Below are 42,518 nucleotides of genomic sequence, written 5' to 3' on the forward strand. Positions count from 1 at the left end.
GGGCGGCTGCTGCGGGGCGGGCGGCTGCTGCGGGGCGGGCGGCTGCTGCGGAGCCGGGGGCGCGGCGGGAGCGGGGGCCGGTGCGGCCGGTGCGGCCGGAGCGGCCGGAGCGGCCGGAGCGGCCGGGGCGTCGTCGACGCTGACCCCGTGGTCGGCGATCAGGTCGCCGAGACCGCCGTCGTACCCGCGGCCGACAGCGCGGACCTTCCAGTCGGTGCCCCGGCGGTAGAGCTCGAGGGCGACGACGATGGTCTCGCGGTCGAGGCCCGTCATGGGGAACTCGGCGACGGGGCCGGTGTCGGCCGACACGCGGGCCACCGGCTGACCGACCTGGCCGAACACCTTGCCGTCGTCGTCGAGGGAGGTCACCAGGCGCACGGCGTGCACGTCGGCCGGCACGGCCGCGAGGTCGACGTCGACCCGCCACTGCCCGCCCCCGCTCGGCGGCACGCAGGTCACGCCGGGGCCGCTCGGCTGGTTGTAGAACACGAAGTCGGCGTCGGTGCGGACCTTGCCCGCCTCGGTCACGAGGAGGGCCGAGAGGTCGGCGGAGGCGGCGACGTCGACGGTCACGGAGACGCGGGACACGGCCAGCGGCGCGTTCCCGCCCTTCGTCAAGGTGATCACGGGACGCGAATCTATCCGACCGCCCGCGATCTCAACCCTGCTCGGACGGATCCGTCAGCCGTCGCTGCAGCTCGACGTCCCGCTCGACGACCCGGAACCCCAGCTGCTCGTTGACGGCGAGCATGGGGCCGTTGTCGGCGGCGTTCCACGTGAGGACCTCCGTCGCGTCCGGCCACACCTCCTGCGCCCGGCGCAGGTTGGCGATCTTGACGGCGAGACCGAGGCGGTGGCCGCGGTGCGCGGTGTCGACGATCGTGCTCCACTGCTGCAGCTGGACCGACCCGGTGCTGCGCCACAGCTCCGTGATCGCGACGACCTGGCCCCCGGCGTCCAGGGCGGCCGTCGCGACGTTGCGCCGGCCCTGGCGCTGCGACTCCGCCTCGCGCTCGCGCCAGACGTCGACGGCGGCGGTGCGCGCCTCGACCTCGAGGCTCCCGCTCGGCGCCTCCACGTCGACGAGGGCGTCCATCCGCGCGTACCCCGCCACGAGGTCGTCGCGCACCGGCCCCTCCCAGGTGCGCAGCGCGTACGCCGTGTGGTGCGGTGCGACCTCGCCCGCCAGACGGTCGAGGACCGCGGGGTCCACCGGGAGCGCCGCCCGGCTCTGCAGCCCGGCCAGGGCCACCTCGTAGCCGCGGGCGCGGGCGAACGGGAGCCCGCCCAGGGCGGTCTCGGCTGCCGCGTCGTCGCCGGTGTGCGCGTCGGCCTGCAGGACGTGGCGTCCCAGGTCGCGCACGGCGTCCTCCTGGGCGGCGGCGAGCGCCGTGCCGACGCCCTGGCGCCTCCACCGCGGTGGCACCCAGACCGCGATCGACGCGGTGTCGCGGTTGTCGAGCAGCGGGAGGTCGAGCAGCCCGGCCCCCACCACCGTGCCCTGGGGCGCGCCCGGGAGGGCACCCTCCCGGGCGCGGGCCACCCAGGCGGTGCGCCGCGTGTGGGACGCCCCCGCCGTCAGGGACACGACGATCTCGTCGAGCGACCACGGGTTCGCCGTGGCCGCGCGCAGGTGGCGGGCCACCTCGTCGTACACGGCGTGCCAGGCGGCGACGTCGTCGGCCCAGGTGGGGGCGGTCGGGTCGAGGGCGACGACCTCGACGGCAGCGGCGCGCGTCATGGCCCGGGAGCCTAGGACGCGCGCCGCTGCGAGGGCGACGGGTTTTCCGGGGCTCAGGCCCCCACGCCGCGCACCGTCACGGGGACGTTGCCGCGGGTGGCGCGGGAGTACGGGCAGACCTGGTGGGCCTGCTCGACGAGGTCCTGCGCGGTGGCGTCGTCGACGCCCGGGATGGTCGCCGTGATGTCGACGGTGAGGGCGAAGGAGGTGGCGTCGGGACCGAAGCCCACGGCGATGTCGAGCGTCGACCCGGACGCGTCGACGCCCGCCTTCTTCGCGACGAGCCCGAGCGCGCCCTGGAAGCACGCGCCGTACCCGACGGCGAACAGCTGCTCGGGGTTCGTGCCCGTGCCGGGGCCGCCGGTCTCCTTCGGCGCGGTGAGGTCGAGGTCGAGGACCCCGTCCTCGGACCGGGCCCGGCCCTGGCGACCACCGGTGACGGTGGCGCGGGCGGTGTAGACGATCTTGTCGGGTGTGTTGGTCATGCTGGCGACGCTACGGACCCGCCGGTTGGCGCGCGCCCACCCGGTGCGGCGCCGGCCCGCCGGGTGCGGCACCGTGACCCCATGACCACCGCGCGCCTCGTGCCCGTGACCACCGAGATGGACGGCGACGAGCTCGACGCCGAGGACGCGTTCCACCTGCTGCGCCGCGTCGGCGTGCGCCGGGTGCTCGTCGACGCGTTCGTGCGGTTCCGGTACGGCGACGGGTTCAGCAGCAGCCGGGCCCTCGCCCTCCAGGCGACCCTGGCCGTGGTGCCGTTCCTGCTGGCCCTGACGGGCCTGGCCGCCGACCTCGACGCGGAGCGGCCCGCGAAGGTCATCGCGGCCACCGTCGACGCCGTCTCGCCCGGCACCGCCGGCGACGACGCGCTCGTCGACGCCCTCACCCAGGCCGACGACGCCGACGGCGACGAGGACGCCCAGGAGATGGCGGGCGAGATCGCGCTCGGCGGCGGTCTCGCCTTCGCGCTGTTCTCGATGACGGTGGCGATGGCGCAGGTCGAGCGCGGCACCAACCGCGTCTACGGGATCCGGCGTGACCGGCCGGCGCCCGCGAAGTACGGCCGCGCCGCCCTCCTGGCCGCCTGCCTGGCCGGCCCGGTCGGCATCGGGTTCCTGCTCCTCGTCACCGGCCCCACGTTCGTCGAGGCCATGGCGACCGAGTACGGGTGGGGCGAGACCGCGCAGACCGCCTGGAGCGTCGGGCGCTGGCCCGTCGGGATCCTGCTCCTCGTCGTCACCATCGCGGTGCTGCTCGAGCGGGCGCCGCGGCGCCGGCAGCCGGCGCTGTCGTGGGTCGCGTTCGGCTCGGCCGTGACGGTGGTGCTGGTGCTCGTCGCGTCGGGCGGGCTCGCGGCGTACGTCGGGGCGACCGGCTCGTTCAGCACCGTCTACGGCCCGCTGACGGGCGTGATCGCCCTGCTGCTGTGGGCGCTGCTCTCCGCGGGCGCGCTCTTCTACGGCGCCGCCGTCTGCGCGCAGATGGAGGCCTGCCGCGCCGGCGAGCCGGAGCCGGCGTACGACGACCCCGGTCGCCCGCACGGCACGGTCGTCGGCGACGCGGACTGAGGCCCCCCGCAGACGACTCCGGGCCCCCGTGCAAGCACGGGGACCCGGGGTCGGTGGGACGTCGGGCGCCCGAGGACGGCCGACGCGGTGTCAGCTCGTCGTCTCGGACTTCACGTTCTGCGCCGACGACGCGCCTTCCTCCTGCACGTGCGAGGCCGCGTCCTGCGCGGTCTGCTTGACCTCCTCGACCGAGGAGGCGGCGCTGTCGCGCAGGCTCTGGCCCACGTCGGCGGCCGCAGCCTTGGCGTCGTCCACGAGGGGCGCCGCCTGCTCCTTGATCGTGTCGGTGACCTGCGCGGCCGCGCGGGCCTCGACCTTGCTCGCCGGGATCAGCGCGGAGATGACCATGCCGAGGCCGAAGGCGGCCACGCCGGCGGCCAGCGGGGCGCCGTCGTAGCGCTGCTGGGCGGTCTCGGCTGCCTGGTGCGCGGTGTCGGCCGCCTGCGAGGCGACGTTCGAGGCGGCGTTGGACGCACCCTCGGCCCCGCCGGCGACCTTGCCGCGGGCGTCGTTGGCGCCCCCCATGACCTTCTCCCGCACACCCAGCACGCGCTCGCGGGCCGCGGCCTTCTTGCGGTCGACGATGGCGCTCGGGCTCACCTTGTCCTGCAGCTCGTCGAGGTCCGAGGCGAGGGCGCCACGGGTCCGGGCGATCTCTGCGGTCAGCTCTTCTGGGCTCTGGCCCATGATGCGTCCTCCTTGAGGGTCTGCTGCGTCTTCGGCAGCTGGGGGTTGGCCTTCTTCAGCTCGGAACGACCGAGGGCGGCGAGCACGCCGGCGGCCACGGCCCACAGGAGCGTGGTGATGAGCGCGGCGAGCTCGATCGGCATCCAGTTGTCGAGCAGGAACATGAGCGTCAGCGACAGGAACACCAGCACGAGGTGGCCCGCGACCGCGGCACCGCCGAGCATGCCGGCGCCCTTGCCGGCCTGGGTCGCCTCCTGCTTGAGCTCCGCCTTCGCGAGGTCGAGCTCCTGCTTGACGAGCGTGCTGAGGTCCTGGGAGACGTCGCTGACGATCTCGCCGAGGCTCCGCTCACCGCCGTGGCTGCGCGGACCCGCCGGATCGTGGGGCGGGGGGTTGACGGGGGTGCTCACGCGGGCCCCTCGAGGCCGTCGCGGCGGCCGTAGCCGGCGGCGTTCGTCCCCATCGGCCCGTCGTCGTCGAGGGCGGGGCCCGGGTCGACCGTGCCGGGCGTCTCGCCCGGGAGCGGCGGGAGGGGCGGGAGGCCCTGGCCCGGGTCCGCGACGTGCTGCGGACGGGTGTCACCGGCGAGCGGGTCGCTGCCGTAGCCCTGGCCGACGGGCGGGGCCGAGACCGGGGTGGGGCTCACCGGCGGCGGCGGGTAGGAGCCGACGGCGCCGGGGGTCTCGCCGTACCCGGGGGCCGCGTAGCCCGAGCCGTAGCCCGAGCCCGAGCTGTAGCCGGACGTGGGCGTGGCCACGGGAGCCACGGGCGTCGTCGGGGTGGGGGCCGTGCTGCCGGCGCCGGCCTGCGGGGCGTCCTTGGCCCCGCGCACCACGCGGCCGGCGACCACGCCGGCGACGAGCGCGCCGAGCAGGAACACGCCCGGACGACGACGGGCGAAGTCACGTGCGTCGTCGAGGAGCTCGCTGGGGTCGCGGCCGTCGAGGTAGGACTGCAGCGAGCGGGTGCGGTCGGCGACCTCGCGGGCGGCCTGCACGGCGAGGCCGGAGCTCTCGCTGCGGTCGGCCATCTGCGACAGGTCGTCGCTCAGGGTGCCGAGCGTGCCGACCAGCTTGTCCCGCTGCTGCCGCGACTGGTCGTCGAGCTGCTGCGCGACCTGCTGGCGGGTCTCGCCCACGAGCTGGCGCGTCTGCGCGGAGACCTCGGAGGCCACGTTCTGCGCCTCGTCCTTGGCGACGCCGGTGACGTGACGGCCCTCGTCGACCGCGGTGGACGCGGCGGCCTGGGCCTTTTCGGTGGTGGATGGGTCGGTCATCTGTTCCTCCTGGGTGGTGGAGCCATGCGGTTCGTGCTCTGCGGGGCCGAGGTGCTCCGCCGCAGGTGGGTGGGCGACGTCCTGTCGGAGGTCGTCACCCGGGGAGACGGCGTCGGGCGTGCCGTCGAAGGACCGGGAAGGTGCGGGGGGGTGCGGGGGGTCAGTGCCGGATCACGGCGCGGTCGACGCGGTCGTGGTAGCGGTGGCCGACCTTGCCGCCGAGCACGGCGGCGAGCAGGGTGCCGGCCACGACCGCGAGCGCGGTGATCACGGCGCCGATGCTGAGGTCCTGAGTGGAGACGGGGATCCGGGGCAGGCTGACGCGGTCGAGGATGTTGTACTGCGAGCCGAAGACGGCGCCGAGCACGACGGCCGCGATCGTCACGACGAGCCCGATGACCCAGACGCCCACCCCCTGGCGCCCGCCGTCGAAGCGCGACATGCGCCCCGCGACGTAGCCCCCGGCGTAGTAGCCGACCAGCAGGACGACCAGCAGCACGACGGCCGCGGTCACCCCGATCGTGCCGCTCTCCCGCTCGGCGTCGGTCTGCGTGATGCCGGTCGAGGAGCCGACGGCCGCGACCACGGCGCCGACGATGCTGGTGAGCAGGATCGCCACGGCCACGGCCACGAGCCACCCGAAGAAGCAGGCCCCGAGGTTGAGCCCCGCGAAGCGGTCGCGTGCAGCCGAGTCGTCGACGGCCGTCCGCCGCCGCTCCTGCACGGCGTCGAAGGTGCTGGCGCCGCCGCCCTCGGTGGGCCGGTCGTCCCTGTGGTGTCGTGTCACGTCGCTCTCCTTCGTCGTGCCCCGCGGACCACCGGTTACCCGATCCGCGCGGTTCACCCGGTCTGATCGCCGTTTCGTCCGAATTTCAGAAAATTGCCGCCTCCCACGTCTAGGACGCCCGACGCGGGTACCGGTGGGCGGTCAGCAACGGGGAACCTCAGAAGGAGAACCACATGCTCAACGAGACCCAGGCCCGCGACGCCATCGGCACCACCGCCTACACCCAGAGCGGGGACAAGATCGGCAAGGTCGGGCAGCTCTACCTCAACGACTCCACCGGTCAGCCGGAGTTCGTCACCGTGAACACGGGGCTGTTCGGGATGAAGGAGTCCTTCGTGCCGGTGACCGACGCGACCCTCGACGGCGACCGCCTGACGGTGCCGTTCACCAAGGACCAGATCAAGGACGCCCCCTCGATCGACGTCGACGGCGGCCACCTGGACGAGGCCGAGGAGGCCCGTCTCTGGCAGCACTACGCCGGGCACCGCGGCCAGCACGTCGGCCACGACACGCACGACACGCACACGACGGACACGACCGTGGGCCACGACGCGACCGCCGGCCACCACACCGCGGGCACGGACTCCGTCACCACCGGTCGTGCGCCCGTCGGCCACGACACGTCCGGTCGCACCACGGACGAGGCCATGACCCGCTCCGAGGAGCACGTCGAGGTCGGCACCACCACGCAGGAGGCGGGCCGCGCCCGGCTCCGCAAGTACGTCACCACCGAGCACGTCACGCAGACCGTCCCGGTCCGCAAGGAGCACGCGGTGCTCGAGACCGAGCCCATCACCGAGGCGAACGCCGGCCAGGCCCTCGACGGCCCGACCATCTCGGAGGAGGAGCACGAGGTCGTGCTGCACGAGGAGAAGCCCGTCGTGCAGAAGACCGCCGAGCCCGTCGAGCGGGTGCGTCTCGGCACCGAGACGGTCGTCGACGAGGAGACCGTCGGCGAGGACGTCCGCAAGGAGCACATCGAGGTCGAGGGCGACGTGGCCGACCGCCGCCACTGATCCACCCCGCACGAGCAGGTGCCCCCGTCGGTCGGACCGACGGGGGCACCTTTGTGTCAAGGCCGCTGCAGCGGCAGCGGCGGGCGGGCCTAGGCCAGGGTCAGGCGCCGGCGTACGACGTCGGCGAGCCGGTCCGCGACGTCGCGCGCCTCGGTGTCCGTCGTCGCCTCGACCATCACGCGCACGAGCGGCTCGGTGCCCGAGGCCCGCAGCAGGATGCGACCGGAGTCGCCGAGGCGGGACTGCTCCGCGGCGACCGCCTCCTGCAGCACGTCGTCGTCGGTGCGGGCCTTGTCGACGTCGGGCACGTTCACGAGCACCTGCGGCATCCGCGTCATGACGCCGGCGAGGGCCGCGAGGCTCTCCCCCGTGACCGCCATCCGCTGCGCGACGTGGAGCGCCGTCAGCAGCCCGTCGCCCGTCGTGGCGTGACGACGCATGACGACGTGGCCCGACTGCTCGCCGCCCAGCACGCGGCCGGCGGCGTTCATCTCCTCCAGCACGTAGCGGTCGCCCACCTGCGTGGCCGACACGGCGATGCCGTGCGCGGCCAGGGCGCGGGTGAACCCGAGGTTGCTCATGACGGTCGCCACGACGGTGTCACCGGCGAGCTCGCCGGCGTCCTTGAGGGCCACGGCGAGCACGGCGAGGATCTGGTCGCCGTCGACGACCTCCCCGTCGGCGTCGACCGCCAGGCAGCGGTCGGCATCGCCGTCGAGCGCGAACCCGGCGTCGGCGCCGTGCGCGAGCACGGCGGCACGCAGGGGCCCGAGGTGCGTGGACCCGCAGCCGTCGTTGATGTTGAGCCCGTCCGGCGAGGCGTGGATGGCCACGACCTCGGCGCCGGCGGCACGCAGCGCCGCGGGACCGACCTCGCTCGCCGCACCCTCGGCGCAGTCGAGCACGAGGCGCAGGCCGCTCAGCGACGTGCCCAGCGTGCCGGCGAGGTGCGCGACGTACTGCTCCTGCCCGCCGGGGTACGGCGTGACGCGGCCGACCGCTGCCCCCGTCGGGCGCTGCCACGGCTCGCGCAGGCGGGCCTCGATGGCCTGCTCGAGGGCGTCGTCGAGCTTGACGCCGCCACGCGAGAGGAACTTGATGCCGTTGTCCGGCATCGGGTTGTGCGAGGCCGACAGCATGACGCCGAGGTCGGCGTCGAGCGCGTCGGTCAGGTGGGCCACCGCGGGGGTCGGCAGGACGCCCAGGAGCAGGACGTCGACGCCGGCCGAGGCGAGGCCGGCGACCACGGCGGCCTCGAGGAACTGCCCCGAGACGCGCGTGTCGCGGCCCACGACGGCCAGCGGGCGGGACCCGTCGCGGTGGGAGAGCTCGCCGGACTCGGCGAGCACGTGGGCGGCAGCAACGGAAAGGTCCAGGGCCAGCTCAGCGGTGAGCACACCGTTGGCCAGGCCCCGGACCCCGTCCGTGCCGAAGAGTCGCGTCACGAAGGAAGACGCAGGACCGCGATCAGCGCTTGCTGAACTGCGGAGCCTTGCGGGCCTTCTTGAGACCGGCCTTCTTGCGCTCGATGACGCGCGCGTCGCGACGCAGCAGACCGGCCTTCTTGAGCGAGGGACGGTTGGCGTCGACGTCGACCGCGTTGAGGGCGCGGGCCACGCCGAGACGCAGGGCGCCGGCCTGACCGGTGATGCCGCCGCCGTGGATGCGGGCGATGACGTCGAAGCGGCCCTCGAGCTGCGTCGTCGCGAACGGCTCGTTCACGACCTGCTGGTGCAGCTTGTTCGGGAAGTACGAGTCGAGCGTGCGGCCGTTGATGGTCCAGACGCCGGTGCCCGGCACGATGCGGACGCGGGCGACGGCCTCCTTGCGACGGCCGGTGGCCGCCGACGGGGCGATCGTGGCGATGCGCTCGGGGGCGTCGGCGCTGGGGGCGCTCTCGCTGCTGTAGGCGATGCCCTGCTCGTTGACCTCGAAGGTCTCCTCGACCTCGGTCTCGGAAGTGCTCACGGTGTTCCTCACTGATCCTGGGAAGTACGGGGGTGCGCGATGGCGGTGTCGGTGGAGGCCAGCGTCACTGCGAGATCTGGGTGATCTCGAAGGGCTTGGCCTGCTGGGCGCTGTGCGGGTGCTCGGGGCCGGAGTAGACCTTGAGCTTCTTCAGCTGCTGCCGGCCGAGGCGGTTCTTGGGGAGCATGCCCCACACCGCGTTCTCGATCGCCTTGCGCGCGTCCTTCTCCAGGAGCTCACCGATGGGGGTGGCCGTGAGACCGCCCGGGTAGCCCGAGTGACGGTAGGCGACCTTCGTCGTCTTCTTGTTGCCGGACAGCGCGACCTTCTCGGCGTTCACGATGACGACGAAGTCGCCCGTGTCGGCGTTGGGGGCGAACTGCGGCTTGTGCTTGCCGCGCAGGAGGTTGGCCGTCTGCACGGCGAGGCGGCCGAGGACCACGTCGGTCGCGTCGATGACGTGCCACTCACGCTGGATGTCAGCGGGCTTCGGGGCGTACGTACGCACGATGAGCCTTCTTCTCGTTCGTCGGTCCCGACGGGAGGTCCCCGTCGGGTGGGGTGGAACCACGTCCTCTGACGAACACGGCCCGGCTCGACCCACCTGGTGGGCCGTCCGGATCTGCACCGGGGTCGTCGCTCCCGGAGGGATCCGGGCGACCTCGACGCGGCAGGGGACGCGACGGGTCACGATACGCAGCCCGGCGGGAGGGGGTCAAAACGGCCGCGACCCTCCGTCGTACCCGCCGGTAACCAGCCCCCCAGGAGAACGGTCGGGCGGGAGGGCTAGGTTGGGCGACGATCCCATCCGGCAGGGTGCACCCCCGGGCGCGCCCGCCCGACCGACGAGGAGTCGACGTGACCGACGCAGGAACTGCGGGCGCCTCCCTGACCATCCGTGACAACCGCACGGGTCAGGAGTACGACCTCCCCATCGTCGACGGCACCATCCGCGCCGCCGACCTGGGCAAGATCAAGACGGACGACGAGCAGCCCGGCCTGGCGGTCTACGACCCCGGGTTCACCAACACCGCCTCGTGTCGCAGCGCGGTGACCTACATCGACGGCGACAAGGGCATCCTGGAGTACCGGGGCTACCCCATCGAGCAGCTGGCCGAGAGCTCGACGTTCCTCGAGGTCGCCTACCTGCTCATCCACGGCGAGCTGCCCACCAAGGAGCAGTACGACGCGTGGGAGCACGAGATCACGTTCCACACGTTCGTCCACGAGAACGTGAAGTCGCTGATGCAGGGCTTCCGCTACGACGCGCACCCGATGGGGATGCTGATGTCGTCGGTGGGGGCCCTCTCGACGTTCTACCCCGCGGCGCGCGACATCGCGGACCCGGCGAACCGGCACATGCAGATCGTCCGCATGATCGCCAAGATGCCGACCCTGGGCGCCTGGTCGTTCCGCCACGCGCAGGGCAAGCCGTACGTGTACCCGGACAACGACCTGTCCTACACGGCCAACTTCCTCTCGATGCTCTTCAAGATGAGCGAGGTGAAGTACGAGCCGGACGAGCGCCTGGTGAAGGCCCTCGACGTGCTCTTCATCCTCCACGCCGACCACGAGCAGAACTGCTCGACCAACGCGGTCCGCTCCGTCGGCTCCTCGCAGGTCGACCCGTACTCGGCCGTGGCCTCCGGCATCGGCGCGCTCTTCGGCCCGCTGCACGGCGGCGCCAACGAGGCGGTGCTGCGGATGCTGAAGCGCATCGGCAGCAAGGAGAACATCCCGGCGTTCATCGACGGGGTGAAGAACGGCAACGAGCGCCTCATGGGCTTCGGCCACCGGGTCTACAAGAACTACGACCCGCGCGCCCGGATCATCAAGAAGGCCGCCGACGACGTCTTCGAGGTCACCGGGGTCAACCCGCTCCTGGAGATCGCCCTCGAGCTGGAGAAGATCGCGCTCGAGGACGAGTACTTCGTCAAGCGCAAGCTCTACCCGAACGTGGACTTCTACTCGGGTCTCATCTACGAGGCGCTGCAGTTCCCGCCGGAGATGTTCACCGTGCTCTTCGCGATCGGCCGCACGCCGGGCTGGCTCGCGCAGTGGGACGAGCTCGTGCAGGACAAGGAGCAGAAGATCGCCCGCCCGAAGCAGGTCTACACGGGCGACCGCGGCCTCACCTTCACCCCGCGCCACGAGCGCTGGGCCTGAGGCTCCCGCACCACCAGCACCCCACGGACGCCGTGCGGGGGCGGGCCACGGCCCGTCACCGCACGGCGTCCGTCGTCCGGGGGTACGGCGGAGCGGCGGAGCGGCGGAGCGGCGGAGCGCCCGCGGGCCGGCGCGGCAGGCCGGGAGACCGACAGGCGGGCCGGCGCTCAGGCCGGCAGGTCGGGCAGGTCCGCCTCGGTGAGCCAGGCGTAGAGCAGCACCCCGACGTCGGCGCCCGTCGCGGCCGAGGCGTGGGCCAGGAAGTCCTCCGTCGTGACCGAGCCGCCGCGGTGCTCGGCGACCCACGAGCGCAGCAACCCGAAGAACGCCTCGTCCCCCACCGCTCCGCGCAGCACGTGCAGCGCCAGGGCGCCGCGCTTGTAGACGCGGTCGTCGAACATGAGCTCCGGACCGGGATCGGCGAGCACGAGGTCCTGGTCCTGCTCGGCGAGCCGGGCGTGGTGGTGCTCGGCCCACCACGCGGCGCTCTCGTGGCCCGACTCCTCCGACCACAGCCACTCGCTGTAGCAGGCGAAGCCCTCGTGCAGCCAGATGTCGCGCCACCGGGCGAGGGTGACGGCGTTGCCGAACCACTGGTGGGCCAGCTCGTGGGCCACGAGGCGCACCTGGTCCCAGTCCTCGGAGACGAAGTTCTTGCCGAAGGTCGACAGGCTCTGGCTCTCGAGCGGGATCTCCAGGTCGTCGCCGGTCACGACCGCGGCGTAGGAGGCGAACGGGTAGGGCCCGAACCAGCCCTCGAACGCGCGGACCATGTCGGCCTGGCGGCCGAAGCCGGCGTCGTACGCCGCGCTCCGCTCGCGCGCCGTGCCCTGGGGCACGGCCGAGACCAGCGGGACGGGGGCGTCGTGCTCGACGATGTCGTAGCGCCCGATCTGGACGGTCGCGAGGTAGGTCGCCATGGGCGCGTCCATCTCGTAGGTCCAGGACTCCCCGCTCCCCCGTCGCCGGCGCTCGACCAGCAGGCCGTTGGAGACGACCGTGTAGCCGGCGGCCGTGGTGACCGTGATGCGGTAGGTCGCCTTGTCGTCGGGCCGGTCGTTGCACGGGAACCACGTGGGGGCGCCGTGGGGCTGGCCGGCGACGATGACGCCGTCGGTGAGCTCCTCCCACCCCGCGTCGCCGTGGTGCTTCTCGACCAGCGGCTCGGGGCGTCCGCCGTACTTGACCACGAGGGCGAGCTCGGCGCCGGGCTCGGCCTCCTCGCGCAGCTTGACCACGAGGCGGCCGCGGCGGGTGCTGAACTTGGCGGGCGGCTTGCCGTCGACGCTCACCTTGGCGACGTCGAGACCGGCGAGGTCGAGCACGAGGCGGTCGGTGGGCTCGAGCACCTCGGCCCGGATGCGGGCCTCGCCGTCGAGCCGGTTGCCCTCGAGGCCGTAGGTCAGGTCGAGCGCGTAGGACCGCGCGCCCCACGAGCGGTCGCCGTGACCGGGCAGGTAGTCGTCGGCGCTGGGCAGGCCGCTCACGCGGTCACCGCGGCCGGCTCGGGCACGCCGCCCGTGCCCGGGGCCGGCGGCTCGGCCCAGGGGCCGATCGGGTTGCCGATCCAGACGGTCCCGCCGGGGACGGACTCACCACGCATGACCAGGGACACGGGTCCGACCGTAGCGTGACGGCCCAGCTCGGCCGCGGGCAGGATCACGCTGTTCGGGCCGAGGGTCGCGCCCCGGTGCAGCACGACGCGGTCCATGGTCAGGACGCGGTCGTGGAAGAGGTGGGTCTGCACCACGGTCCCGGAGTTGACCGTCGCCCCGTCGTGCAGGTGGACGAGGTCGGCCTCGGGCAGCCAGTGGGTGTCGCACCACACGCCGCGACCGATGTGGGCGCCCATGGAGCGGAACCACACGTTGAGCAGCGGCGTGCCCGTCACGGTGCGCGCGAACCACGGCACGGCGAGGGTCTCGACGAAGGTGTCGGCGAGCTCGTTGCGCCACACGAACGAGCTCCACAGCGGGTGGTTGCCGGGCCGCATCCGCCCGACCAGCAGCCACTTCGCGCCCGTCGCGACGACGGCCGCCACGAGTCCCCCGACCGCGAGCACGGGGCCGACGAGCAGCACGGCGAGGAGCACACCGAGCGCCGGGTGCCCGGTGTCGAGCAGCGCCCCCAGGGCGACGACGACGCCGACGGTGAGCGCGACCGAGACCACCACGGGCACGAGGCGGCACAGCTCCACCAGCGCCCGGAAGACGTGCAGGCGCCGGGGCGGGGCGTAGGTGCGGCTCGCGTCGGCCTCCTCCGCGGTACGGCGCAGCGGCGCCGGCGGGCTGCCGAGCCACGAGGCGCCCGAGCGGGCCGTCTTGCGCCGGGGGGCCGCGGAGAGCACGGCGACGAGCGACGCCTTGGGGACCTTGCGGCCCGGCGCGGCCATGCCCGAGTTGCCGACGAAGGCGCGCTTGCCGATCTTGACCCGCTCGGCCCGCAGCCAGCCGCCGCCCAGCTCGTAGCCCCCGATGAGGGTGTCGTCGGCGAGGAACGCGTGCTCGTTGACCTGGGTCAGCGATGGGATCATCAGCACCGTCGACGCCTCGACGCCCGGCCCGATGCGGGCGCCGAGCGCCCGCAGCCACCACGGCGTCAGCGAGGAGGAGTAGAGCCCGAAGAGCCACGTGCGGGCCTCGTCGAGCACCCGCATCGTCGTCCAGACCGCGAGCGCGGGCCCGCTGCGCACGGGGTGGACGCCGGTGCGCACGCCGAGCGCGCAGACGCGCACGACGAGGAGCACGAGCGCGGCGAGGACGAGCAGGCCCGCCAGCACCCCCAGGGGCGCGCGCACGAGCAGGTGGGCGAGCAGTCCGCCGTACCCCTCGACGTCGCCGATGCCCGGCAGCGCCACGAGGAGACCCACGAGCACCGCGAGGGCCGGCAGGGTGCCGACGACGGCGGCGCTGACGGCGTACGCACCGATCCAGGCGCGCGAGCGTGCCGGCCGGTCCTGCCACGGACCCCGCGCGGCCTTGCGCCGCCGGCGGGCGGGCGACCCGGCCCAGAACTCCCCGGCGGGCACCGCGCCGAAGACCGCCGACCCGGCGGCGACCTCGGCGTCGGCGCCCACGCTCGCGCCGGGGCACAGCGTCGAGCGGGCGCCCACGCGGGCGCGCGGCCCGACCTCGATCCGGCCGACGTGCACGACGTCGCCGTCGATCCACCAGCCCGACAGGTCGACCTCGGGCTCGACGGAGGCGCCCCGGCCCAGGCGCAGCATGCCCGTGATGCCCGGCAGCGAGTGCAGGTCGACGTCGCGGCCGACGTCGGCGCCCAGCAGCCGCGCGTACCAGGTCATGAGCGGGGCCCCGGCGAGCGCCGTCGCGCCGATCTCGTCGGCCAGCCGGTCGGCCAGCCAGATCCGCAGGTGGACCTTGCCCCCGCGCGGGTAGGTGCCCGGCTCGACGCCCCGCAGCAGCAGGCGCGCCTGCGCGGCCGACAGAAGCATCCGCCCGGGCGGCGTGAGGGCCGCGGCCCAGACGAGCACCAGCACCCACCACGGGTACGACGGCAGCCACCCCAGGCCGGCCACCTCGGCGAGCAGCGTGGAGCCGATCATGGCCCAGGCCACCCACCGCAGCCCGCCGACGGCGCGCGCGAGCAGGGTGCCGAGCACCTGGCCCCGCTGGCTCTTCGCCGGGATGGGGCGCACGGAGCGGTCCGTCGTGGTCGCCGACGGGCCCGCGAGCGTGTCCAGGTGCGCCGCGAGGACGCCGACGGTCGGTCGCTCGTAGACGTCGCCGACGGTGACCTCGGGGAACCGGGTCCGCAGGCGGGAGACGATCTGCGCGGCCGTCAGGCTGCCGCCGCCCAGGTCGAAGAAGTCGTCGGTCGGGGCGGTGACCTCCGCGCCGAGCACGTCGAGCCACAGCTGGGCGATCCACGACTCGGTGTCGGACAGGTCGGCGCCCGCCCCACCGGCCCCGCCCGCTCCCCCGGCCGCGCCCCCGGCCGCGCCCGGCAGTGGCCAGGGCAGCGCGTCGCGGTCGACCTTGCCCGACGTGCGGGTCGGCAGCGTGTCGACGACCGCCAGCCGCGGCACCAGCGCGGCGGGCATGGCGGCGCGCAGCCGGTCGAGCGCCGAGGGCGGGTCGAAGGAGGGGTCGACGGCGACGTAGCCGACGAGCAGCTGGTTGCCCGCCGCCGTACGCCGGACCGCGGCCGCCGCGCCGTGCACGCCGGGCAGGGCCAGCAGCGCCGAGTCGACCTCGCCGAGCTCGATGCGCCGCCCGCCCAGCTTGACCTGGTCGTCGGCGCGCCCCGCGAAGAGCAGCCCGGCCGGGTCGTTCACCACGACGTCGCCGGAGCGGTAGGCACGCTCCCAGCCCAGCGTCGGCATCGGCGCGTACTTCTCGGCGTCCTTGGCCGGGTCGAGGTAGCGGGCCAGGCCGACGCCGCCGATGATCAGCTCGCCCTGCTCGCCCTCGGCGACGGGCTCGCCGGTCGCCGGGTCGACGACCGCGAGGTCCCACCCGTCGAGCGGGAGGCCGATGCGCACCGGCGCCTCGCCGGTGAGCTCGCAGCCGCAGGCCACGACGGTGGCCTCGGTGGGCCCGTACGTGTTCCACACCTCGCGGCCCGGGCGCACGAGGCGAGCGGCGAGCTCGGGCGGGCAGGCCTCGCCGCCCATGATGAGCAGGCGGACCCGCTCGAGCGCCTCGGCCGGCCACAGCGCGACGAGGGTCGGCACCGTGGAGACGACCGTGACGCGGTTGGCCACGAGCCACGGGCCCACGTCGACGCCCGAGCGCACCAGCGCCCGCGGCGCGGGGACGAGGCACCCGCCGTAGCGCCACGCGAGCCACATCTCCTCGCAGCTCGCGTCGAACGCGACGGAGAGCCCGGCCATGACCCGGTCGCCGACGCCGAGCGGGGCCTGCGTCAGGAACATCCGCGCCTCCGCGTCGACGAACGCGGCCGCGTTGCGGTGGGTGACGGCCACGCCCTTCGGCGTGCCGGTCGAGCCCGACGTGAAGATCACCCAGGCGTCGTCGTCGGGCGTCGGCTCCTCCCGCTCGCGCGGCGCCGCCTCCCGACGTACGTCGACCGCGAGGTCGTCGCCGACGACGGCCGCGACCCGGGCCTCGCCGAACACCAGGCGGGCGCGCTCCTCCGGGTCGTCCGCGTCGACCGGCACGTAGGCGGCGCCGGCCAGCAGCACGCCGAGGATCGCGACGTACAGGTCCGTCGTGCCCGACGTGACGCGGATGCCGACCTTGTCGCCGGGCCCCACGCCGAGGCCGGCCAGCTCCTCGGCCAGCGCGTCCGCGGCCTCCTCGAGCTCGGCGTAGGTCAGCACCCCCGCCCCGGCGTCGACGGCCGGCTCCTCGGCCGCCTGGGCCGCGGTGTCGCGGAAGACGTCGACGAGGGTGCGGGGCGCGGGCGCGAGGTGGGCCCGCCGCAGCGGGTCGTGGAGGAGGTCGCTCACCCGGGCATCATCCCCGTGCCGGGTGAACGGACGGTGCCCGCCGGTCTCACACGATCGTCGAGGACCGCCCGTCCCAGTACGGCGCCCGCAGGTCCTTCTTGAGGATCTTGCCCGTCGGGTTGCGCGGCAGGGCCGGGAGGACGTCGACGCTGCGGGGGCACTTGAAGTGCGCGAGCCGCTCGCGGCAGAAGTCGACGATCTCCTGCTCCGTCGCCTCCGTGCCCGGCTTCAGCGCCACGACCGCCTTGACCGTCTCGCCCCACCGGTCGTCCGGCACCCCGATCACGGCGCACTCGAGCACCGCCGGGTGCTCGGCCAGCACCCGCTCGACCTCGGGGCTGTAGATGTTCTCCCCGCCCGAGATGATCATGTCCTTGATGCGGTCGTGCACGTAGAGGAAGCCCTCGGCGTCGAGGCGGCCCACGTCGCCGGAGCGGAACCAGCCGTCGGCCGTGATGACCTTCGCCGTCTCCTCCGGCTTGCCGAGGTAGCCCTTCATCACCTGCGGGCCCCGCAACCAGATCTCGCCGTTCTCGCCGACCGCGACGTCCTCGAGCGTCGCCGGGTCGACGACCCGCACCTCCATCTGGGGGAGCGCGACCCCGGCGGAGACCAGACGCTCCGGGTGCTCGGCGTCGCGGTGGTGCTCGGGCATGAGGTGCGTGGCCACGCCCGCGACCTCGGTGAGGCCGTAGACCTGGATGAAGTCGGTGGCGGGCCACGCCTGCATCGCCGCGCGCAGGAGCGGCGGCGGCATCGGGGCCGCGCCGTACGTGTAGCCCGTCAGGGCGGAGAACAGCTTGATCGCGTCGGGGCCGGACTGCAGCACCTGGGCGAGGACGGCGGGCACGAGGAAGGTCTTGGTGGCGCCGGCCATGATCGCGCCCGCCAGCGAGGCGCCGTCGGGCTCCCGCGTCATGATCGACCGGATGCCGTCGTGGATGCCGAACAGCACGTACGACGAGCCGCCCACGTGGAACAGCGGCATCGCCACCAGCGAGACGTCGTCGGGCTCGAAGGTCCAGCCGTCGTGGCCGTTCACTGTGTGGCTGACCATGTTGCGGTGCGTCAGCATGACGCCCTTCGGCCGGCCCGTCGTGCCCGAGGAGTACATGACCAGGCAGGTGTCGTCGGGCTCCACGGCAGGGTCGCGGGGTCGCGGGGTCGCGGCGGCGAGCCACGCCTCGTACTCGTCGGGCTCCCCGCCCTCCGTCGTCCCGTCGGGGGTGACGACCACGATGCGCTCGACGGCGACGAGGCGGTCGCGGATCGCGTCGATGGTCGGCAGCAGCTCCTCGCCGACGACGAGCAGGCGGGCGCCCGAGTCGTTGACCGCGTAGTCGACCTCGTCGCCGGCGCTGCGCCAGTTGACGATCGCGTTGGCCGCACCCAGCGACGCCGCCGCCAGGGAGAGCTCGACGCAGGCCGGGTGGTTCTTGTCGAGGAACGAGACGACGTCGCCGCGCCCGATGCCCGCCGCCGAGAGCGCCCCCACGAGCCGTCGCACCCGCTCGTCCCACTGCGCCCACGTCCACGTGCGCCCGCGGTAGGTCATCGCCGGTGCGTCGGGCGTGTGCTCGGCCCACCACGCCAGCCGGTCGTCGACCAGCACGGGCGGCGGGGCGTCGGCCGGGTCGCCGAGCACGGGGATGGGGGCGGTCGAGGTGGTCGGGGTGGTCGGGGTGGTCTCCCCGGGTGCGGCGGTGGTGCTCAACGGGTGTCCCTCCGGCATGGCCGCCGCCGTCGGGCGACCGTGCCGCGATTGTGACGGCGATCACAGGTCAGGGCAAGGGGTGCGGTCGCCCGTCCGCGACCGCGCGGGCCGCCTCGGTCCGCAAGGCCCGGGCCCGCTCCCGTCCGACCCGCACCGCCGGGCTCCAACGCTCGAGCACCCACCGCTGCGTGCCGGGGGCGTACGACGCGCGGCAGCGCCCCTGTGGACCCCCCGCGTGCAGCACCGCGAGCGCGGGCCCGGTGGTGCGCCGTACCTCCTGGCCGCGGCCCGCGAGCAGCGAGGCGAGACGCTCGACCGCGTCCGTCGCCGTGGGCTCCTCCACCGTGCGGGCCACGCGGGCGTGCCAGCGCACCGCGTCCGGGCTGCCCCCGGCGAGCAGGCGCACCTCGGGCTCGTCCGGCAGCAGGGCGCCCAGACCGGCCGCCTCGAGCAGCCGGGGCACGTCGAGCACGACCCGCTCGCGCTCGTCGGCCAGGTCCACGTCCCCTGCGGCGGCGCCCGCCACGCCGGGGCGGCGCAGCACGACGTCGACGGTCGGGTGCCGGCGGCGCAGGAGGTCCCAGAACAGGTCCCCGGTCGGGGTGCCGGGGGGCACGACCCTCACCGGGTCAGCTCCGGGTCGAAGCCGTCGCCGAGCCAGCCGGTGTCGGAGTGCGGCACCCGCTCCACGTCGTCGCCGCGCCCGCCCGTGATCAGGCCGAGGTTGTCGAGCGACTCCGAGCCCTCGTCGAAGTAGGAGGTGTGGTGGTCGAGCGGGTTCGAGCTGCCCTCGGAGCGCTCCGCGCCGAAGCGCTGCGCCCCGAACGCCTCGCTCGTGGGGTCGGTGCCCAGCTGGCCCTCCGAGTCGGGGTACGGGCTCGGCAGGTCGTCGCGCGGGTCGTTGTCCTCCCACCAGTCGTCGACGGGGTTGATCTTGTCGACCAGCTGGTCGATCGGCCCCTGCTGCAGCGGGCCGAGCGGGTTGGTGGGGTTGGGCAGCACGTCGAGGGGATCGACGTTCGGCACGAGGCCGAGCCCGGGCGGGCCGAGGCCGAACGGGCCCAGCTGGAACGGCAGGCTCGCGCCCCCCTCGCCCAGCACGGCGACCGGGTCCCGGCTGTCCTTGCCGGCCCACACGTTCTCGCGGTCGGTGTTCTCGTAGTCGCCCGCGTCGTGGTCGTCGCCCCCGTCGCCGGGGCTGCCGAGGAAGACCAGCTCGTCGGTGTCGATGTGGTGGTCCTCCGCGGCGATGCCGACCGTCGTCGAGCCGTAGGAGTGGCCGATGGTCGTCAGGTGGGTCTCGCCGGCGCCCGTGTACGTCGCGCGCAGGCCGTCGATGGTCGAGGCCAGCCGCTCGGCGCCGCGGGCGGCGGCGTCCTGGTCGCGCACCTGCGCCATGTCGGCGGCGTCGTCGGAGGGCGCGTCGTACCCGATCCACGCCACCGTCGCGACGCTCTCGTCGGCCCCGACCGATCCGCGGGTGGTCTCGTAGAGGGCCCAGGCGTCGTCGTGGAAGCCGTCGATGTTGGCGCCCGTGTTCGTGATGCCGGGGACGATGACACCGGTGTGGTCCGCCGTCTCCAGGTCGCCGTAGGCCACCGCCGCCGCCCCGTCCCCGCCGAACGCGGTGGGGTCGTAGATCAGCAGCGACGCGGGCACGGGCTCCCCCGTCACGGGGTCGGTGCGCTCGTCGGCGAGCGCGGACTCCGCTGCCTCCGCGTTGCGCAGCATGTCGCGCTCGGTGTCGGTGAGCTGGTCGTCGTCGAGCTCGCGCAGCGCGGCGAGGTCACGGGTCAGGCGCACGCGGTTGGCCTCGTCGCGGGCCGACGGCGGCACCCCGTCGAGGTTGCCCACGGACCCGGGCGAGGCGGCGAGCACCGCCTGCTGCTCGGCCGTGCTCAGCCCCGCCCACCACTCGGCGACCTCCTCGGGGTCCGACCCCGGTGGCGGCATGCTCGCGAGCGCGGCGTCGGCGGGGTCCTCGACCCCGCCGTACAGCCGGTCCACCTGCTCCAGGTCGAGCACGCGGGCGAGCTCGGCAGCGTAGGCGGCCTCCTCCGCGAGGAGGTCGCGGGTCCAGGTGTCGAGGCCCAGGTCGAAGACCTGGACCCACCGGGTCAGTCGCCCCGCCTCCTCGGCCAGCGCGACCGCGGCCGCCTCCGCGGCGTCGGCGGCCTCCGGGGTCAGCTCGACCCCGCGGGTGCGCACCAGGAGCGCGTTCACGCGCTCGGAGAGGTCGCGGATCTTGGCGACGAGCTCGACCCGCTCGGCCTCGGCCGCGACCCGGCGGACCTCGAGGTCGCGCAGCACGTCGGCGTGCTCGTCGGTGCGCCGACCCACGTGGCGCAGGGCGAGGCTCATGGCGTCCGCCTGCCGGCCGTACGCCGGGAGGCCCGCGTGGTACGACGCGCCGGCCCCCCCCTGCCACCCGTCCACCCGGGCCTCGCCGGCGGTGAAGGAGCCGACGTCGTCGATCTGGGCCGAGGCGGCCAGCAGCTCGACGGCCTGGGCCGCGACCCCGTCGGGGTCGGCGTCGAGGGTGGGGACGGTCCGCGGCAGTGGCGGCAGGGCGATGGTGGTCATCGGCGCTCCTCGAGGGCGCCCCGCAGCAGCAGCGCCGCGGGGTCGAAGACGGAGCCCGAGGCCTCGTCGGTCTCGAGGTAGTCCCGGATCGCGCCGCGCATGCCGTCGGCCCGTTCCTCCGCACCCGCCGCGAGCTCCTCGACGTGCCGGGTCCAGGCCGTGCAGAAGCCCGACACGGCGCCGCGGACCGCCGGGGTGAACGCGGCGGTCGCGCCGCTCACACCCCCGACCTGTCCGCCGGCGGCCCGCAGGTCGACGGCCTGCTGGTCCCACTCCCGAGATCGGCCGGCGACCTCGACGTAGGCGACGTCGATCGTCACGACCGGCCCCCGTCCGTGGCCGGGAAAGCGCGACCGGGCTCGCCCCGCCAGGGCAGCGGCTCGGCGGGCGGCACCTCGGGGGGCGTCGCGTCCCACGGCAGCGGCTGGGGCGCGGGCGGCGCCTCGGGCGACGGGTCGTACGGCAGCGGTCCCCGGTCACCGGGTCGGCGGTCGAACGGGTCGACGGGACGTGCCGGCGGTCGTGGACCGTCGTCGGAGCGGTCGCGCCGCCGCGGGGCATCGCCCGGGCCACCCGGGCCACCCGGGCCCGCGGGCCCCACGGGCCCGTCGGGCACGTCCGCAAGGACACCGTCGAGGACCTGCGCCATGCGCCGCTCCTCGGCGTACACCTCCTCCCACCACCCCTGCACCTCGGCGTCGAACGCCGCGACGTCACCGCGGTAGGCCTCGATGACGGGCAGCAGGGTGGGCAGCACGAGGGGCGAGGCCGCCAGCAGCTCTGCCTGGCGGGCCAGGAGCCCCTCGCGGCGGGCGACCAGCCCGTCGCGGGTGCTCCTCAGCTCGTCGAGGCGGCCCCCGTGGGTCGTCGCGTCCTCACCCAGCCGGCGCAGCGCGGCGGCCAGCGCCGAGGCCTGGGCCGCGATCGGCCCGTTGGCCTCGTGGTACGCCGCGGCGCCCCGGCCCTGCCAGTCGCCGACCCGCGCACCTGCGCGGGCGAAGTCGGCCAGGCCCTCGGGCTCCGCGGCCGCGACGAGGTGCTGCTCGCCGTACGTCGCGACCAGCGCCGGCTCCGCGTGCAGGACGGGCACCTCGGCGGGGGTGGGCAGGACGATGCTCATCGGTCCTCCTCCAGCGGCTCGGCGCTCGGCGCCGCGGGGGCGGGCCGGGGCTCCAGGGGCTCGGCGTCCGGCACCGTGGGGGCGGACTGCCACTCCAGCCGCTCGCCCAGCGGCGCGGCGGGTGCGGGACCCCACTCCAGGCGCTCACCGCCCGGCGCGGCGGGCTCCCACAGACGGTCCGCACCCGGGGTCGGCGCCTGCTCCCACTCCTCGAGGTGGGGCCGGCCCCCCGGCGCCCACGGGGTGCCGATCAGCTCGGCCTCGAGGGTGCGGGGCGGGCGGGGATCGGTCTCGAGCCGCATCGCGAACGCCGCGCGGCCCTCGTCCGACGGGGCGCCACCGGACCCGCCACCCGACCCGCCACCCGACCCACCACCTGCCGACGGGGCGCCACCAGCCGACGGGGCGCCACCGGACGAACCGCCCGACGGCTCGCCACCGGTGGGCGGTGCCGGCGGGGCGGACGAGCCGGCACCGGGAGCGTCGCCGTACCGCGCCCCCTCCCCCGCGTCCGTGCCGGAGAGGTCGTCGCTGAACGCGTCGAGGCCCTCGGCCTGGGCGCGGGCGCGGGACGCGAGCCGGACGAGCGCGGCGGCCAGCGCCTCGGCGCACGCGGCGGCCTGTCCCTGCAGCGCCGGGGTGAAGCCGCCCGCGGGCGCCCCCTGCACCGAGCCCGACGCGACCAGTTGGCGGTCGGCCTGCGCCCGCCACTCCTGCGCGAGCGGCGCCAGCCGCTCCGGTCGGTTCACCACTGCCATCGCATCCCCCTCGAGAAGAAGGAGCGCCCGCAGCCGGCGGGCACCCGCCCTAGGGGGTCCCCCGGTGTGACCGGGGTCAAACGCGAGGAGCGGTGGCAGGCGGGTCGATCAGCCGGCGAGCGCGGGGAACCAGAGCGCGATCTCGCGCTCGGCGGACTCCGGGCTGTCGGACCCGTGCACCAGGTTCTCGCGGTTGGACAGCGACAGGTCGCCGCGGATGGTGCCCGGGGCGGCCTTGCGCCCGTCGGTGGCGCCGTTGAGCGCACGCACGACCTCGATGGCCTCGTCGCCCTCCAGGACCGCCGCGAGCAGCGGGCCGCTGGTGACGAAGGTGCGCAGCGGCGGGTAGAAGTCGCGCTCGACGTGCTCGGCGTAGTGCGCGTCCGCCTGCGCGGCGTCGATGGCGCGGAGCTCGAGGGCGGCGATCGCGAGGCCCTTCGCCTCGAAGCGGGAGAGGATCTCCCCGACCAGGCCCCGGCGCACGGCGTCGGGCTTGAGGAGGACCAGGGTGCGCTGCGTCATGGCGCTCACCCTAGCGAGGGTCCGGCGACCGCGTTCAGGCGCCGTCGGCCGCGTCGTACTGCTGCCAGGCGGCGCCGCGCTCGCGGTCGATCTTGCGACCGAGCAGGTCGGCCGTCGCCCACAGGCCGGCGAACAGGCCGCCGAGGAAGAGCATGGCGGGCACGAGCACGGCGAGGCCGACGGCGCCGACCTGCAGCACCCACCCGACGGTGTAGCCCCACGGGCGCCGCAGCAGGCCGCTGACCACCAGGCACGCCAGGGCGAGGCCGCCACCGACCGCGACCGCCACGGCGGGGTCGACGTCGCTCACGCGGATGATCACCGGCACCGTCAGGGCCAGCGCGATGGCCTCGAGGAAGAGGACGGCGGCGCACATGCCCCGACGCGGCGACTTGTGGCGCTCCGGGTCGTCGGGGGCCCCGGCGGGGACGAGGCGGGGGCCCTCCTCCGGAGCCACGCTCACTTGGGGCCACCCAGCAGCAGGCGGGCCTCGCCGACGGTGACCACCGAGCCGGTGACGAGCACCGCCCCGGACCCGATCGACGCACCGACCGCCTCGCCCGCCTCGGCGAGCGCCGCGGCCTGGTCGATGGCGTCGGCCAGCGTGTCGGCGACGCTGACGCGGTCCTCGCCGAAGACCGCGCGGGCCTCCGTGGCCAGCGCCTCCGGGTCGAGCGAGCGGGGCGTCGAGTTGCGGGTGCACACCACGTGCGACAGGTGCGGCTCGAAGGCGGCGAGCAGCCCCTCCAGGTCCTTGTCGGCCATGACGGCGAGCACGCCCACGAGCGGCGAGAACGTGAAGGAGTCCTCGAGGGCCGCGGCCGTGGCCTCGGCCCCGGCGGGGTTGTGGGCCGCGTCGAGCACGATGGTCGGGCTGCGGCGGATGATCTCGAGCCGGCCGGGCGAGCTGACGTCCGCGAACGCCGCGCGCACCACCTCGTCGTCCAGCGGGCGGTCGCCCACGAGCGCCTCCACCGCCGCCAGCGCGACCGCCGCGTTCTGGGCCTGGTGCGCGCCGTACAGGGGGAGGAAGAGCTCCGCGTACGTCGCGTTCGCGCCCCGCAGCGTGACGACCTGGCCGCCGACGGCGGGAGCGCGGTCGACGACGCCGAAGTCCACGCCCTCCGCGACGACGCGGGCGCCCACCTCGAGCGCGCGGGCCAGGAGCACCTCGGCGACGTCCTGCTCCTGCGCGGCGAGCACCACGACGGAGCCGGGCTTGATGATGCCGGCCTTCTCCTCGGCGATGGCGACGGGCGTGCCGCCGAGGTACGCCGCATGGTCGAGCGACACGGGGAGCACCACCGCGACGTCCCCGTCCGCGACGTTCGTGGCGTCCCAGGAGCCGCCCATCCCGACCTCGACGACGGCGACGTCGACCGGCGCGTCGGCGAACGCCGCGAAGGCCATGCCGACGACCGTCTCGAAGAACGACAGCGGGTGGGGTTGGTCGGCGTCGACGAGGTGGGTGAAGGCCGCCACGTCGTTGAAGGCCCGCACGAACGCCTCGTCGTCGAGCGGCGCGCCGTCGATGCTGATGCGCTCCGTCATCCGCTCCACGTGGGGGCTGGTGAAGCGCCCGGTGCGCAGGTCGAGCGCCCGCAGGAGCGCGTCGACCATCCGGGAGGTGGTGGTCTTGCCGTTCGTGCCCGTCAGGTGCACCACGCGGTAGGCGTGCTGCGGGTCGCCCAGCAGCTCGGTGAAGGCGCGGATGCGCTCGAGCGAGGGCTCCAGCCGCGTCTCCGGCCAGCGGGAGAGCAGCGCGTCCTCCACCTCGGCGTAGGTCCTCGCGGGGCGGGCGGCCGGGGAGTCCCCGGGAACAGAGTCAGTCATCGCGCGGACGAGTCTAGGCGCGACCCGTCCGCGCGCCGACTCACGCGTCGTCGCGGCTCGCGCCGTTGCCGCCGGCCTCGAGGCGGCGGGAGATGGCGGCCGTGCGGTTGACCAGGTGGTCGATGGCGGCGAGGTCGTCGTCGTCGAGCTCGGCCGACGCGCCGGTCACCTTGCCCACGCCGTACGGGTTGCCGTCGGAGAACTTCTGCGGGTCGGTGTAGCCGGGCGCCACCACGATGCCGCCGAAGTGGTAGAAGCTCGTGTAGAGGTTGAGCAGCGTCGACTCCTGGCCGCCGTGCTTGGTCTGGCTGGCGGTGAAGCCGGCGTAGACCTTGTCGGCCAGCTTGCCCTGGGCCCACAGCGGGCCGAGCGTGTCGATGTAGGCCTGCAGCTGGCTCGTGATGTGCCCGTAGCGGGTCGGCGACCCGAAGAGCGCCACGTCCGCCCAGTCGAGGTCGTCGGGGGTGGCGACCGGCTCGTCGGCGACGTCCCGGCGGTGCTGCACCCACGCGTCCTGGCTCTCGATCGCCTCCTGCGGCGCGAGCTCCGCGACGTGGCGCAGCCGGACGTCGTGGCCGGCCGCCTCGGCCGTCGCCGCCGCGCGGCGCGCCATGGCGTCGACCGTGCCCGTCGAGGAGTAGTAGATGATCGCGATCTTCGTCATTCCACGTGCCTTCCGTCGTGTCGTCCACTGGCCCCACCGACGGTAGCCAGCGCCCCCGAACCGCACGGGCGGGAAGGGCGCCGCGCCCGCCCGCGCGACACGCGACGCGACCAGCCCGGATGCGGCGTCGTCCGGCGCCGCGGGCTTCCGTAGCATTCCGCCCATGACCGAGACCCAGAACGCCGAGCAGTCCCCGACGACGCCGGAGGCCCCGGCCGTCGTCGTACCGGACAAGCCGGCACTCGAGGGCCTCGAGGCCAAGTGGTCGCAGGTGTGGAAGGAGCAGGACACCTACGCCTTCGACCGCACGCGCCCGCGCGAGGACGTCTACTCCATCGACACGCCCCCGCCCACCGTCTCGGGGTCGCTGCACGTCGGGCACGTCTTCTCCTACACGCACACCGACGTCGTGGCCCGCTACCAGCGGATGCAGGGCAAGACCGTCTTCTACCCGATGGGCTGGGACGACAACGGCCTGCCCACCGAGCGCCGGGTGCAGAACTACTACGGCGTGCGCTGCGACCCCTCGCTGCCCTACGACCCGGACTTCACGCCGCCGGAGAAGCCGGACCCGAAGAAGCAGGTGCCGGTGAGCCGCCCGAACTTCGTCGAGCTCTGCTCCACCCTGGTGGAGGAGGACGAGAAGGTGTTCGAGTCGCTGTGGCGCACGCTCGGCCTCTCCGTCGACTGGTCGCAGCAGTACACGACGATCGGCCGCCCGGCCCAGACCGTCAGCCAGCGCGCGTTCCTGCGCAACCTGGCCCGGGGCGAGGCCTACCTGCAGGAGGCGCCGACCCTCTGGGACGTCACGTTCCAGACCGCCGTCGCGCAGGCCGAGCTGGAGGCGCGCGAGTACCCCGGCGCCTACCACCGCGTCGCCTACCGACTGCCGTCCGGCGAGGCCCTGCACGTCGAGACCACCCGGCCCGAGCTGGTCGTCAGCGCCGTGGCCCTCATCGCCCACCCCGACGACGAGCGCTACCGCCACCTGTTCGGCACCGCCGTCACCTCGCCGGTCTTCGGCGTCGAGATCCCGGTGCTGGCCCACCCCGCCGCCGAGCCCGACAAGGGCGCCGGCATCGCGATGTGCTGCACCTTCGGCGACCTCACCGACGTGCAGTGGTGGCGCGAGCTGCAGCTGCCCGTGCGCACCGTCATCGGTCGCGACGGCCGCTTCCTGCGCGAGACCCCCGAGTGGCTCATCAGCGACGCCGCCCGCGCGGCGTACGACGACCTGGCCGGCAAGACGGTGCACTCCGCCCGCGAGGCGACCGTCGCCAAGCTCCGGGAGAGCGGCGAGCTCGACGGCGAGCCCAAGGCCACGCAGCGCATGGCGAACTTCTACGAGAAGGGCGACAAGCCGCTCGAGATCGTCGCCACCCGCCAGTGGTACATCCGCAACGGCGGCCGCGACGCCGGCCTGCGCCGCGACCTGCTGGCGCGCGCCGAGGAGATCACGTGGGTCCCGACCCACATGAAGCACCGCTACGACAACTGGGTCGGCGGCCTCAACGGTGACTGGCTCGTCTCGCGCCAGCGCTTCTTCGGCATCCCGTTCCCCGTCTGGTACGCCCTCGACGCCGACGGCGAGCCCGACTACGAGCACCCGATCGTGGCCAGCGAGGCCGAGCTGCCGGTCGACCCCTCGACCGACGCCCCGCGGGGGTACGACGAGGCGCAGCGCGGCGTGCCCGGCGGGTTCGTGGGCGACCCCGACGTCATGGACACCTGGGCGACCTCCTCGCTCACCCCGCAGATCGCGGGCGGCTGGGAGTCCGACCCCGACCTGTTCTCCCGGGTCTTCCCCATGGACCTGTGCACGCAGGGCCACGACATCATCCGCACCTGGCTGTTCTCGCGCGTCGTGCGCGCCCACTACGAGTCGGGCGTCGCGCCCTGGTCCCACGCGCTGCTGTCGGGCTGGGTGCTCGACCCGGACCGCAAGAAGATGTCGAAGTCGAAGGGCAACGTCGTCGTCCCGACGGAGATCCTCGAGAAGTACGGCGCGGACGCCGTGCGCTGGCGGGCCGCCATGGCCCGGCCCGGCCTCGACTCCCCCTTCGACGAGACGCAGATGAAGGTCGGGCGCCGCCTCGCGATGAAGGTGCTCAACGCGTCGAAGTTCGTGCTCGGCAGCGTCGGCGCCACCGAGCTCAGCCGCTTCGAGGTCTCCGAGCCCATCGACTGCGCCATGCTCGGCCTCCTGCGCGAGACCCTCGCGCGGGCCACCGACGCGTTCGCCGCCTACGACTACGCCACCGCGCTCGAGGCCGTCGAGCGCACCTTCTGGGAGTTCTGCGACGACTACCTCGAGCTCGTCAAGGAGCGGGCGTACGGCGAGGGGGCCGGCGCCGCCTCCGCGCGGGCCACGCTGGCCATCGCCCTGCACGTGCAGCTGCGCCTGCTGGCGCCGTTCCTGCCGTACGTGACCGAGGAGGTCTGGTCGTGGTGGCAGGAGGGCTCGGTGCACCACGCGGCCTGGCCCGTCGAGGCCGACCTGGGCTCCGCAGCCGCCGCCTCCCCCGCGACGCTGCGCGCGGTCGCCAAGGCCCTCGCCGGCGTGCGGGGCGCGAAGTCGCAGGCCAAGGTCAAGATGCGGGCCGCCGTGGCGCGTGCCGAGGTGACCGGCCCCGAGGCCGAGGTCCGTGCCGCCGAGGCCGCGGCCCCCGACCTGCGGGCCGCCGGGGCCATCACCGGCGACCTGGTCTTCACCCCGAGCGAGGCCGGCGACCTCGCCGTCGCCGCCGAGCTGGCGCCCGTCGAGGACGAGCAGCCCCAGGGCTGACACCGCTGTCGACGCGGCACCGACACGCACGACGAAGCCCCGGTCCTCCTCGCGGAGGGCCGGGGCTTCGTGGTCGAGCAGGTGGCACGGCGGGCGGCCCGCCGTGGGCCGCAGCGCGGTCGGCTCAGGCCGACTTCTTCTTCTTGGCCTCGGCCTCGCGCAGCACCAGGGTGGGCGGCACGTCGTGGAGCACCGACTCCTGCGTCACCACGACCGTGGCGACGTCGCCGCGCGACGGCACGTCGTACATGGCGTGGAGGAGGGTCTCCTCGATGATGGCGCGCAGGCCGCGCGCACCCGTGCCGCGCTCCAGCGCCTTGTCGGCGATGGCCTGCACGGCCTCGTCGGTGAACTCGAGCTCGACGCCGTCGAGCTCGAAGAGCTTCTGGTACTGCTTCACCAGGGCGTTCTTCGGCTCCGTGAGGATCTGCACGAGCGCCTCGTTGTCGAGCTTCTTGACGCTGGCGATGAGCGGCAGACGACCGATGAACTCGGGGATGAGACCGAACTTGGTCAGGTCCTCCGGGCGCACCTGGGCCAGCAGGTCGTCGGCCTCGCGCTCGGACTCGCCGCGCACCTCGGCGGTGAAGCCCAGCGACTTCTTGCCGACGCGCTGCTCGATGATGTGCTCGAGCCCGGCGAAGGCCCCGCCCACGACGAAGAGGATGTTCGTCGTGTCGATCTGGATGAACTCCTGGTGCGGGTGCTTGCGCCCGCCCTGCGGCGGCACCGACGCCGTCGTCCCCTCGAGGATCTTCAGCAGCGCCTGCTGCACCCCCTCGCCGGAGACGTCGCGCGTGATCGAGGGGTTCTCCGCCTTGCGGGCCACCTTGTCGATCTCGTCGATGTAGATGATCCCGGTCTCGGCCTTCTTGACGTCGTAGTCGGCCGCCTGGATCAGCTTGAGCAGGATGTTCTCGACGTCCTCGCCCACGTAGCCGGCCTCGGTCAGCGCGGTGGCGTCGGCGATCGCGAACGGCACGTTGAGCATGCGGGCGAGCGTCTGCGCCAGGTAGGTCTTGCCGCAGCCCGTGGGGCCGACGACGAGGATGTTGGACTTGGCGACCTCGACCTGCTCGTCCTTGCTGTGCCGCCCCGACGTCGAGCCCGTGGCCTGCACCCGCTTGTAGTGGTTGTAGACCGCGACGGCCAACGACTTCTTCGCCTGCTCCTGGCCGATCACGTAGGAGTTGAGGAAGTCGAAGATCTCACGGGGCTTCGGCAGCTCGTCGAGACCGACCTCGGCGCCCTCCCCGAGCTCCTCCTCGATGATCTCGTTGCACAGCTCGATGCACTCCGTGCAGATGTACACGCCGGGACCGGCGATCAGCTTCTGCACCTGCTTCTGGCTCTTGCCGCAGAAGGAGCACTTCAGCAGGTCTCCTCCGTCACCGATGCGTGCCACGGGTGATCATCCTCCGGTCGTGCCCGGGGCGGTGTGCCCCGGACGGGTGGTGCGTCGTTCGGTCGCGGCGTCCGTGCCGCGGGGGCCGCCCGGCTGGTCGCCGAGGGCCGTCTGCGACGGTACCCCGCGCCGGACCGCTGCGCGGTCCGACACGGGGGCTCGTCCCCGCCGGGTCGACGGGGACCCCTCAGACGAGGAGGGCGGCCTTGCGGGAGTCGAGCACGGCGTCGATGAGGCCGTACTCCACCGCCGCCTCCGCGGTCAGGATCTTGTCGCGCTCGATGTCGCGGCTGACCTGCTCGCGGTCCTTGCCCGAGTGCTCCGAGATCATGGTCTCGAGCAGCTCGCGCATGCGCAGGATCTCGTTGGCCTGGATCTCGATGTCGGAGGTCTGCCCGAAGGTGCCCTCCGTGTAGGGCTGGTGGATCAGGATGCGGCTGTTCGGCAGCGCCAGGCGCTTGCCGGGGGCACCGGCCGCGAGCAGGATCGCCGCCGCCGAGGCCGCCTGGCCCAGGCACACGGTCTGCACGTCGGGCTTGATGAAGCGCATCGTGTCGTAGATCGCCGTCAGCGCCGTGAACGAACCACCGGGGCTGTTGATGTAGATCTGGATGTCCTGGTCGGGGTTCATCGACTCCAGGCACAGCAGCTGCGCCATGACGGCGTTCGCGACGTCGTCGGAGATCGGCGTGCCGAGGAAGATGATGCGGTCCTCGAAGAGCTTGCCGTAGGGGTCGATGCGGCGGAACCCGTAGGAGGTCCGCTCCTCCCACTGGGGGATGTAGTAGTTCATCAGTCCAAGCCCTTCGCTCAGTCGTTCTTCCGGGCCGGACGGCCCTCGTCGGCGGCCTCGCGGGCGCTCGTGATGACGTGGTCGACCAGGCCGTAGTCCTTGGCCTCGGCCGCGGTGAACCAGCGGTCGCGGTCGGCGTCGGTGGTCACCTGCTCGATGCTCTGGCCCGTGTGCTCGGCGATGAGCTCGAGCAGCACCTTCTTGATGTGCAGCGACTGCTGCGCCTGGATCTTGATGTCGGAGGCCGAGCCGCCCATGCCGGACGACGGCTGGTGCATCATGATCCGCGCGTGCGGGAGCGCGTAGCGCTTGCCCTCCGCACCGGCGCACAGGAGGAACTGACCCATCGACGCCGCCAGGCCCATGCCCACGGTCGCGACGTCGTTCGGGATGTAGTTCATGGTGTCGTAGATCGCCATGCCGGCGTCGACCGAGCCACCCGGCGAGTTGATGTGGAGGAAGATGTCCGCCTCCGGGTCCTCCGCCGAGAGCAGCAGCAGCTGGGCGCAGATCGCGTTCGCGTTCTGGTCGCGCACCTCGGAACCGAGGAACACGATCCGCTCGCGCAGCAGCCGGGAGTAGATGTGGTCGTCGAGCGGGTTGAACCCCGCGGCACCGTTCATCTGTGGGTTCTGGTTCACGCTCGCGACACTAGCCCGGAGCGCTGACAGTTCCACGGGTTTCGGGGCCCTGTTCGCCGACAGCGGATTCACGGGCCCGTCGCCCGCTCACCCGCCCCCTCACGCCAGCCAGCGGGCCAGCGCGCGGGCCACGTCGGGGTGGTTGACGAGCGCGAAGTGGTCGACGCCCCCCACGTGCAGCGTGTCGACGTCGGCGTCCGCGAACACGTCGCCCGCCCCTGCGCGTCGGCCGTACGCCGAGTGCTCCCGCACGAGCAGGTCGCCGACGAGGCGTCCCAGGGGGTGGCGGGGCGAGCGGGTCAGCGTGGCGGAGACCAGCCGGTAGCGCGCGTGCGGCAGCAGCGGCACGTCGTGGCCCAGCCCCTCGACCAGGTCGCGGATGCCCACCGACCGCTCGTCGAGGATGCGGCCGAACGCCCCGGTCTCCGCCAGCCCGCCGAGCAGGGAGCTGCCGTCGCCCACGAGCCCGGCGAGCGGCGCGCCGCGGTGCGGGGTGCCGAGGGTGACGACGTCGGTGACCCGCTCGGTCCAGTCGCGCGCGTCGGGACCGTCACCGGCGCCCTCGGTGCGCACCGCCGACGCGGCCCGCACGACGAGGCCGCCCATCGAGTGCCCGACCAGCGCCATGCGCTCGACCGGCACCGGCCACTCCTCGACCAGCCGCGCGAGCAGCGCCGCGAGGGCGACGCCGTTGACCCGCAGCCCGAGCCCCGTGTTCATCCGCAGCAGCACCGGGGTCCACCCGGCGGCCTCGAGCTCCTCGGGGTACGTCGTGCCCCGGGCCTCGCGACCCAGCGTCCAGATCGCCTCGCTCTCGCCCAGCCCGTGCAGCAGCACCGCGACCCGCGGCCCCGCACCCGGGTACGCCGCCGCGAGGGCCGCGTGCGTCGGCTCGACGTCGCGTCCGTCCACCCGCGCGGCGAGGGGGATCGCCATCCGCCGGTCCTCCGCGGCGAGGCGGTCGCCGATGAGCCCGTTGACGGCGGCGCGCAGGTGGCGTCCCGCCGGGTGCGCCTCGATCGACGGGCCGCGCCCGCCGGCGGCGAGCGCCGTCGTACCCCGCGCCGCGGCGCGCAGGCCGGCGCCGATCCCGCCGTACACGCCCCCGGCGATGCCGTCGTGCACGCGGCGGGGGCCCTCCGTGGCCCCGAGGGTGAGGAGCGCGGCGAGGCCCTGGGCGCGGTCGGCGACCGCCCGGTGGGTGTCCCGCGCGCTGCGCACGACGAGCTCGTCGGCGACCTCCAGGAGCAGGGCGAGCGCGTCGAGGACCGTCGGCTCACCCGACGCCGCGGCCGCCCGCTGGGCGTCGAGGGGGGACCGGCCGAGGCGCGGACCGTCGGGCAGCCGCCCGGTGGTGGTCACGGAGGTCGGGTCGGGGGACGTCACGGACATCCACCCAGGGTCCGTCGCGCGACGGCCGCGGTCAAGAGATCCAGTGCACACCCGTGCACCGAGTCGGGAGGGCGCGGTCAGCGTCCGGCCCCAGGACGTCACGTCGCGCTCGGCCTGCGTTCTCCTGCGCTGTGGTTGGATCGCAGCCATGCTGCGCGTGACCCTGCGAGGGGCGGGACTCCCGACCGTCACGCTCGGGTCCGGCGAGACCTTGTTCTTCGGCCGCTCCCCGGACCGCGCCGTCCCCGTCGACAGCCCGGAGAACGCGCTGCGCGTCACCGCCATCGCGCTCCCCCGCTGCGCACCGCACGTGTCGCGCGTGCTCGGCGAGCTGATCGTGGGCGAGGAGATCGCCCGCCTTCGCTGGCACGGCTCCGGCGAGACGCAGGTCTCCAGCCTCTTCGACGCCCCCGGGGGCGCCCGGCGCGTCACGCTCGCCGAGGGCATGTCGCTGCTGCTCGACGAGGGGGAGAACCAGCTCGTCCTCCTGCGCGGGCGGATCGGTCCGGGCGGCGAGGGCACCTACGACGACCTCGCCGTGAGCATCGAGGTCACCCCGAGCGGCCGCGGGCCCGTCCTCCCCCGCCCCCGCCCCGAGGAGGACGACGTCGACGGCGGCGCCACCGCGCCGGCCCCGATGCTGCCCCGCCTCGGCCGGGAGTGGTACGTCGCGCTCGCCCTCGCCGAGCCGTGGCTGACCGGCACCGACGACTACCCCCGGCCGCCGTCGAACCGCGAGATCTACGAGCGGGTGCTGCACTGGCACGGCTACGCCTGGAACCTCGAGCGGGCGCAGCGGGTCGACGACGCCATCCGGTCCATCTCCGCGCTCGCGTTCGGCCCGCGCGACGACCCGTTCCGCGCCGGCAGCGGCCGGGCCCAGAACGTGCGGTTCGCCATCGGCCGGCGCACCGCGGAGGTCCGCCTCGTCACCGCGGACGACCTCGACGAGGTCGAGCGGGCCGCCGCGCGCCGGAACGTTCCACCCGCGCGGGCCTAGGCCCCGGCGGCCCGTGGTCCCTAGCCTCGGTGGCCACGACGCGCACCGCCCCGAGGAGGACACGTGAGCAGCAGCATGCAGGGCATGGACACCGAGTACGCCCGCCAGGTCGGCCAGAACATGGGCGAGCACGCCGGCCAGGTCGCCGGCGTCGTCTCCAGCATCACGGCCATGATCAGCGGCCTGAAGTGGCAGGGCCCCGACCGCCAGGGCTTCGAGTCCGACTGGACGGGCTCGTTCGCCCCGAGCGCGAACGCCGCGTCGGAGTCGCTGTCCGACCAGGGCCGCGTGCTCTGCGTGCACGCCGACCGCCAGGACGAGGCCAGCCGCTGACACCCGTCCTGACGCCCGCTCCCACCGCCGAGCCGGCGGCCCCGCACGGGGCCGCCGGCTCGCTGCGTCCGGCGGCCCGTTCCGGGGTCCCGACGGGGCGGAACCTTCCACCCACCCGACCCTCGACCGGCGTGGACGGGCCGCCCTAGCGTCCTCGGCGCGACGACCCGACGGACGGCGCGGCCCACCAGACCGGCAGCACCCGGCACCCACGACAGCAGGAGGAGGGGACATGGCCCTGATCGGAGCGGACACCGACGAGCTCCGCGAGGCCGCGCAGCTGTGCCAGGACGGCAAGGAGGTCACCGACACGGTGATCGCGTTCGTGAAGGCGCTCATCGCGCTGCTGCGGGCGGCCTCCTTCTTCACCGGCGGTGCCAGCGCGGCGTACGCGACCTTCCTCGAGACGCAGGTCCTCCCCTGGCTGCAGAAGATCTCCATCGCCCTCGGCACCTTCGCCCAGGTGCTGGGCGCGAACGCCGAGGCGCAGGACCAGATCAGCGCCGGCGAGACCGTGGACCTCTCGAAGCTGCCGACCTACACGAGCCCCCTGCAGACCGAGCAGTCGCGGGCCCCGATGACGGGCTGGCAGGGCGGCTCCATCGCCCCCACCCAGCCGCTCGCCCCCGGCACCCCCGGCACCACCACGACGACGACGTCGACCACCACGACGGGCGCCGACGGCGTCACCATCCCGGGCACCACGACGACCACGACGACGCCGATCGGCGCCTCCCCGGCCGGCACGTCGCCCACCTTCGGCGTGCCCTCGCTCGGCGGGGGCCCCGGGTCCGGTGTCAGCATCCCCGCCCCGATCAGCGCCAAGCCCGAGATCGGCGGCGTCCTGCCGGGCTCCGTCTCCGGCTCGACCGGCACCCCCGCGCTCGGCTCCGGCGGCGGCGGTCTCGGCTCGGGCGACGGCATCGGCTCGGGCGGCGCGATCGGCGCCAGTCCCACCGGTGGTGGCACGGGTGGCGGCACGGGCGGCGGCACGGGCGGCGGCACGGGCGGCGGGGCACCCGCGCTCGGCGGCGGCAGCATCGACGGCGCGTCGGTGCCGGCCGGCGCCCCCGCGCCCTCCGACGTCACCCCGGCGAGCAGCACCACGCCCGGCGCCGACTCCCTCACCACCGCCGCCCCGACCCCCACGGGCGACTCCGTCACGAGCTCGGGCGACCGCCCGTCGTACGGCGCAGCTGCCGGTCTCGCCGGCGGTGCGGCCGCCCTCGGGCTGGGCGGCGCGGCCCTCGCGAGCCGGGGCGCCGGCGGCGACGCGGCCATCGAGAAGCTGGTCGGCGAGAACGGCCGCGGCAGCCGCGGCGAGGGCGTCCGCGAGCTGCAGCAGCGGCTCACCGCAGCCGGGTACGACACCCGCGGTGCCGACGGCCAGTGGGGCGGCAACACGCAGGCCGCCTACGAGGCCTGGCGCGCCGACCACCCGCTGCAGGTCGCGCAGGGCACGGGCTTCACCTCGCCCAGCGGCTACGACTACACCCAGATCCAGGGCGTGCAGGGCAACCGCAACGTCACCCCGGAGTTCCTCCGCGAGGTCGAGGCCGTGGCCGGCCGCGTCGGCGCGGCGCCCGAGCACCTGCTCGCCACCATGAGCTTCGAGACCGGCGGCCGGTTCAGCACCGACGTCGTCAACGCGCGCAGCGGGGCGACCGGCCTCATCCAGTTCATGCCCGACACCGCGGCCGGGCTCGGCACCTCCACCGAGGCGCTCTCCCGGATGACCCCGACGGAGCAGCTCGCGTACGTCGAGCGCTACTTCGAGCCGCACCGGGGACGGCTCGACACGCTGGAGAACGTCTACACCAGCGTGCTCGGCGGGCGCCCGATGGAGCCGGGCCAGACGATGTTCAGCCAGGGCACGCCGGAGTACCACCAGAACCGTGAGCTCGACGTCGACCGCGACGGCCGCATCACCGCCGCCGAGGCCACCTCGCACGTCCGCTCCCGCATGGGCTCCTGACCGCACCGGTCCGAGAACCCCCACCGACAGCCCGACCCGCACGACCCGCACCACCGCAGGACCCACCGCAGGACCCACCGCAGCACCCCACCGCAGCACCCACCGCACCCGCGCAGGAACACACGGAGAGAAGGAGAACCGCCATGGCCATGAAGGGTATGGACATCGAGGGTGGACGTCAGTCCGCGCAGCAGATCACGCAGGGCGCCGGCGAGCTCGAGCAGCTGACCGGCCGTCTCACCCAGTCGCTGGAGAGCTTCGAGTGGGTCGGCCCCGACGCCGAGCGCACCCGCACGTCGTGGAACTCGGAGTACCGCACGATGCTCACCCAGGTCGTGGCGCAGCTCAACGACTTCGCCACGCTCATCAACAACCAGGCGCAGGAGCAGGAGCAGGTCTCGGCCTGACCGACCTCCCCGGGCCGACCGGGACCGCGGGGCCGCCGGCACGAGCCGGCGGCCCCGCGGCGTACCCCCCCACCCGGCACCCGCCCGGCACCCGCCCGGCACCCACCTGTCACCGGACGGTGGGGTTCGCGCCGGCTGCGAGGGGGTACGTCGCCCCCCGGCCCGCTCCCACCTCGTCCGACCCCGCTCCCCCGCCCCGCCCCGCCCCGCCCCGCCCCGCCCCGACCGGAGGACCACGACCGTGCAGCAGTGGACGCTCTCGCTGAGCACCCCGCCGGAGTCCGGCCTGCCGTCGGTCGACGTCACGGTGCACGCGAAGGACGACGCCACGGTCGCCGACCTCGCCCGGGCCTTCGGGCGGCACCTCGCACCGCACCAGGCCAACCTCCTCCTCGTGCCCGTCGACGGCGGCCACCCCTGGCCCGCCGACCGGTCGGTCGCCGAGTGCGGCCTGCGCACGGGCGACCTGCTCGACGTCGTCACCGCTCCCGCCTCGTGGCTGCACCGGGCGAGCAGCACCGCCCGGCCGCGGGCCGTGCTGCGCGTGGTGGACGGCCCGGACTCCGGCCAGCGGCTCCACGTGCGCTCCAGCGCGCTGACCGTGGGGCGCGGCCCGACCTGCACCATGCGGCTGTCGGACCCCCTGGTCTCCACCCAGCACGTGCGGGTCGTGCTCGGCACCCGCCCGACCGTGTACGACGCCGGCTCGGCCAACGGCACGACCGTGGCCGGCGAGCAGGTCACGACCGGCCGGGAGGTCGACTGGGGCACGCCGATCCACCTGGGCCGCACCACGGTCGTCGTCGACCCCGGCGAGGTGCCCGTCGACGACACGGCCGTCTCAGTGTTCCGCCCGCCGCGCTTCGGGGAGCCGCTGCTCGACGAGGTGCTCGACGTGCCCTCGCCGCCCAACCGCAACCGGCCCTCGCCCCTGCCGTGGGCGATGCTCGCGCTGCCGATGATCATGGGGCTGGCGATCTTCGCGCGCTCGCGCACGTCGTACGCGCTCGTCTACATGCTGGCCTGGCCGGTGCTCGGCTACCTCGGGTGGCGTCAGCAGCAGCGCGCGGCGCGCCGGCAGTTCGAGGAGGAGGCCGCGGAGTGGCGCACCGACGTGGACCAGCTCCTCGCCACCATCGACGACCAGGCGAAGCGCCAGCGCGAGCAGTTCCACGACGACTACCCCGACGCCGAGACCCTGCGCACCCGCGCGGCGCGGCGTGACCCCTACCTGTGGGCCCGCAGCGAGACGCGCCAGGCGTTCCTCCACACGCGCCTCGGCATCGGCACGGTCCCGGCGCTGCTGCGCGGCACCATCAAGGACGGCGGCGACCGTCCCCTGCGGCGCGAGGCCGCGGCCGACCTGGCGCAGCGCGACACCCTTCCCGACATGCCGGTCGTCACCGACCTAACCGCGCACCCCCTGGTCGCGCTCACCGGGCAGGAGGGCCAGGTCGACGACCTCGTGCGGGCCCTGGTGCTCCGGCTCGCGTTCGACCACTCCCCCGCCGACCTGACCGTCGCCGCCTGCCTCGGCCGCGGCCGCGCCCACCACGAGACGTGGCTGCGCTGGCTGCCGCACGCGACCGCCCGGGTGGGCGGCGAGCCCCCCGTGGCGGTCGGGCCCGGCGCGGCGACCGCGCTGCTCGACCACCTCGCCAGCGAGGACGGCGCCCGCGGACACACGCTCTGCCTCGTCGACGAGGGGGCCGGGATCCCCCGGCGCACGCTGGAGGCGGTCGCCGGCGTCGCCGCCGAGCGCGGGCTGCACCTCGTGTGGCTGGGCCGCAGCCGGGCCGAGGTGCCCGCGGCGACGAGCCTGCTCGTCGACCTGGCCGACGGCAGCGTCAACGTGGGCGACCGCGGCGGCGTCACCCGCATCGACACCCCCGACGCCGTCTCGCTGGCCCACGCGTGGCGCAGCGCGCGCACCATGACGGCGTACGTCGACGAGGCCGCCGTGCTGCCGGCCTCCACCTCGATCCCGGCCGTCGTGCGGCTGCCCGAGGTCAGCGGCGACCTGCAGGACCTCGACGACTCCGACGCCGTGCTGCGCCGCTGGAGCGCGAGCCGCGGGCTGCGGGCGCAGATCGGGGCGGGCGTCGACGGCACGGTCACCATCGACCTGCGCGACGACGGACCCCACGGCCTCGTCGCGGGCACGACCGGCTCCGGCAAGTCCGAGCTGCTGCAGACCCTCATCTGCTCGCTGGCGCTCAACAACCCGACGAGCCGCATCAGCTTCCTGCTCGTCGACTACAAGGGCGGCGCCGCGTTCCGCGAGTGCGCCGACCTGCCGCACACGGTCGGCTACATCACCGACCTCACGCCGGCCCTCGTGCAGCGGGCGCTCACCTCGCTCGGCGCCGAGATCACCGCCCGCGAGCACCTGCTGGGGCAGTACGGCGTCAAGGACCTCACCCAGCTGGAGCGCGAGCACCCCGAGGCGGCGCCGCCGAGCCTGCTCATCTGCGTCGACGAGTTCGCGGCGCTCACCGCCGAGGTGCCCGACTTCGTCGACGGCATGGTCAACATCGCCCAGCGCGGCCGCTCGCTCGGGATGCACGTGCTGCTCGCGACCCAGCGGCCCGCCGGGGTCGTCACCGGCAACATCCGGGCCAACACCGACCTGCGCATCGCGCTGCGCGTCTCGGCCCCCGACGACTCCCGCGACGTCATCGACGCCCCCGACGCCGCGCACCTGTCCCGGCGTACCCCCGGCCGGGCGTGGCTGCGCCGCACGGGGCACGGTACGGCGGAGCTCGTGCAGTCGGCGTGGACCGGCGCGCGCCAGCCGATCGACGGCACCGGGGCGGCGGTGACGGTCGGGGCGTTCACGGCCGCGAGCGCCGCGCGCGCCGACACCACGACCGAGGCGCGCCTGCACCCCCGCACCGACCTCGAGCGCTGCGTCAGCACGATCGTCACCGCGTTCCGCCGCTCCGGGGTGCCCGCGCCCCCGAAGCCGTGGCTGCCCCCGCTCCCCGCCGAGCTGCTGCTCGACGCCGACGAGCTCGTCCGCGAGGCCGCGACCCGGCCCTCGGGCCACCTCCACCTCGGTGGCATCGACGACCCGGCCCACCAGCGCCAGCCCCGCCTCGACCTCGACCTGTCCGCGGTGGGCCACGTGCTCGTGCACGGGGCGTCGGGCTCGGGCAAGACCGAGCTGCTGCGAACCGCGGCGATCACCGCGTCGCTGGGGGACGCGGCGAGCACGCACGGGGTGGCGCCCTACGTGTACGCCGTGGACTACGCCGGCGGCGGCCTGTCGGCACTCGCCGGCCTCCCCACGGTGGAGGCCGTGGTCGGCGAGACCCAGCAGGGGCGCGTGCTGCGCCTCGTGCGGCTGCTGCGTCGCACCGTCACCGACCGCAGCGCCGCGCTCGCCGCCAACGGGTGCGCGGACCTCGAGGAGCTGGCCCGCGCCGGGCACGTGCTCCCCCGCGTCTACCTCCTGCTCGACAACCTGCCGTCGCTGCTGGAGTCGTTCGAGAAGGCCGGCGGCCTGGCCCGCGACCACGTCGAGCTCCTCCAGAACGTGCTGCAGAACGGGCGGCGCGTGGGCGTGCACGTCATCGCGACCGCGCCCGGCCGTACGGGCGTGCCGACGGCGATCGCAGCGTCCTTCGGCCGTCGCGTCGTGCTGCGCATGACGACGAACGACGACTACCTGATGCTCGGCGCGCCCGGGAACGTCCTCGACGCCGAGACCACGCCGGGCACGGGCCTGCTGGGCAAGCAGGTGCTCCAGGTGGCCACGACCGGCGGGGCGGGCACGCCGCAGCAGGCCGACCTGATCCGCGCGGTGGCCGACCGGCTGGCCCCGGCCACCGCGGGCCGCGCCGGCGCCGCCGTCCCGCCGATGCCGGGCCACCTGCCCTCCGGCGCTCTGCCGTCGCCCACGGGCGCCCGGGTCCCGCTCGCGGTCGACGCCGACGCGGTCGCCGTGCTGACCGTCGACCTGCTCGGCGGGCCGGTCCTCGTGGCCGGGCGCGGCGGCACCGGTCGCACCAGCGCGCTGCGCGGGGTGGTCGAGCTGGCCCGGCGCTCCGACGTACCCCCGCGGGTGGTGTGGTGCGACGACCTGCCGGCCGCCGTGGCCGGCGTCGAGGAGGCCCTGACGGCCGCGGACGCGGCTCCTCCCGGGACGGAAGGTTCCTGGGTGCTGACCGTGGTCGACGACGTCCAGCGGTGGGACACTGCCTGCACGGACGACGCCCACAAGACCGCCCGTGCCCGGCTGCTGGAGATCCTCGACACCGCGGCCGGACGGGTGGCCCTGGTGGCGTCGGTCGACGTCGCCGAGGCACGACGACCCGGTCTCCAGCCGGGCCTGGTCACGGCCCTGAAGCAGCGCCGCCGCGGGTTCCTGCTCCACCCGGAGTGGAACGAGGGCGACGTGCTCGGGGTCTCCGTGCCCACGAAGACGTTGGAGCCGCTCGCGGGCCCGGGCCGAGGCCTGTGGTGCGAGAGCGGCGCCGCGACGGTCGCGCAGCTCGTGGCCGGCGAGGGTGACGAGGAGGGACGGGGATGACGTCGCAGCCGACAGCGGGCACGAACGCGGGGACCGACCCGGGCACGGGCGGGTCGCTGCTCGACCGCGCGCGCCGCCTCCTGCCCGCCGGCCGGCGCGACGAGCGCCGGCGCGGGTCCGCCCGCCGCGGCTCGCGCGGCAGCGCCGAGCTGTCGGTGGTCGTCGTGGCCGCCTCCCTCGTGGCCGGCCTCGCGTTCGGCGAGGGCCTCTCGCGCACCGTCGTCGACATCACCGACGGCCTCACGTGGATCAGCGACGACCCGACCGGCGAGGTCATCCAGGTCAACCCCGCGACCGGCCGGCCCGAGAAGCGGCTGGCCGTCGGCGCGCCCGGCGAGGACCTCGACGTCAGCCAGGCCGACGGCCGGCTCTTCGTCACGAACCGCACGACCGGCGAGGTCTTCTCGATCGACCTGGCCTCCGTGCTCGTCTCCGGGCAGCGCCGCGTCGCCACGGGCAACGCCTCCGACCTCCTCCTCCACGACGGGGCCGCGTTCCTCGTGGACCGGGCCAACGGCACCGTGTCGCGCATCGACCCCTCGACCACCGACGCGATCGGCGAGCGCTGGGTCGCCACCGAGGGCCTGGCCGACGCGACCATCGACGGTGAGGGCATCGTCTGGGTCATCGACACCACGGGCCGGCTGTCGCAGCTGCGCTGGTCGGACGGAGAGCGGCGCTTCGTCACCGAGGACAGCCGGCAGGTCGAGTACGCCGGCGAGGGCTCGGTGCTCGTCGCGCACCCCGCCGGGGTGACCGTCTTCGGCCCCGACGCGGGCATCGTCGTGCAGGTCGGCACGGGCAGCGACGTGGTCGCCGACGCCCCCGCCCTCAACGGCACGCTCCTCGCCCCCGACGACGCGCCCGCCGACCTCTCCCCCGTGGCCGCTCCGCAGACCGGGTCGCTGGTGATCGTCGGGTCCGGCGAGCTGCGCGAGGTCGACCTCCGCGGCATCGGCTGCGGCAAGCCGGGCCGCCCGGCCGTGCACCGCTCCCTCGTCTACGTGCCGTGCGACGGCGACGGCCGCATCGTCGTGCTCGACCGCACCGGCCAGCGGGCCGCCCGCGACATCCCCGTCCCCGGCGACCGCGACGCCGAGCTCGTCGTCGACGACGGCAACCTCGTCGTCAACGTGCCGGGCGCGCAGGCCGGGCTCGTCGTGCGGGCCGACGGGCGCATCGACGACCTCACCCGCTACGACGAGCGCGTCGCCCCGACGCGGCTGTCGAGCACCCGCCCGCCCGCGACCGCCACCGGCGCCCGCGCGGCCGCCGACCGCGACCGGCGGCCCCCCGTCGCCGTCACCCCGCCGGTCGTCCCGCCGGTCAGCCCGCCCGACGCGCCGGTCGCGCCGCCGACCGGTCGCCCCAGCGGCTCGCCGCCCGACGGGCCGGCGAGCCCACCCACGAACC

Annotated in this window: 35 protein-coding genes and 1 pseudogene; 10 read left to right on the forward strand and 26 right to left on the reverse strand. The window is 74.7% G+C overall.

All coding sequences use genetic code 11. From position 1 onward, the window contains the following. From INN71_RS17515 to INN71_RS17525, 3 genes are all read right to left on the reverse strand, one after another. Positions 1–627, reverse strand: a 627-nt coding sequence (locus INN71_RS17515) for a TerD family protein (RefSeq protein WP_301801393.1), incomplete at its 3' end; no start/stop codon positions are given. Positions 628–658: 31 nt separating this feature from the next. Further along, on the reverse strand, positions 659–1,741 hold the full coding sequence (locus INN71_RS17520) for a GNAT family N-acetyltransferase (RefSeq protein ID WP_277500294.1): 1,083 nt from the start codon (positions 1,739–1,741) through the stop codon (positions 659–661). A 53-nt stretch (positions 1,742–1,794) separates the two neighbouring features. Beyond that, positions 1,795–2,226 carry an organic hydroperoxide resistance protein gene (locus INN71_RS17525; RefSeq protein ID WP_277500293.1) on the reverse strand — a complete coding sequence of 144 codons (432 nt, stop codon included), beginning with the start codon at positions 2,224–2,226 and terminating at the stop codon, positions 1,795–1,797. 81 nt (positions 2,227–2,307) lie between these two features. Between INN71_RS17525 and INN71_RS17530 the strand changes: the two genes are divergently transcribed. Next, entirely contained in the window at positions 2,308–3,312 is a 1,005-nt protein-coding gene (locus tag INN71_RS17530) for a YihY/virulence factor BrkB family protein (RefSeq protein ID WP_277500292.1), read from the forward strand. 90 nt (positions 3,313–3,402) lie between these two features. Here the strand turns inward: INN71_RS17530 and INN71_RS17535 are convergent, their stop codons facing one another. The 4 genes from INN71_RS17535 to INN71_RS17550 form a co-directional block, all read right to left on the reverse strand. Then, a complete protein-coding gene (locus INN71_RS17535; RefSeq protein ID WP_277500291.1) occupies positions 3,403–3,999 on the reverse strand; it encodes a DUF3618 domain-containing protein in 597 nt (198 codons plus the stop codon). Then, the gene (locus tag INN71_RS17540; protein ID WP_277500290.1) at positions 3,975–4,409 is read right to left on the reverse strand and encodes a phage holin family protein; all 435 of its coding nucleotides are present in this window, start codon (positions 4,407–4,409) and stop codon (positions 3,975–3,977) included. The genes INN71_RS17535 and INN71_RS17540 overlap by 25 nt, the downstream gene beginning before the upstream one ends. Then, positions 4,406–5,275, reverse strand: coding sequence for a hypothetical protein (locus tag INN71_RS17545; RefSeq protein WP_277500288.1), 870 nt, complete (start codon positions 5,273–5,275; stop codon positions 4,406–4,408). Before INN71_RS17545 ends, INN71_RS17540 begins: the two co-directional genes overlap by 4 nt. Positions 5,276–5,435: 160 nt before the next feature. Next, a complete protein-coding gene (locus tag INN71_RS17550; RefSeq protein ID WP_277500286.1) occupies positions 5,436–6,062 on the reverse strand; it encodes a hypothetical protein in 627 nt (208 codons plus the stop codon). Positions 6,063–6,235: 173 nt separating this feature from the next. Here INN71_RS17550 and INN71_RS17555 point away from each other — a divergent pair, with 173 nt between their 5' ends. Beyond that, a complete protein-coding gene (locus tag INN71_RS17555; protein ID WP_277500285.1) occupies positions 6,236–7,078 on the forward strand; it encodes a PRC and DUF2382 domain-containing protein in 843 nt (280 codons plus the stop codon). A gap of 89 nt (positions 7,079–7,167) precedes the next feature. Here INN71_RS17555 and glmM read toward each other — a convergent pair whose 3' ends face one another. The 3 genes from glmM to rplM form a co-directional block, all read right to left on the reverse strand. After that, a complete protein-coding gene (gene glmM / locus INN71_RS17560; RefSeq protein ID WP_277500284.1) occupies positions 7,168–8,523 on the reverse strand; it encodes a phosphoglucosamine mutase in 1,356 nt (451 codons plus the stop codon). Positions 8,524–8,545: 22 nt separating this feature from the next. Continuing rightward, positions 8,546–9,046, reverse strand: coding sequence for a 30S ribosomal protein S9 (gene rpsI / locus INN71_RS17565; protein ID WP_277500283.1), 501 nt, complete (start codon positions 9,044–9,046; stop codon positions 8,546–8,548). A 64-nt stretch (positions 9,047–9,110) separates the two neighbouring features. Then, positions 9,111–9,554, reverse strand: a complete 444-nt coding sequence (rplM, locus tag INN71_RS17570) for a 50S ribosomal protein L13 (RefSeq protein ID WP_277500282.1) — start codon at positions 9,552–9,554, stop codon at positions 9,111–9,113. 350 nt (positions 9,555–9,904) lie between these two features. Here rplM and INN71_RS17575 point away from each other — a divergent pair, with 350 nt between their 5' ends. Next, positions 9,905–11,212, forward strand: a complete 1,308-nt coding sequence (locus INN71_RS17575; protein ID WP_277500281.1) for a citrate synthase — start codon at positions 9,905–9,907, stop codon at positions 11,210–11,212. A 167-nt stretch (positions 11,213–11,379) separates the two neighbouring features. Here INN71_RS17575 and INN71_RS17580 read toward each other — a convergent pair whose 3' ends face one another. The 12 genes from INN71_RS17580 to wrbA all read right to left on the reverse strand — a co-directional run bounded on the left by INN71_RS17580 (position 11,380) and on the right by wrbA (position 25,840). After that, complete coding sequence (locus tag INN71_RS17580; protein WP_277500280.1) at positions 11,380–12,699, reverse strand: M1 family metallopeptidase; 1,320 nt, start codon at positions 12,697–12,699, stop codon at positions 11,380–11,382. Next, on the reverse strand, positions 12,696–16,646 hold the full coding sequence (locus INN71_RS17585; protein ID WP_277500279.1) for a Pls/PosA family non-ribosomal peptide synthetase: 3,951 nt from the start codon (positions 16,644–16,646) through the stop codon (positions 12,696–12,698). Before INN71_RS17585 ends, INN71_RS17580 begins: the two co-directional genes overlap by 4 nt. A 46-nt stretch (positions 16,647–16,692) precedes the next feature. Then, positions 16,693–18,360: a long-chain-fatty-acid--CoA ligase gene (locus tag INN71_RS17590; RefSeq protein WP_277500278.1), complete on the reverse strand. Its 1,668-nt coding sequence runs from the start codon at positions 18,358–18,360 to the stop codon at positions 16,693–16,695. Positions 18,361–18,427: 67 nt separating this feature from the next. Then, positions 18,428–18,985: a hypothetical protein gene (locus tag INN71_RS17595; protein ID WP_277500277.1), complete on the reverse strand. Its 558-nt coding sequence runs from the start codon at positions 18,983–18,985 to the stop codon at positions 18,428–18,430. Next, positions 18,982–20,943, reverse strand: coding sequence for an alpha/beta hydrolase (locus INN71_RS17600; protein WP_277500275.1), 1,962 nt, complete (start codon positions 20,941–20,943; stop codon positions 18,982–18,984). Before INN71_RS17600 ends, INN71_RS17595 begins: the two co-directional genes overlap by 4 nt. Beyond that, positions 20,940–21,263 carry a hypothetical protein gene (locus tag INN71_RS17605; RefSeq protein WP_277500274.1) on the reverse strand — a complete coding sequence of 108 codons (324 nt, stop codon included), beginning with the start codon at positions 21,261–21,263 and terminating at the stop codon, positions 20,940–20,942. The genes INN71_RS17600 and INN71_RS17605 overlap by 4 nt, the downstream gene beginning before the upstream one ends. Then, positions 21,260–22,063: a hypothetical protein gene (locus INN71_RS17610; protein ID WP_277500273.1), complete on the reverse strand. Its 804-nt coding sequence runs from the start codon at positions 22,061–22,063 to the stop codon at positions 21,260–21,262. Before INN71_RS17610 ends, INN71_RS17605 begins: the two co-directional genes overlap by 4 nt. Beyond that, positions 22,060–22,821: a hypothetical protein gene (locus INN71_RS17615; RefSeq protein ID WP_301801402.1), complete on the reverse strand. Its 762-nt coding sequence runs from the start codon at positions 22,819–22,821 to the stop codon at positions 22,060–22,062. Before INN71_RS17615 ends, INN71_RS17610 begins: the two co-directional genes overlap by 4 nt. A 108-nt stretch (positions 22,822–22,929) precedes the next feature. Further along, positions 22,930–23,343 (reverse strand): nucleoside-diphosphate kinase, encoded by a 414-nt coding sequence (ndk, locus tag INN71_RS17620; RefSeq protein WP_301801405.1) that lies wholly within the window; start codon positions 23,341–23,343, stop codon positions 22,930–22,932. 34 nt (positions 23,344–23,377) lie between these two features. Beyond that, the gene (locus INN71_RS17625) at positions 23,378–23,806 is read right to left on the reverse strand and encodes a DUF4233 domain-containing protein (RefSeq protein WP_301801407.1); all 429 of its coding nucleotides are present in this window, start codon (positions 23,804–23,806) and stop codon (positions 23,378–23,380) included. Beyond that, positions 23,803–25,176 carry a folylpolyglutamate synthase/dihydrofolate synthase family protein gene (locus INN71_RS17630; RefSeq protein WP_301801408.1) on the reverse strand — a complete coding sequence of 458 codons (1,374 nt, stop codon included), beginning with the start codon at positions 25,174–25,176 and terminating at the stop codon, positions 23,803–23,805. The genes INN71_RS17625 and INN71_RS17630 overlap by 4 nt, the downstream gene beginning before the upstream one ends. A gap of 40 nt (positions 25,177–25,216) precedes the next feature. Further along, positions 25,217–25,840 carry an NAD(P)H:quinone oxidoreductase gene (wrbA, locus tag INN71_RS17635; RefSeq protein WP_301801409.1) on the reverse strand — a complete coding sequence of 208 codons (624 nt, stop codon included), beginning with the start codon at positions 25,838–25,840 and terminating at the stop codon, positions 25,217–25,219. A 163-nt stretch (positions 25,841–26,003) separates the two neighbouring features. On the opposite strand from wrbA, the gene valS reads away from it, so the two are divergent. Then, complete coding sequence (gene valS, locus INN71_RS17640; RefSeq protein WP_301801410.1) at positions 26,004–28,625, forward strand: valine--tRNA ligase; 2,622 nt, start codon at positions 26,004–26,006, stop codon at positions 28,623–28,625. A gap of 124 nt (positions 28,626–28,749) precedes the next feature. On the opposite strand, the gene clpX is transcribed toward valS, so the two are convergent. From clpX to INN71_RS17660, 4 genes are all read right to left on the reverse strand, one after another. Continuing rightward, positions 28,750–30,030, reverse strand: a complete 1,281-nt coding sequence (gene clpX, locus INN71_RS17645; RefSeq protein ID WP_277500266.1) for an ATP-dependent Clp protease ATP-binding subunit ClpX — start codon at positions 30,028–30,030, stop codon at positions 28,750–28,752. A gap of 187 nt (positions 30,031–30,217) precedes the next feature. Beyond that, complete coding sequence (locus INN71_RS17650; RefSeq protein ID WP_277500265.1) at positions 30,218–30,823, reverse strand: ATP-dependent Clp protease proteolytic subunit; 606 nt, start codon at positions 30,821–30,823, stop codon at positions 30,218–30,220. Positions 30,824–30,840: 17 nt separating this feature from the next. After that, positions 30,841–31,446 carry an ATP-dependent Clp protease proteolytic subunit gene (locus INN71_RS17655; RefSeq protein WP_277500296.1) on the reverse strand — a complete coding sequence of 202 codons (606 nt, stop codon included), beginning with the start codon at positions 31,444–31,446 and terminating at the stop codon, positions 30,841–30,843. A 117-nt stretch (positions 31,447–31,563) separates the two neighbouring features. Continuing rightward, positions 31,564–32,856, reverse strand: a complete 1,293-nt coding sequence (locus INN71_RS17660; protein ID WP_301801414.1) for a triacylglycerol lipase — start codon at positions 32,854–32,856, stop codon at positions 31,564–31,566. 148 nt (positions 32,857–33,004) lie between these two features. Between INN71_RS17660 and INN71_RS17665 the strand changes: the two genes are divergently transcribed. The 6 genes and pseudogenes from INN71_RS17665 to INN71_RS17690 all read left to right on the forward strand — a co-directional run. Beyond that, positions 33,005–33,856, forward strand: coding sequence for a hypothetical protein (locus INN71_RS17665; RefSeq protein ID WP_301801415.1), 852 nt, complete (start codon positions 33,005–33,007; stop codon positions 33,854–33,856). Positions 33,857–33,919: 63 nt separating this feature from the next. Then, positions 33,920–34,189: a hypothetical protein gene (locus INN71_RS17670; RefSeq protein WP_277500262.1), complete on the forward strand. Its 270-nt coding sequence runs from the start codon at positions 33,920–33,922 to the stop codon at positions 34,187–34,189. A gap of 232 nt (positions 34,190–34,421) precedes the next feature. Then, positions 34,422–36,164 carry a peptidoglycan-binding protein gene (locus INN71_RS17675; protein WP_301801417.1) on the forward strand — a complete coding sequence of 581 codons (1,743 nt, stop codon included), beginning with the start codon at positions 34,422–34,424 and terminating at the stop codon, positions 36,162–36,164. A 143-nt stretch (positions 36,165–36,307) separates the two neighbouring features. After that, positions 36,308–36,571, forward strand: coding sequence for a hypothetical protein (locus INN71_RS17680; RefSeq protein ID WP_277500260.1), 264 nt, complete (start codon positions 36,308–36,310; stop codon positions 36,569–36,571). 241 nt (positions 36,572–36,812) lie between these two features. Continuing rightward, positions 36,813–41,105, forward strand: coding sequence for an FtsK/SpoIIIE domain-containing protein (locus INN71_RS17685; protein WP_277500259.1), 4,293 nt, complete (start codon positions 36,813–36,815; stop codon positions 41,103–41,105). After that, a pseudogene (locus tag INN71_RS17690) lies at positions 41,102–42,518 on the forward strand (hypothetical protein); the annotation flags it as partial. The gene INN71_RS17685 and the pseudogene INN71_RS17690, both read left to right, overlap by 4 nt.

The sequence above is a fragment of the Nocardioides sp. ChNu-153 genome (genome assembly GCF_030466625.1).
Lineage (GTDB): Bacteria > Actinomycetota > Actinomycetes > Propionibacteriales > Nocardioidaceae > Nocardioides.

Excerpts from the sequence above, each read along its gene's own strand:
- INN71_RS17520 (WP_277500294.1), bottom strand. The coding sequence starts at position 1,741 with ATGACGCGCGCCGCTGCCGTCGAGGTCGTCGCCCTCGACCCGACCGCC.
- INN71_RS17525 (WP_277500293.1), bottom strand. The coding sequence starts at position 2,226 with ATGACCAACACACCCGACAAGATCGTCTACACCGCCCGCGCCACCGTC.
- INN71_RS17530 (WP_277500292.1), top strand. The coding sequence starts at position 2,308 with ATGACCACCGCGCGCCTCGTGCCCGTGACCACCGAGATGGACGGCGAC.
- INN71_RS17535 (WP_277500291.1), bottom strand. The coding sequence starts at position 3,999 with ATGGGCCAGAGCCCAGAAGAGCTGACCGCAGAGATCGCCCGGACCCGT.
- INN71_RS17545 (WP_277500288.1), bottom strand. The coding sequence starts at position 5,275 with ATGACCGACCCATCCACCACCGAAAAGGCCCAGGCCGCCGCGTCCACC.
- INN71_RS17555 (WP_277500285.1), top strand. The coding sequence starts at position 6,236 with ATGCTCAACGAGACCCAGGCCCGCGACGCCATCGGCACCACCGCCTAC.
- INN71_RS17600 (WP_277500275.1), bottom strand. The coding sequence starts at position 20,943 with ATGACCACCATCGCCCTGCCGCCACTGCCGCGGACCGTCCCCACCCTC.
- INN71_RS17610 (WP_277500273.1), bottom strand. The coding sequence starts at position 22,063 with ATGAGCATCGTCCTGCCCACCCCCGCCGAGGTGCCCGTCCTGCACGCG.
- INN71_RS17615 (WP_301801402.1), bottom strand. The coding sequence starts at position 22,821 with ATGGCAGTGGTGAACCGACCGGAGCGGCTGGCGCCGCTCGCGCAGGAG.
- ndk (WP_301801405.1), bottom strand. The coding sequence starts at position 23,343 with ATGACGCAGCGCACCCTGGTCCTCCTCAAGCCCGACGCCGTGCGCCGG.
- INN71_RS17630 (WP_301801408.1), bottom strand. The coding sequence starts at position 25,176 with ATGACTGACTCTGTTCCCGGGGACTCCCCGGCCGCCCGCCCCGCGAGG.
- wrbA (WP_301801409.1), bottom strand. The coding sequence starts at position 25,840 with ATGACGAAGATCGCGATCATCTACTACTCCTCGACGGGCACGGTCGAC.
- valS (WP_301801410.1), top strand. The coding sequence starts at position 26,004 with ATGACCGAGACCCAGAACGCCGAGCAGTCCCCGACGACGCCGGAGGCC.
- INN71_RS17650 (WP_277500265.1), bottom strand. The coding sequence starts at position 30,823 with ATGAACTACTACATCCCCCAGTGGGAGGAGCGGACCTCCTACGGGTTC.
- INN71_RS17655 (WP_277500296.1), bottom strand. The coding sequence starts at position 31,446 with ATGAACGGTGCCGCGGGGTTCAACCCGCTCGACGACCACATCTACTCC.
- INN71_RS17660 (WP_301801414.1), bottom strand. The coding sequence starts at position 32,856 with ATGTCCGTGACGTCCCCCGACCCGACCTCCGTGACCACCACCGGGCGG.
- INN71_RS17665 (WP_301801415.1), top strand. The coding sequence starts at position 33,005 with ATGCTGCGCGTGACCCTGCGAGGGGCGGGACTCCCGACCGTCACGCTC.
- INN71_RS17675 (WP_301801417.1), top strand. The coding sequence starts at position 34,422 with ATGGCCCTGATCGGAGCGGACACCGACGAGCTCCGCGAGGCCGCGCAG.
- INN71_RS17680 (WP_277500260.1), top strand. The coding sequence starts at position 36,308 with ATGGCCATGAAGGGTATGGACATCGAGGGTGGACGTCAGTCCGCGCAG.